Raw genomic sequence first — 57671 nt, 5'->3', positions numbered from 1 at the left:
ATTTTACGTTGTATTTTAGTGCGTTTTCTATTGTTATCTCTTACTATATGTTTTACTGTATTTTTAGTGTTACTTCTTAAATGTGGTATAAATTCTTTGCCTAAAAAAGTATAGGTAGTTTTCGAACTTATATCATATAATGAAATTGTTTGATTATTAATAATCTTTAATTCAAATTTTTCAACCGAATCAATAGAATTTGTATTATAATTAAGTGTTAAAAGTAGCAAATTATCATAGCCTTTAATTGTTGATATTTCATAAGCTCCAACATAATCCCATTTAATAAAATCAATATTTGTACCAAGAAAATCGTGCGATGAATAAAATGTTACATCATTTTCAGGCGTAAACTGTAAGAAATTTTCGGTATCAAAAGGGTTTTCATATCCGCCATTTTCATCAATTTTTTCCCAAGCAACATATTCTTGTAAAAGATATTCTATATTTTCATAAAATAATTTATCGTAATCAAAATTATCTCTTTGATAACCAGTTAAAAAATAGCTTATATTTTGATGTAAATCATCAATTCTAATTTCATTTTCAGACAATTGAATTACCTCAAAATCATGTTGATTATCAAGTGTATGATTGGTTTGTAAAACACTGCCGTTTGTCTGGTAATTACCAACTAAAACCCCCAAACCATTGCCTGTTTTACCAATATCAACAATATTATTATTGGCATACATATTTCCATTTAAAAACGAAACTGTAAACGCTTTTGATAAAAAAGGAATTTCGTTAGTACCTGTTGTGCTATTATAATCGACATACCATAAATCATAACTAGAAAGGTATTGATTTAGTGAAAAGGGCGTATTTTCAGTATAATCAATATGGTCAATTACCTCATTTTGAACCATACAAGAAGATATCATTACACTTGTTGTAATGTATAAAAAAAGTAGTTTTAAAGGTTTCATAGATGGTAATTTAATCGTTATATGCTACTAACTTTCAAATTACGTGCCAAAATTAAAAATCGATAATTAGTTTATTCTTTTTACTAATTGTTTACTTTTTTTTTGAAGCAATTTCCCGCTTTCCGCACTCGCTCTTTTTTGAAAAAAAATCAAAAAAGGAGCTCAAACAAAGCTTCAATCGGGGCTAGGCATTTTTACACAAAACCATATCGGTCATGCTAAACTTATTTCAGTATCACATCCTGATTTGCCTTAATTTTTCAGTCTAAAAACCAATTATTGAATAAGAACAGTACTTGTTTTTATCATATTTTCAATTTTATAGGTCAGTATTTTATCGCCTATTTTATAAGTAACAACCGCTTGATTATCTTTTAAATTAAACGGAAATTTTTCTGTAATTTTAGGGAGTGAATTACCATATTCTTTTTCTGAATCGGCGTTTAAAACAAGTTCATTAACTACAGGAATAATACGGTTTTTATACCGAGCAACAATAATATTTTTCCCATTTTTATGTTCAACAAGAGTATTAATAATGGTATTTTGAAAATATATTTTTTGAAAATCAATGGGTTTATCTGACGTAAAAATAATATTTAAACAAGCCGATTTATTTGTTGATAAATGATTAAAATCATCGGTATATAGTGCTTTTTTTATCTTAAAAGGAGGCGTCGTATTTTGCTTAATATTGGCACACTGAGTAAAAATAACAGCGAACATTAAGAGTCCAAATAATTTCATAATAGTACTTTTTAGAGTTTAATTTTATACATTACAACTAATATACCAAGGTACAAAAATATAATAGTATAAGATGTTGAATTACAGTTATTGGGAGTTAAAAGAATGGTTTACCAATGTTGATTTTACCATTGTAGGTAGCGGAATTGTAGGATTAAATTGCGCATTGGCATTAAAAGAAAAACATCCGAAGGCTAAAATAATTATTTTAGAAAAAGGAATGTTACCACAAGGAGCAAGTACTAAAAATGCTGGTTTTGCCTGTTTTGGAAGCATATCAGAATTAATAGACGACTTAAAAACACATACCGAACAAGAAGTGTATAACTTAGTCGAAAAACGCTGGCAAGGTTTGCAATTATTACGAAAAAATTTAGGGGATAAAAATATAAAATATCAACAAAATAAAGGCTACGAATTATTTCAAGATACCGAGTTTTATGAAACTTGTTTATCAGAAAAAGACAGCCTTAATATCTTGTTAAAACCCTTGTTTGAAGCGCCTGTTTTTTCAGTTGATGCCAATAAATTTAAGTTTCAAAATATTCATCAAAATTATATTACCAATCAGTTTGAAGGGCAAATTGATACGGGTAAAATGGCGGTAAAATTGCTTGAATTAGTACAAAAATCGGGCATAAAAATAGTCAATAGTATTTTGGTAGAAAGTTATTGTGAAAACAATGAAAATGTTTTGATTAAAACAAATCAGATAGAATTTTCAACCAAAAAATTATGTATTGCCACCAATGGGTTTGCTAATAAGTTGTTGAACGAAAATGTAAAACCCGCCAGAGCGCAAGTTTTAATAACAAAACCGATTAAAAACTTAGCTATAAAAGGAACATTTCATTTAGAAAAAGGCTATTATTATTTTAGAAATATTGACGATAGAATTTTATTAGGCGGCGGACGAAACCTCGATTTTAAAACCGAAGAAACTACTGTTTTTGGAGAAACAGCACTGGTTCAAAATAAATTAGAAGAAATTTTAAAAACCACTATTTTACCGAATACTAATTTTGAAATAGACCACCGATGGAGCGGAATAATGGGTGTTGGAAATCAGAAAAAAGCCATTGTAAAGCAGTTATCAAATAATGTATTTTGTGGTGTTCGTTTAGGAGGAATGGGCGTAGCAATTGGTAGTTTGGTAGGTAAAGAATTAGCCGATTTAGGGCAATAAAATAGTATTCAAAGTAGTAAAATAACAGATGAATCAGAAAAATATAAAACAAGAATTATACAATCAATGCGTGATTTTTGTAGAAAAACGCTTAAAAACAGTTGAACAAATTATTTCATCGAACCAAAAAGCCTTGCAATCAGAAACTAAAAGTTCGGCAGGCGACAAGCACGAAACAGGGCGAGCAATGCTACAATTAGAAATGGAAAAAGCAGGGCAACAGCTTAGTGGAATTATCAAAATGAAAGAAACACTTTCTAAAATAAATAGTCAAAATATGGCTACTATTGGTTGTTTAGGAAGTGTTGTTAAAACAACCAAAAATTCGTTTTATTTGAGTATTAGTTCAGGGCAATTAACAATTGATAATCAGCCTTATTTTGCTGTTTCTGTGTCTTCGCCAATTGGTTGTATTTTATTAGGAAAAAAACAAAATGATAGTTTTACATTTAATAATATAGAACAAAAAATTACAGCAATTTTTTAACAGATTAAAATACTAAACAAGAGGTTTAAACCTCTTGTTTTAAAGCTAAAATGAATTAAATAAGCTGCTTATTTATTTTTAGAAATGTTTTTTAGTATAGCTAGTTTTTTCTTTTTTAATCTTTCCCCAAGCAACAACTTTTACTCCTTTTGAGTATTGAACTTTGTTGGGTTCTTTTTTTAAGAGCTTCCTAAATTTGGGGTAATCGACTGTAATTTCTTTTATTTCAATATTGTTTATAGGCCATTCTAAATGATGAATTTCAAATTCGTTAATCGATTTTTCGGTATCTTGAAAAAGCGCATATCTTTCGGTTAGCCAGTTATCTAAAGTTGATTTTTCTGTTAATTTTTCGGCGATTTTAAATTCAATATTTAAGTGGTCATTAAATACTGCGTTACTTGATTGATATCGGTTTTTACTTCTGTTGATTTTTGAAAATCGGTATGGAAGTTCAGAGATTCCTTTTGCAATTTTACAAGCTAATTTTTTACCGCCTTCAATACTCAAAAAGTAAACGCCAGTTTTATTATTAGATTTTACGTAGGTTCTAATATTAATTTCATCAAAATTAGAAATAGGAGCGAAAGAAGGTAGGTTTTTTGGGCGGATTTTTTCCATGGTAAACGCCACAACAGAAACCCAAGCTTTTCCTTGAAATAAGTCAATTTCTAATTCTTCGGGTACAAATTTTCTTAATTCGCTAAGCTCTACTTGCCAATGAAGAAATATCGCATTGTTCCATTCTTGATAAAATTTCCAAGTATCGGCAGGTATTTTCCAGGGTCTGTGTGCTGTGCTATTTAATATGTCTGGTATTGTCATTTTTTTGGCTAAAATTTTCTTTGGAAATAAATGTACCTGTTTTTTTATAAATCATCAAAATTACTAGAATTAACAAAAATTACGGTAAATAAGGATATGAAACTGAACTAAACCAGTCCTATACATCAAACTTCAGTGAAACTATTTCATCAATTTTAAGTTTTGTAGGATGCTTTAAAAAGACAAATCGGCTGTTGTAAATTACTTTTATTAGCCAGTGAGAACCTTTAAAATAGATTTCTTTTACTACGGCTTTACGTGCCGAATTTGCTACAACTTCTATTTGATGCGGATATAATAAAATACTTTCTTCTACTTGTTTTTGATCGATAACAATTTCGTTAACAGTATCGAATAAAGAGGCTACATATTTTATTTTCGGGTTTTTATATAAGTGTTCAGGCGTATCGTTAGCAATTATTTCACCATTTTTAAGAATAATAACATGGTTGGCAAACGATAAAGCGTCTGTTCCTTGATGGGTGGCTGTAATACAGGTAATTTTATTTTTTTTCAGATAATTAAATAGGTTTCTACGCAGTGAGTTTTTTTTGAAATTATCAATCTGACTAAAAGGCTCGTCTAGTAGTAGTAATTTTGGCTGTTTTGCTAAGGCTTTTGCGATTGCAACACGTTGTTTTTGCCCGCCGCTTAGGTTTTCTACTTTTGTATTGGCGAAATTGGTCATTTCAATAATATTCAAGAGCTCGTTGGTTCTTCTTTGAGCTTCTTCGGGATCAAAACGTGATAGGAATTTTTTAATGTTTTCACTAACGCTTGTAAAAGATATTAAATCGAAATCTTGGGCTACGTATTTGAAAAAATCTACGCCAGGAACTAAATAATATTCAGGTCCTAGAACTTGAAAATCGTCATAAAAAATTGTTCCGCTTTTTAAATCTAATAATCCGTAAAGGGCTTTTAATAAAGTTGATTTTCCGCAACCACTTGCGCCCATTATACATAAATGTTCTCCTTTTTGAAGGGAGAAATTGATGTTTTTTAGTGTTGTTTTTTCTTTAGAATATCCGAAGGTAATATTGTTTACTTGTAGCATAGAAGCAAAAATATAATTTCTATTTTAAAATAGTGTTACTGTTGTGTTTATCTTTTGTTTTAAGTTAAAATGCTTGCGTTAGCGATTGAAGCAATTGTTTGAGCTCTTTTTTTGATTTTTCTTCAAAAAAAAGCGAGTGCGGAAAGCGCGACCCTTGTGGTAACGCCCAAATTATAAGCACAAAAAAACCGACACTTTCGCATCGGTTTTTTATGATTTTTATTGATGTTTTACTTTTTATCTTGATTAGGAAGTTTATTAAAACCCATGTTATATAATGTAAATCCGAAAATATCGGCATATTGTTCGATGGTTTTAGCTACGGGAGTTCCAGCGCCATGACCAGCATTTGTTTCAATACGAATTAACACAGGATTTTCGCCTTGTTGCTTATCTTGTAATTCGGCAGCAAACTTAAAACTGTGGGCAGGAACTACACGGTCATCATGGTCACCAGTGGTTACCATAGTTGCAGGATACGCCACTTTTTGAACGTTGTGTACAGGAGAATATCCGTTTAAATAATCGAACATTTCTTTGTTATCGGCAGATGTTCCGTAATCATACGCCCAACCTGCACCCGCAGTAAACGTGTGATAACGTAACATATCTAAAACTCCAACGGCAGGCAAAGCGACTTTCATTAAATCGGGACGCTGTGTCATTGTTGCGCCAACTAATAATCCACCGTTTGAGCCTCCACGGATTGCCAAATAATCAGAAGAAGTATATTTTTGATTGATTAAATATTCGGCAGCTGCAATAAAATCGTCAAACACATTTTGTTTTTTTAATTGTGTTCCTGCATCGTGCCATTTTTTACCATATTCACCACCACCACGTAAATTAGGAACGGCATATACTCCGCCTTGTTCCATCCAAACGGCGTTTGCAATGCTAAATGAAGGTGTTAAACTGACATTAAATCCGCCATAACCATATAAAATAGTTGGATTTTTACCGTTTAATTCTAAACCTTTTTTATAGGTAATTATCATCGGAACTTTTGTTCCGTCTTTTGATGTATAAAATATTTGTTTACTTTCATAAGCATCAGCATTGAAAGAAATTTCAGGTTTCCAAGATAAAATATACGTTCCATCTTCAGGATTAAATTTATAAGATGAACTTGGTGTATTGTAGTTTGTAAATGAAAAATAGATTTCTTTAGCTTTTGTTTTTCCACCAAAACCACCAGCAGAACCAACACCTGGAAGCTTTACTTCACGGATTAATTTTCCATCAAAATCGTATTGTAAAACTTTAGAAACAGCATCAACCATATATTCTGTGAAAAAATACCCAGCTCCTGTTGATGGTGATAATACGTTTTCAGTTTCTGCAATAAAATCTGTCCAATTTTCTGGTGTTGGATTTTTAGCATCAACAGTTACTATTTTTTTATTTGGTGCATTTAAGTTTGTTACTAAATATAATTTATCGCCACGGCTGTCAATTACATAAGTATCGTTATCATAATTATCTGTAATGGTAACTAACTTACTATTAGGGGTTGTTAAATCTTTTAAAAATAATTTATTTCCTGATGTTGAAGTAGCCGCAGAAATAAGTAAATACTTGTTATCCTCAGTTAAAGAACCGCCAACATACCTGTTTTTTTCTTCGGATGTTGCTCCAAAAATAATTTTGTCGGTTTTTTGTGGCGTATTTAAAGCATGATAATATAATTTATGCTGGTCTGTTTTTGCAGATAATTCACTTCCTTCAGGCTTATCGTAACTAGAATAATAAAAACCTTCGTTGCCTTTCCAAGCGATTCCAGAGAATTTTACATCAATTAAAGTATCACCAATAATTTCTTTAGTTTTTGTATTTAAAACAATAATTTTTCGCCAATCGCTTCCTCCTTCAGAAATTGAATAGGCAACAATACTTCCATCTTTAGTAAAACTGACCGAACCTAATGAGGTTGTTCCATCCTTAGAAAAAGTATTTGGATTTAAGAAAACTTCTTCATTTCCTTGAGCATCTTTTCTGTATAAAACTGATTGATTTTGCAATCCGTCATTTTTATAAAAGTAGGTATAATCACCTTCTTTAAAAGGCGTTCCTAATTTTTCGTAATTCCATAATTCTGATAATCTATCTTTTAATTGCTCACGATACGGAATTTTACTTAAATAATTAAAAGTAACGTCATTTTCGGCTTTTACCCAATTTTCGGTTTCGGTACTTTTATCATCTTCTAACCAACGATAATTATCGGTTATTTTTGTTCCAAAATAATCATCTACAATTGGTTTTTTAGCGGTTTTAGGATAGTTCAATGTGGTGTTTTTTTGAATGTTTTTTTCAGATTGATTTTCTTTCTTACAAGACACTAAAACAGTACTCGCACAAAGAATTGAAAAAAGGATTTTTTTCATGATAATGGGGTTTTTTAATAATTTCAAAGTTAGCTGAAAAAAGAACGAAAATATTCTTTTTAAGATGTTTTAACACTAAATTATAGTCGTTGTAATCTTTAAAAAATAAAAGAAGTATCTTTATACTTGAATTTTTTAAGCACAGAAGTAGTAATATAATAACAGTTATCATGACAGAAAATTTAACAAAAGAAACTTTTTTTAAAAAAGTATTTAATTTTGAAGAAAATAAAGAATGGAATTTTGAAGGTGATAAACCAGCATTAATTGATTTTTATGCCGATTGGTGTGGTCCTTGTAAATCGTTAGCACCAATTTTAGAAGAATTGAGTAACGAATATGAAGGTAAAATTGATATTTATAAAATTAATACAGAAGAAGAACCTGAATTAGCGGCTGCTTTTGATGTTCGTAGTATTCCTTCAATGTTATTTTGCCCTATGAACGAAGCTCCTCAAAGAGCCAATGGTGCATTGCCAAAAAAACAGATTGAAGAAATTATAAAAGATGTTTTAAAGGTCTAAAAGTAAACTTAAATCTGTTTTTTATAAAAATTTAAAAGTACTGTTTTTGCAGTACTTTTTTTGGAATAAAACCAAAATAGTAAACCCTATGGTAATCATTACTTAAGCTATTTAATAGGTGTTAATTTGTTGATTATTAGGTGTTTGATTATTTGTTAGAGTGCTGTGGTTTTTGCTTTGTATTTCAATTTGTTGAAAACTTCAAGGGATTTGTGAATAAGTAAAGCTTTCGAATTTTAGTAAAATTATAGATATTTGTAACCCCCAATATCAGAAGAATAACAACCTAAATTAGCACACAAAATAATGACAGCAATCGAACCAATTTTACAAGAAAATAAAGATAGATTTGTGATTTTTCCAATTCAACATGATGATTTATGGGATTGGTATAAAAAACAACAAGCATCAATTTGGACTGCTGAAGAAATAGATTTATCAGTAGATGTTATTGATTGGGAAACCAAATTAACCGACGATGAGCGTTATTTTATTAAACATATTTTAGCTTTTTTTGCAGCTTCTGACGGAATTGTAAATGAAAATTTAGCAGAAAATTTTGTAAATGAAGTACAATATTCTGAAGCAAAATTTTTCTATGGTTTTCAAATAATGATGGAAAATGTACATTCAGAAACGTATTCATTATTAATAGATACGTATGTGAAAAATGAAATAGAAAAAGACCAATTATTTAAAGCAATTGAAATTTTTCCAGCAATTAAAAAGAAAGCTGATTGGGCATTAAAATGGATTGAATCAGATTCGTTTGCAGAACGTTTAATTGCTTTTGCTGCTGTTGAAGGAATTTTCTTTTCTGGGTCTTTCTGTTCTATTTTCTGGTTAAAAAAACGTGGTTTATTACCTGGATTAACATTTTCTAATGAATTAATTTCAAGAGATGAAGGAATGCACTGTGATTTTGCTGTGCATTTACATAATCATCATATTGTAAATAAAGTACCTAAAGCACGTATTCGTGAAATTATTATAGATGCTTTAAGTATTGAAAGAGAGTTTATTACAGAATCATTACCAGTGAGTTTAATTGGTATGAATGCTAAATTAATGACACAATATTTAGAGTATGTAACAGACAGATTATTATTAGAATTTGGATGTGACAAAGAATATAATGCTACAAATCCGTTTGATTTTATGGAAATGATTTCATTAGAAGGAAAAACAAATTTCTTTGAAAAAAGAGTTTCTGAATACCAAAAAGCAGGTGTTTCTGGTGGAGGTACAGGAGATATTAGTTTTGATGCTGAATTTTAAATAAAATAAATTACAGCAACTTTATTTTAAGTATGTTATAGAAAAAATAATAGTGTTTTTTCTATAACATACTGTTTTAAAAACAAAAAAAAACTTTACAACAAATAGTTTTATTGATAACCTTATTAATAGTTAGGTTTTTTAGTGATGCTATTTATCAAAATTAAAACCAATAATATATATGTATGTATTAAAGAGAGATGGTAGAAAAGAGCCTGTAATGTTCGATAAAATTACAGAAAGGGTTCGAAAAATGTGCTATGGTTTAAATAATATTGTTGACCCAGTAAAAGTAGCAATGCGTGTTATTGAAGGTTTATATGATGGAGTACCAGCTACTGAATTAGATAATTTAGCGGCTGAAGTTGCTGCAACAATGACTACTGCTCATCCTGATTATGCAAAGTTAGCAGCAAGAATTGCTGTATCAAATTTACATAAAAACACCAAAAAATCGTTCTCTGAAACGATGACTGATTTATATAATTATGTAAATCCTCGTACAGATAAAAAATCTCCTTTATTAGCTGATGATGTATATGAAATCATTCAAAAAAATGCTGATAAATTAGACTCTACAATTATTTATAGTCGTGATTTTAATTATGATTATTTTGGTTTTAAAACCTTAGAACGTTCTTATTTATTAAAATTAAATGGAACTATTGCAGAGCGCCCGCAACATATGTTAATGCGTGTATCAATAGGTATTCATAAAGATGATATTGATGAAGCAATAGCAACTTACGAGTTAATGAGTAAAAAATATTTTACCCATGCAACGCCTACATTATTTAATGCAGGAACGCCTAAACCACAAATGTCTTCTTGTTTTTTATTACAAATGCAAGATGATAGTATCGAAGGAATTTATGATACTTTAAAGCAAACTGCAAAAATTTCGCAATCGGCAGGAGGTATCGGATTATCTATACACAATATTCGTGCTACAGGAAGTTATATTGCTGGAACTAACGGAACATCAAACGGTATTGTACCAATGTTAAAAGTGTTTAACGACACAGCACGTTACGTAGACCAAGGAGGAGGAAAACGTAAAGGTTCTTTCGCTATGTATTTAGAGCCTTGGCATGCCGATATTTTTGATTTTTTAGATTTAAAGAAAAATCATGGTAAAGAAGAAATGAGAGCACGTGATTTATTTTACGCTATGTGGATTTCTGATTTATTTATGGAACGTGTACAGCAAGATGGTGATTGGACATTAATGTGTCCGCAAGAATGCCCTAATTTATTTGATACTTATGGTGATGAATTTAACCGTTTGTATACAGGGTATGAAGCTGCTGGAAAAGGTAGAAAAACCATAAAAGCACGTGAATTATGGGAGAAAATTTTAGAGTCGCAAATTGAAACAGGTACACCGTACATGTTATACAAAGATGCTGCAAACCGTAAATCGAATCAAAAGAATTTAGGAACTATTCGTTCTTCAAACTTATGTACCGAAATTATGGAATATACTGCCGAAGATGAAGTAGCAGTATGTAATTTAGCATCTATAGCAATGCCAATGTTTATTGCTGAAGATAAAAACGGAACAAAGTTTTTTGACCATGATGAATTATATAAAGTAACTAAAAAAGTAATTAGAAACTTAGATACTGTTATTGATAGAAATTATTATCCTGTTATTGAAGCAGAAAATTCTAATGTGCGCCATCGTCCAGTAGGTTTAGGTATTCAAGGACTTGCTGATGCTTTTATTATGTTACGTTTGCCTTTTACTTCGGATGAAGCTAAAAAGTTAAACAAAGAAATATTTGAAACCTTGTATTTTGCTTCGGTAACTTCATCAATGGAAATTGCAAAAGCTAAAGAGCCATATTCTACTTTTAAAGGTTCGCCAATGTCTAAAGGAGAATTTCAACATAATATGTGGGGCGTAACTGAAGCCGATTTAAGCGGTCGCTGGGATTGGGAATCTTTACGTAAAGAAGTTGTAGAACATGGTGTTCGTAACTCGTTATTAGTAGCGCCAATGCCAACTGCATCTACTTCTCAAATTTTAGGAAATAACGAAGCTTTTGAACCATATACGTCTAATATTTATACTCGTAGAGTTTTATCTGGTGAATTTATTGTTGTAAACAAACATTTATTAGAAGACTTAGTAGAATTGAATTTATGGGACAATGCAATGAAAGAAGATATTATGCGTGCAAACGGTTCTATCCAACATATTGCTACTATTCCACAAGATTTAAAAGACCTTTATAAAACGGTTTGGGAAATGAGTATGAAAGATATTATTGATATGGCTCGTGATAGAGGATATTTTATCGATCAATCTCAATCATTAAACTTATTTATGAAAGACCCTGATTATGCTAAATTAACTTCGATGCATTTTTATGCTCACAAAGTTGGTTTAAAAACAGGAATGTACTATTTGAGAACAAAATCGGCAGTAAATGCGAAGCAGTTTACCTTAAATATTGAAAAGAAAAAAGAGGTAATTCAAGAAGATGCACCAATGAGTGCTGCTGAATATAAAGCAATGGTTGATGCTTCTAAAAATGGCGCTCCTGATGATGATTGTTTAATGTGTGGTTCTTAAAACCAATAAATTAAAAGTCAAAATTATATTAAAGAGAAGTCGAAAGGCTTCTCTTTTTAAAGAAAAGCAGTAAAGAATACTATTTTGTGTAGTACAAAAAGGTTAGAGCCTTTAGACCTTTTAAATTAAAGGAGACATTAACTTTATACCTTTAAAATGGGTAAAAACAAAAAAAACACTACCAAATGGTGGATAGTGTTTAAGAATGAAATAAAACTTATTGTTGTTACAATAATAAATTTTATTTGGTTATATTATTTCTAGTTTAATGGATATAACTCAACTCTAACCAAAGAGGTTAGTTTTAAATTGTATAACTTTTTAATGAATAAAAGTCTGTTGTTCGAGCAACAGGCTTTTTGCATTTATAAAGTTATGGCAAAATTAATACTTATTTTTAATATAATAAATATAAAAATTATAAAAAAAAGAGAAGTGGAAAGGCTTCTCTTTTTTATTATGAAAAAATCTAAGAGCCTGTTTAAGAATTAAATAAAGACTAAATTTTCATCATGCTGAATTTAATTCAGCATCGCATTAAATAGTAGAACTACGTTAAATTAGGATGTAAATCTGAAATAAATTCAGGTTGACGGATTCGATTTCTTATTTTTCTGTGATATTTTTTTTTCAGATGAAATTTAAACAAGCTCTAAAAATAGTACTTATTTACTACTGTTTTTAGTTGAAACTTTGATGTGAAAATGTTTTTTAAGCAGTATTTTAATTATGTTTTGATGTCGTTTTTTTATGAAAAAAGGAGTGGAAAAAACATAAAATGCGCTAAAATTATCCTTAAAAAAAATAAAACTAGAAACGTTATTTAAACTAATTCTAAATGTTAAATAAAAGCATTGTTAAAGCTTGTAAAATATGCGAATACCACTTAAATTTGTTAGAATATTTATATAAACAAACAAAATAATGGGATTATTAAAATCTTCTATTGGAAGAAAATTTGCCATGGCGCTTTCGGCGTTCTTCTTGATGTTTTTCTTATTGCAACACTTTGTAATAAACGTCACCTCACTTTTTCCAGATAATGGAGCAACATTTAACGCGTTATCCCACTTTATGGGAACTAACCCGTTAATTCAATATGTGATGCAACCAGTCTTAATTTTTGGTGTAGTTTTTCATTTTGTAATGGGATTCGTCTTAGAATTAAAAAACAAAAGTGCAACAAGTGTAAGTTATGCAAAAGATAACGGAGCAGCCAATTCTACTTGGATGAGTAGAAATATGATTTGGTCTGGTGCAGCTATTTTAGCATTTGTATTGTTACACTTTATCGATTTCTGGTTTCCAGAAATTAACACGAAATTTATCCAAGGTGATTGGAGTGGTGTACACGAAGGTATTGAAGGATTACGTTATTTTCATGAATTACAAGAAAAATTTGTAAACCCACTTAGAGTTGGTGCTTACGTAATTGCTTTTGTATTCTTAGCATTACACTTATTACACGGATTTTCTTCAGCATTCCAATCGGTTGGAGCAAATAACAAATACACTAAAGGATTGAAAACATTTTGTAAAATATATGCAATTGGTATTCCTGTTGGATTTATCATCGTTGCTTTATTTCATCATTTCAATCATTAATACGAAACTAGTATGGCTTTAGATTCAAAAATTCCAAAAGGTCCAATTAAAGATAAATGGACAGATTATAAAAATAAGATTGATTTAGTAAACCCTGCAAACAAACGTAATATTGATGTTATTGTTGTTGGTACAGGATTAGCTGGTGGATCTGCTGCTGCAACCTTAGCCGAATTAGGTTATAATGTAAAAGCATTTGCTTATCAAGATTCTCCACGTAGAGCGCATTCAATTGCAGCACAAGGAGGAATTAATGCAGCAAAAAATTATCAAGGTGATGGTGATTCTTTCTACCGATTATTTTACGATACCGTAAAAGGTGGAGATTACCGTTCACGTGAGGCAAACGTATACCGTTTGGCAGAAGTTTCTGCAAATATTATTGATCAATGTGTGGCACAAGGAGTTCCTTTTGCTCGTGATTATGGTGGATTATTAGACAACCGTTCATTTGGTGGAGTTTTAGTTTCTAGAACTTTTTATGCAAAAGGACAAACAGGACAACAATTATTATTAGGAGCATATTCAGCTATGAACCGTCAAATTGCTCGTGGAAAGATTGAAATGTTCAATCGTCATGAAATGTTAGACGTTGTTAAAGTTGATGGAAAAGCCCGTGGAATTATTGCCCGTGATTTAATTACAGGTAAAATCGAGCGTCATTCAGCACACGCCGTAGTTATTGCTACTGGTGGATACGGAAATGTATATTTCTTATCAACAAATGCAATGGGGTCAAACGCAACTGCAGCTTGGAAAATTCATAAAAAAGGAGCATTTTTTGCAAACCCTTGTTATACGCAAATTCACCCTACTTGTATTCCTCGTTCAGGTGATTATCAATCGAAATTAACCTTGATGTCAGAATCATTACGTAATGACGGTCGTATTTGGGTTCCTAAAAACATGGAAGATGTAATGGCAATTAGAGAAGGTCGTAAAAAACCAACTCAATTATCAGAAGAAGAAAGAGATTACTACTTAGAAAGAAGATACCCTGCCTTTGGTAACTTAGTGCCTCGTGATGTTGCCTCTCGTGCAGCAAAAGAACGTTGTGATGCTGGTTACGGAGTAAATGCAACTGGTGAAGCAGTGTATTTAGATTTTAAATCGGCAATTACTCGTTACGGAACAGAACAAGCAAAATTACAACATATAACAAATCCTTCGGAAGCAAAAGTTTACGAATTAGGAAAAGGAATCATAGAAGCAAAATATGGTAACCTATTCCAAATGTATGAGAAAATTGTTGATGAAAATCCGTACGAAACACCAATGATGATTTATCCTGCAACACACTATACAATGGGTGGTGTTTGGGTTGATTATAACTTAATGACCACTGTTGATGGATTGTACTGTATTGGAGAAGCAAATTTCTCTGACCATGGTGCCAACCGTTTAGGAGCTTCTGCATTAATGCAAGGTTTAGCCGATGGATATTTCGTATTACCGTATACTATTGGAGATTATTTATCTGGAGATATTCGTACAGGAAAAATTTCTACCGATACCAAAGAATTCGTACAAGCTGAAAAAGAAGTTACCGAACGTATTAATTTCTTTATCAATAATAAAGGAACACATTCTGTAGATTATTACCATAAAAAATTAGGTGTAATTATGTGGGAAAAATGTGGAATGGCTCGTAATGAAAAAGATTTAAAATCAGCAATGGTTGAAATTAAAGCATTACGTGAAGATTTCTGGAAAAACGTAACAGTTCCTGGTGATGCAAACGAAATGAATCCTGAATTAGAGAAAGCTGGTCGTGTGGCTGATTTCCTTGAATTAGGGGAGTTATTCGCCAAAGATGCTTTAGATAGAAAAGAATCATGTGGAGGTCACTTTAGAGAAGAGTCAGCAGAAATTGATGGTCCTCAAAAAGGAGAAGCAAAACGTAATGATAAAGATTACGCTTATGTTGCTGCTTGGGAATACAAAGGTGAGCCAGCTGCTGCGGTTTTACACAAAGAAGAATTAGAGTTTAACGATATTGAACTAAAACAACGTTCATACAAATAAGAAGATATTATGAATTTAACACTTAAAGTTTGGCGTCAAAAAAACGCAAGTGATAAGGGAAAGATGGTCGATTACCAAGTAACCGAGATTTCTGAGCATATGTCTTTCTTAGAAATGATGGACGTACTTAACGAACAAATTATTAATTTAGGTGATGAGCCTATTGCATTTGACCATGATTGTCGTGAAGGAATTTGCGGAATGTGTTCTATGTATATTAACGGTGAAGCTCATGGTCCTGATAGAGGTATTACTACCTGTCAGTTACACATGCGTATGTTTAAAGATGGCGATACTATTACAATCGAGCCATTTAGAGCAGCAGCTTTTCCTGTAATTAAAGATTTAGTTGTTGATAGAATGGCTTTTGAGCGTATTCAACAAGCAGGTGGATATATTTCTGTAAATACTTCAGGAAATACACAAGATGCCAACGCAATTCCTATTCCTAAAAAAGATGCTGATGACGCAATGGACGCAGCAACTTGTATTGGTTGTGGTGCTTGTGTTGCAACTTGTAAAAACTCATCGGCAATGTTATTTGTTGGAGCTAAAGTAAGTCAATTTGCTTTATTACCACAAGGACAGGTTGAAGCTACCGATCGTGTTTTAAACATGGTGGCTCAAATGGATGCTGAAGGTTTTGGAAACTGTACAAATACAGGAGCTTGTGAAGTGGAATGCCCGAAAGGAATTTCATTAGAAAACATCGCTCGTATGAATACAGAATTTATGAAAGCAAGTTTAAAAGGATAGATTCTTTTTAGATATAGATTGAAAATCCCGAGTTTATACTCGGGATTTTTTTGTTTAATTTTACCAATAATTTACTAACAAATTTATCTAAACAATTATGAAGATATCACATTTTTTAAGCATCGCTATTTTAGTGGTTGCGGTTACTTCTTGTAAATCAGAAATACAAGAAAATACGGCAACAGTTCCTGTTGTAATAACAACAAATCCAACTACAGAAGTGCCTACATACGGGTTTACATCCGAAGTAATTTTAAATGATATTAAGGTTTTATCTTCGGATGATTTTGAGGGTAGAAAAACAGGAACTCTAGGCGCTACAAAAGCTAAAAATTACATAAAAGAACGTTTTAAAAGTTTAAATGTAACCCCGCTTACTGAAAGTTTTGAACAAGCTTTTTCTTTTAATAACGGAACAAAAAATTATAAAGGAATTAATGTTTTAGGGCTTATTAAAGGAACAGCAAACACCGATAAATATATTGTATTATCTGCTCATTATGACCATTTAGGAACTGTTAATGGTAGTATATTTAATGGCGCTGATGATAACGCTTCAGGGGTTGCAGCATTACTAGGATTTGCAGAATATTTAAAAAAAAACCCACCTAAACACAACGTTATATTAGCCGCTTTTGATGGCGAAGAACTTGGCTTAAAAGGGGCATATCATTATGTAAAAAACCCTGTAATTTCTTTAGATAAAATAGTATTGAACTTAAATTTCGATATGATTTCGAGAAGCGATACTAAAGAATTATACGCCGTAGGAACACGTTATACTCCTATATTAAAACAAACAATAACATCATTAAATAAAGTTGGAGAAGTTGAATTACTTATAGGACATGAAGGTTTAGATAGCTTAGAAAACTGGACAAATTCAAGCGATCACGCAGCATTTTATAAAAAGGAAATTCCGTTTATATATTTTGGAGTTCCTGACCATAAAGATTATCATAAAGCTACAGATACCTATGATAAAATAAATAAAGATTTTACTTTAGAGGCTATTCAAACAGTCATTAGTGTTTTTGCAAAATTAGACGCTAAAGAATTGTAAATTATTATCATTTTAGACAAAAAATCCCGAGTTTTCACTTAGGATTTTTTGTTTATAATTTATTTAGAGGCTAATGTATTTTTAGCAGTTACATGCCCTTTAATTTTTATTCGTTTACTTGTTGTTTTAGCATTTGAAATAATGGTAAACATTTTAGAAAAACCTCCTATTCTATTCGTATCGTAAGAAACAGCTATTTTACCTTTTTCACCAGGCATTATTGGATTTTCAGGTTTCTTTGGAACGGCACATCCACAAGTGGAAACAACTTGTTGAATTATTAAAGGAACATTTCCAATATTTGTAAACTCAAATACACGATTTTTTTCAGAACCTTGTGTAATTTTTCCGTAATCAATAGATTCTGCTACAAATTTAAATTCTTGTGCGTTTACAGATAATGCCATTAAAAAAACAGTCGATAATGTTAAAATTGTTTTCATATTATTAAAGTTTTGGTGTTAATTTACTTCAAATGTATTTTTTTTTTACCCTTGATAAAAAAACAAAGTATATACATCAAAAAAAGAAGTATAAACTGCAATTAAAAAGCTAAAACGGTATTATATACTTAACAAATAGCCTTTAGTACTTATTATTTTGTTGAATCAATAAATTTTAGTTACTTACAAAAACTATGATTAAACTAAATAAAAAAGATAGTGCTCAAGCATTAATTCACGTACTTTTTTGGCTACTTTTTACTTTTGTGTCATTATTTGTATTTACACGTTATTATTGGACTGAAAACCCATTTTTATATTATTTTTTTATCCTTGTTATTATTGTTTACACAAATAATCAAGTACTGTTACCTTTTTTTGTTAAGAAAAAATGGTATGTATTATACAGCTTTATTTTTATGCTGATTTCATTTTTAGCAACACAACTATATTGTAATGTTTTTGCACGTTGCGGGTGTTCAGTTATGAAATGTTTAAGTGATTATTTATGGCAAACTTTAACACCTTTATTGTTTTTTTCATTTATATGGATGTTATTTCGATATATAAATCAATCCGAAGAAGTAGCAAGAATTCAACAAGAAAAAACAGCTATGGAATTGAAGTTTTTAAAATCACAAATCAATCCACATGTGCTATTCAATAACCTAAATACTATTTATGCTTATGCTATTGAAAAACCCGAAAAAGCACCCGATTTAATTTTAAAATTATCAGACAATTTAAAGCATGTTTTATATGAAAGTAATTCAGAAAAAGTAAGCTTAACTAAAGAAATTCAGTTTTTAGATAATTATATCGTTTTTCATAAAATCAGAACAGAAGGACTCAAAGAAATAGAATATCAGACTTCAACAGACAATAAAAATTATAAAATCGCACCACTATTGTTAATTACAATTATTGAAAACGCTTTTAAACATAGTACTATTAATAGTACTATATCAATAATTATTAAAGCAGATAAAAATAAATTAACCTGTATTTGCACGAATAATTATGATATCAAAAAGATAAAAAACACCAATACTATTGGCTTAGAAAACTTAAAAAAGCGATTGAATTTATTGTATAAAAACAACTATGAATTATCTATTGATGCTACAGATATTTTTACAGTATCATTAACCTTAAATTTAGTCTAAAAAAATATGGATTGTATTATTATTGAAGATGAACTTCCTGCTCAATATATTATTAAAAGTTATATTCGTAAAATTCCTGATTTAGAACTAATTGCTACTTTTCAAACTGCTATAAAGGCTAATGAGTTTTTAAAAAATAATACTGTAAATACTGTTTTTTTAGATATTAATTTACCCGATATTTCTGGATTAGATTTTATAAAAACAATTAAAAATCCGCCAAAAATAATTATTACAACTGCTTATCCTGATTATGCTGTATCAAGTTTTGAGCTAGATACTATTGTAGATTATTTAGTAAAACCTTTTTCTTTTGATAGATTTTTAAAAGCAGTTTCTAAAGTTGAAAAACAGTTAAATTCATCCGAAGAAAAAAAGAAAGAAACACTGTTTTTAAATGTAGATAAAACAATTCATAAAATTTATATTGATGATATTTTGTACTTAGAATCAGACAGAAATTATGTAACTTTTTTTACTACGGATAAAAAATTAACCATAATTGATTCTTTAAGAAATTGGAAAGACACTTTAAATGATACTCAATTTATACAGATTCATAAATCGTATATTATAAATATCAAAAAAATGGTAAAATTCACAGGAACCAATCTTTTTATCGACTCTAAAAATTTACCGATTGGAAGAACCTATAAAAAAACACTATTGGCGCATTTAAAAACGAACCAATAGTATTTTATTTTAATTACTTCCAAGTATTGCTAGCGCTAGCTCCACCCCAAGTTAGGGTAACTAAATATGGATTGTCAATAAAAGGATTTCTATTTCCTTGAACTTTTGCAATAGTGTTATTTCGTTGTTTTTCGAAATCAGAAACAGGATCTTCTTTGTTCCATTTTAAGAATAATTCTTTCGAACCAACTTTATCAAAAGTTTCGCCATATCTAGCGTTTAGGTAAAAAACCATTCTGGCAACATCTCCTTTCCACTGATCTCCAGGATACCAAGCATTATTATCTTTTTTAGCAACACCACTTCCGTCAATAAATGGAAGGTTTGATCTTCTTGTATTTACTTTATCATCACACGATCTTAAATGGTGTAAATCGGTTCTTGATACCGCATGATTTGCAGAAGCAAGTTTTGATTGTGGATATATATGCTCTGTATTGTAGGTTTGTTTTTGATGAGGATTAGAACCAGAAGTATATTCTCTTCTATCTCTACTTTCACCAGTGTACATTAATACTACATTGTCTGTATTATTCAAATCTTCATCCGCATTGTATAAATATTTATGTCTGTCGGTATATTTTAAGATGTTTGAATGCGATCTTTTTAATAAATCTTTCAGTGCTTCATAATTACTTTGGGTATCGTTTACAAAAGAAACACCGCTATAATAAGTTGCTAATTCCGCAGGAATATTAAAAGCAATTGCCTTTATAACATTTACCGTAATTGTTGCGGTAGCACATGAATTTGTAGGATCGTTATCACAAATAGTGTAGGTAAAGGTGTCTTTCCCTAAAAAGTCAGCTAAAGGAGTATAGCTAATTGTTCCATCGGCATTTAAAACGACTGTTGCATTTGAAGCCTCTGTATTTATTGATTCAATTTTAGCACCATCAATTAGCATATCGTTATCAAGGTAACTACTAATTATAAGCGCTGAATTAATTCCTGTATTATAAATATCATCGACAGCCTCAGGAGTTCCTTTGTCAGAAACGCTAATGCTTACAGTTGCTGTTTCACAAATATCAGGGGTATCTTTACTGCAAATAGTGTAGGTAAAAGTATCTATTCCTGAAAAGTTTTTAGCAGGAGTATAGGTATAAAGTTCACGTTCTCTTTCTATGCTTCCGTTGTTTGTAGTTTTTGCATCAAAAGTAACAGTAATACTACCTCTAGATGAATATTCATCATTCGATAAAAAACTTGGTAATTCAATAACGGTATTTTCAGTAGCTTTAAAAGCATCGTCTTTTGCTACTATTTTTTCAGTTTCAGTTGGTATTGGTTCTGGTTTTATAATATCGTCTGTGTTTCCGCCACAGTTTATAAGGAATAAGGTTGCAAACCCTAATAATAATACTCTTTTCATCATCATGTTAATAGTTGTTAATGGTTGTTGTTAAATAATTTTATCGTGTACTTTTGTGGGGGTATGATTATTCCAAACTGTCAATATATCAGTAGCTACACTAGCGCCACTACCAGCAGCAATTGCAAACTGACTGCGCCAACCAGCTAAGGTTCCACAAACATATAATCCTTGTTTTATTAAATGATTAAAATTACGAAGCTGTATGCGATCTTTCATCACATTTGCCCTACTGTGGCGTTCTATATATTGTTCTAAACCTGCTATTTCAAAAGGTTTTGAATAATTTAAAGCGATAACCACTTTTTTACTGAGGTATTCTTGTTTATTTGTAACTATTTTATATCCTTTTTCATCATCTAAAACAGCCAATACCTTTTCGTTTTCAATTTGAATTATGTCAGGATATTGTGCTTTTAATTGTGTTTTTCCTTCAAGTAAAATATCTTTACCTAATTTCCCTTCAGGCAATCCTAATACATTGTTAAATAGGGCATTTTGTAAATGAGATGTCTTTTGGTGTAATAAAATTCCTATTTTTTTATCTTTAGCATAAGCTTTTTTATGTGCCGATCCTAAAACCAAGGCACATTGCATGCCCGAAACACCTCCTCCAATAATTAATACGTCAAAAATCATTTATGCTAATAATACTTTAATGTTTTCGGCAAATAATCGAACAGCAATTGCTAATAAAATTACTCCAAAAACCTTTCTAATAATTTTAATTCCGTTATTTCCTATAAATTTTTCAATTTTTGGAGATGTTTTCAATACAACATAGATAACTAATACGTTTAATAAAACAGCAATAATTATGTTTGATATATGAAATTCAGCACGTAAAGATAAAAGAGTTGTTAAACTTCCTGGTCCTGCAATTAATGGAAAGGCAAGTGGAAAAACAGTAGCTGTTAAGGTTTCTTCGTCATCATCATCTTTATATAAAGTAATTCCTAAAATCATTTCTAAGGCGATAAAAAATAAAATAAATGCGCCTGCAACAGCAAAAGAATGTACATCAACACCAATTAAGCTTAATAACTGTTTACCAACAAATAAAAATAAAATCATTATAAAACCAGCAATAACAGATGCTTTTTCTGATTGTATATGCCCTACTTTTTTACGTAAGTCAATAATAATAGGAATATTTCCAATAATATCAATTACAGCAAACAGTACCATAAAGGCTGTTAAAATTTCTTTGAAGTTAAAATCCATAATATTTTGTTTTTCAAGCGCAAAATTATATAAAGTAATGTTACAATCTAGTATTTTTGCAGCTAAATTTTATGTGAAGTTATTGTTAACTTCCAACTTAAACTATTTTTATGTTCCAATTAGGAAAAACTTTAGTATCAGAAAGTATTATAGATACTGACTTTGTTTGTAATATTTCTGCCTGTAAAGGTGCTTGTTGTATTGATGGTGATGCTGGTGCGCCATTAGAAAAAGAGGAAACAAAAATTTTAGAGGATATTTATCCTCAAATCAAACCTTTTTTACGTAAAGAAGGTATTGAGGCTATTGAAAAGCAAGGCACTTGGATTACTGGTGATTTTGGCGAATTAGAAACGCCTTTAATCAACGGTGCAGATTGTGCGTATGTTATTTTTGATGATAAAAACACTGCTTTATGTGCTATTGAAGAAGCGTATAACCAAGGAATTGTCGATTGGAAAAAACCTGTTTCTTGTCATTTATATCCTGTTCGAATTAAGCAATACAGTGAATTCTCGGCAGTAAATTATGATAAATGGGATATTTGTGATGATGCTTGTTCTTTAGGAAAAGAATTACAAGTGCCTGTTTATAAGTTTGTAAAACAAGCCTTGGTTAGAAAATTTGGGCAAAACTGGTATGACGAATTAGAAGAGGTAGCCGAAAAAAGAAAGAAAGAATAAGAGAGTAATTATTTTTTAATAAAAAACGACGCTATTTCAGCGTCGTTTTTAGTTTTTATTGATTTTAAAATACTTTTATGCGGTTATTTTACGCTAAAAGTATCATTATCTAAATTAATATCCGCCATTAATTTTGAAGGATTAATTTCTACTGATTTTACTATTTTAGACGCAGTAAAACTATAGGTTGGATGTGCAAAAGTCCAATCTTCAATAACGGTTGCTGTTGTTGGCTTTTCGCCACGCATCATACGTAAAGGAATATTAAAAGATTCTTTTGATCCATCGGTATAAACAACCAAAACATCAATAGGCATTGGCATTTTACCAATTCTTTCTAAGGTAATTTCTTTTCCTTTTACCGATTTTACACCATAATCAATCGTATGTGTGGTTTGTGTCCATTCGTTTAAAAACCAATCTAAATGAATTCCTGAAACTTTTTCAGCCGTTCTTTTAATATCGTTTGGTGCAGGGTGTTTAAAAGAAAAATCAGTAAAATATTTCTTTAAAGTCTTTGCCGTATTTTCTTTTCCGATGATATATTCTAAATGTGTTAAAAAGATATTTCCTTTCGAATAACTTCCCATTCCGTATGCCATGTTTGTATGAAAACGATCGGCATGTGTCGATAGCGATTCTTCTAACTTATTTTTTACTACATAATTGTAATATCTGTAAGAACCAGTATGTGGGTTTTTATCATTTTTACCAGAGATAACATTTTCTGCTTTATTAGAAATATAAGTTGTAAAACCTTCATCCATCCAAGAATGTTTCGTTTCATTAGATGCTAATAAAAACTGAAACCAAGTATGTGCTAATTCATGCGCTGTAACGCCAAATAAGCTTCCCCATTTACGTTTTCCTGTAATTAAAGTACTCATTGCGTACTCCATTCCACCGTCACCACCTTGAATAACTGAATATTGTTTATAAGGATATTGCCCAATATGCTTGCTGAAATACGTCATTAATTCAGCTGTTTTAGGCTGTAATTTTTTCCAGTTTTTTCTGAAATTACTAGGTAAATCATTTTTATATAAAAAATGCAAATCGATACCATTTTTCATGGTATAAATATCGTGCGTATAATTCGGATCGGCAGCCCAAGTAAAATCGTGTACATTTGGAGCAGTAAATTTCCAAGTTAATTTTTTAGTTGATGGAATATTTAAAGCCGATTTTTTGTTTTCATATCCATGCCCAACTTCCTGCGGATTTTGAAGATATCCAGTTCCTCCAACCGTATAATTTTTATCGATATGAAGTGTTACATTAAAATCACCCCAAACACCGTGAAATTCACGTCCTAAATACGGAGGTGTGTGCCATCCTTCGAAATCATATTCAGCCATTTTAGGGTACCATTGCGCCATTGACAATGCCACACCTTCTTCGCTATTTCTTCCTGAACGACGTATTTGAGCAGGTACTTGTGCATCAAAAATCATATCAAAAGTTACGCTTTCACCAGGTAAAATCTCTTTATTTAAAGTAACCTCTAAAATAGTTCCAACAGTTTGATGTTTTACAGCTGCACCATTTTGTTTTAATGAGTTTACTTTGATGTATCCAATTTCTGTAGGCGATAGTTTACTAATTCTATTTCCGACTCTTTTATCAGGATCTTTAATATTTTGTGAACGCACATCCATTTGAGAATTTGGCTGAAAGGCATTAAAATACAAATGATAAAACACCTTATTTAATTTATCGGGCGAATTATTAGTGTACACTAATTGCTGAATTCCTTTATATTGAAAGGTTTTTACATCCATATCAATATCCATATTATAAACAACATGTTGTTGCCAATATTTTTGACTTACAGGCGTATTTGCTGTTTTAGCGATGGTATTTTTAATAGATTTTTTTACTTCATTGTTTGTTGTTGAACTTGTAGAGGCACAAGATATCATCGACAATAATGAAAGTCCTAAGATTATTTTTTTCATATTAAATTGATTTAATACCTATTGCTGTTAGGGTCTTTTTTAAGCTTTTTAACTCACTTTGATTTTTTAATTTTGAAAAACTTCTTGTTTTGCCATTTTTTAATTTTAAAGCAATACGTTCTATTCCTGAATTTTCTTTGATTTCTAATCCTTCAATTTCAGTAAGTTTATACGTTTTTTTCCAAGATTTTTTAAGTAGATAAAAAAGCACTGCAACAAGCGATCCGAAGCCAAGTAATGCCATAAAAATAAAGAGTATTTCATTTTTATCAAAAGAAATATAAAATAATTGAACACTCATATTAAGTACGTTCACTAGCATTAATAAAATAATTAGCCATGAATGTGTAGGAACGTCATCTTTAATGCTTATTTGTTGAGTTTCTTTATTAAACGCTAACTGCATAGGTTGTTTTTATAACAAAAAAAGAGCATCAAAACTTTAAAAATCAATGCTCTTTTTTATCTTCTATATTATTTTTTTACTTTCTTCCGTTCACCATTCTGTCGGCCATTTTAACAGCATTGTAAGCGTTTACAACACGCCCAGAAACTGATAAATCAGCAAAAGGAACTAAATCTCCTTGAGGATTTTGGCTAGTTTTAGAACCTGGTTTGGTAACTAATAAATCAATTTTAGTTCCAGAGTTCATTAAAATATGTTTTACTTGGCTAGCTGATAATTCAGGATAATAAGAACGAACTAATGCAGCAACACCAGCAGCAGCAGGCGATGCCATTGAAGTTCCACTAATTTTCTTATAAGTATTATCAGGATATGTTGAATTTATTTGTACTCCAGGAGCAAAAACATCTACATTCTTTTTACCGTAGTTAGAAAAACTTGCAGGTAATTCTTTGTTATAATTAGAACTCATTGCTCCTAATGTTAATACATTATCAGAAATTTCGTTAATTAAATCAGGTGCATCATTTGGGAATGTTTTTTCAACATCGATATTTTTTCCTGAATTTCCTGCGGCATTTACAATTAATACATCTTTTTTAGCTGCGTATTTTAAGGCATCGTAAACCCATTCTTTATTTGGAGAAAAATCTTTTCCAAAACTAGTGTTAATAACTTTTGCTCCGTTATCAACAGCGTAACGAATTCCTAAAGCAACATCTTTATCATACTCATCTCCGTCTGATACCGAACGAACAGCCATCATTTTTACATTATCGGCAACCCCATTGGTTCCAATATTGTTATTACGTACTGCTCCAATAATACCGGTAACGTGTGTTCCGTGTGATTCTTTCTTTTCAGAATGCCCAGTATTGGCATTACCATAACCAGGCTTATCGTTAATATCGTAAGGATTATCACCCACAACTTTACGGTAATCAGTTTTTAAATTATCTTCAGCAATGGTTTTATCGGCATTTTTTATTCCTTTTTCAAAGTATTCTTTAGTTTCTTTTAAATCGCTAAAATAACTTAACATACGTTCCGCAAAACCTTTTGCACGGTTTAAGCTTTCATCTGAAGAATTGATTGCTGCAATTTCTTTTTTTGTATAGGTTGATTTTCCAAAGTATTTGGTCAATGCTTTTTCTGATTCAACGGACATTTTTACAAATTCAGCAGAACGAACTTTTGATTTTTTTGCACCAGCTATTTTTTCGGCATGTTGTTTTTTTACCTCAGCTAAAGTAGTTGCATCGACTAAAGATGGATTCATTAAAATACGTTCGTACTCTAAGTGTTCTTTATAAGATTCACCTAAAAAGTTCCATCCGTTAATATCATCAATATAACCATTTTTATCATCATCGATTCCATTTCCTGCAATTTCGTTGGTGTTTACCCAAGCTACAGAAGCTAAATCTTCATGTTTTAAATCGGTACCAGAATCAACAACTCCAACAACAACAGTAACATTTTTCTTTCCTTTTAAGAAATCGTACGCTTTGTTTACACTCATTCCTGGAATACTGTCTGTTGCTAAATCTAAATGTAGCCAATTGTCTTTTTCATAGTCAGTTAATGCTGCTTTTTTTGCTGAAATATTAACAATATTATTACTTCCTGTAGGTACAGCAACTTTACTTACCGATGAACAGGCTGTTAATATTGAAATTGCTACTGCCGAATAAAACATTGGTCTTAAAACTCTCATAATTTCTATCTTAATTAAATATATCTGTAAATTTATAACTCTTGTTTAAACGAACTCCTTTTTCGGTATGTTTAACCGTAATTAGCTCATTATAGGCATCGTGCTCTAAAAATAAGTGATAATTATTATCGGCAGCTTCGTTTAAAAATATTCTTTTTTCTTCTATACTAAGCAAAGGTCTTGTATCGTATCCCATTACATAAGGCAACGGTATATGCCCTGCTGTTGGTAATAAATCGGCCATAAAAACAACTGTTTTTCCTTGGTATTGAATTTTAGGAAGCATTTGTTTTTCGGTATGACCATCCATAAATAAAACATCAAAACCTAATTGGCTTTGAAAATTTTTAGGCTGTTTGTCAATAAAATTTAACTGCCCATTTTGTTGAATAGGTTGTATGTTTTCTTTTAAAAAAGATGCTTTTTCACGTGCATTAGGTACGGTTGCCCATTGCCAATGCTCTTTATTGCTCCATACTTTGGCATTTTTAAAAGCGGGCATATAGCCTGTTTTATCGTTATTCCATTGAATTACTCCGCCACAATGGTCAAAATGTAAATGTGTTAAAAAAACATCGGTAATATCATCTCTGTGAAAACCGTGTTTTGCTAAGGAAGTATCTAATGAAAAATCGCCAAAAAGGTAATAGTATCCGAAAAATTTATCGGATTGTTTGTTTCCAACGCCAGTATCAATTAAAGTTAACCTGTCGCCATCTTTAATAAGCATACAACGCATACTTAACGAAATTAAGTTATTAGCGTCTGCAGGGTTTGTTTTTTGCCAAATAGTTTTAGGAACTACGCCAAACATAGCGCCGCCATCTAATTTGAAATTACCAGTTTCTATTGAGAAAATTTGCATAACTACAAAGATGCAGAAATTTAACGAAACTTTTTGTTAATGAAAACAAAAAAGACGCACTAATTAGTGTGTCTTTTAGCTATTTTTTATAAAAAAACCTTATTTTTTATCGTTAGTTGCTAATAAAAAACCAATGGTGAAATTTGCATCCCAGTCAAAAATTACGGAATGAACTTTAGTAACATCATTTATGGCTTTAAAAATATTTAAACCAGATTTTATTTTTTCACCTCTTCTTTTAATTACTTTTTGATAAAAATTAGTGTCTTTATTTAAAACCGTGTAGCGTTCATTTCCTTTACGTAAAGATTTTGCTAATTGATACGGAACACCTCCTATTATAAAACATTGAGAAGCTATGTTAGAAGGAATTTTTTCTGCAATTTTCTGCACTGCTTTATATACAATTGTATCAGCGACTCCTTGCTGAAAATACTTCGCACCATAGGTTTCTTTACCTATTATTTTATTGGCTTCTAAATACGATATTTTTGTGTTTCCCGAGCCTATATCTACTAAATAAGCTGTTTTTTCAAACCTTTTAGGAATAACAGCATCTAAGGCATATTGACCTTCTTGCTCAGGTGTTACCACATTTACAACGTAACCTATTCTTTTAAGTTCTTGTTTTATTAGTTTGGTAATATCTTGTTTATTAGCCCCTGAACTTACTACAAAATGTATGTTACTAGGCTTTACACCAAACTCTATAATTCGTTGTATATATTTCTTTAATTTTTTATTAACCTCTTGGGTATTGGTAATTCCTTCGGCAATTAAACTATTACCAAATTCTTTACTTTTCATTTCCCAGTTGTTATTTTTATCAATAGCAACAATAAATGAATTAAAACCAGAGGCACCTAATTCTACAACTCCTTTTAAAGTTCCGTTAATTGGTTTGGTTGGTTTGTAATTAAAACTAGCCGTTTTCCTTTTTTCTTTTTTTACCGATTTTTCAGCAATTTGACTAGTTACTTTTACTTCTTTTTTTTCTTCTGATTTACAAGAAACAAAGGCTAGTGAGATTGTTAATAAAACCATCCACAGCAAAGGCATTTTTTTCATAAAATTTTAAATTTAATTGTTTTTTATCTGGGGAGGAATTTTTCTGTAAAAATACTTTTTTTGTTTTTTTGAAACAAGAATTTTATATGAAGTAATTATTAAGAAATAAAAAACCTTATAAATCAAAAGACTTATAAGGTTTTAGAGGTGTCTAGCGGATTCGAACCGCTGTACATGGTTTTGCAAACCATTGCCTAGCCACTCGGCCAAGACACCTTTTTAATATTTAAGACTGCAAATTTACATTTTTTTTTCAAAATATCTATTTTTTTATAGAAATTTTTATAAAAATGTTATTAACATTATGTCAACATCATTTGTTAATTAGTACGTACATCTTTTAAAACAATAACAACTTCGGCTACATTACCTCCAATTGGTGGATTAATTTTAGCAACGCTAACCTCAGCTTCATCAACAAGTTGTATCTCTTTAAAAACTCTATTTAAAATACGTTGTGCAACATGTTCTAATAATTCCGAACGAATTGCCATTTCTTCTTTTACAATATGATTTAAATGTACATAATCAACAGTATCAACTAATTTATCGGTTTTTGCTGATTTTTGCAAATTTGCTTTTACTTCAATATCAACTCTATATTCTGAGCCAATTTTTGCTTCTTCTTCTAAACATCCGTGATTTGTAAATAATCGAATGTCGTTTACACGTATAATTCCCAAAATATATTTTATTGAATTTATAATTACAAAAATACGTTTTTTACTTTACTTAAAAATATTGATATTTATCACTCAAAAAAAATAGTAAATTTGTTTTAGTTGAATCATCAATTAATATTTATGACAATTTTTATTCTTTCTGTAAGCGAGCAAATATATTCTACTCAAAGAATATATAATGAAGCAAATCGTCGTGGACATAATGTGCGTGTTATTAATCATTTAAAATGTAGTATAAAACTTGCAAATGGTAAATCAGAAATAATATATAATGGAGAAAATATTATTGATATTCCTGATGTAATTATTCCTAGAATTGGTGCTTCTGCTACACGTCACGGAGCTGCGGTGGTGAAAGAATTTGAATTAAATGGTACGTATACAACAGCAACTTCTTTAGGTATTTTACAAGCTCAAAATAAGGTTCGTACTTTACAAATTATGAATCAAAATAATATTCCTATTCCTAATACTATATTTGCTGTAAATCCTGATAATATTGATGAACAAATTAATTTATTAGGTGGTGGACCTATCATTATAAAATTACAAGAAGGTACACACGGTTCTGGAGTTATTTTAGCTGAAAGTAATAAATCTGCTAAATCAATTATTGATACTATGTACAGTACCAACGCCAGTATTTTATTACAAGAATTTATAAAAGAAAGTAATAGCGAAGATATTCGAGCTTTTGTAATTGGTAATAAAGTAGTGGCATCAATGAAACGAAAAGGTTCAGAAAATGATTTTCGTTCAAATATCCATCAAGGTGGTAGCGGATTTAAAGTTAATTTATCCGAAGAAGAAGAACAAATTGCCATAAAAGCAACACAATATTTAAACTTACCTATTGCTGGAGTTGATTTAATTCGCTCAAAAAGAGGCTCTTTATTAATTGAAGTAAATACAGCTCCTGGTTTACAAGGAATTGAAAACTACACAAAACATAATACAGCCAAAGCAATTATTAAATTTTTAGAAGATAATGTTTACACAAAACTTTAAAAACGGAGTTGTAGAAATTCGAGGTCATAAAATTGGACTCGGAAAATCTGAACTTATTAAAATTCCTGTAGATAGATTACCAACTGGTACACTTATAGAAATTCCTGTATATGTTTTTAATGGAACACAAAAAGGACCTACCGTTTTATTGCAAGGTGGTTTACATGGTGATGAAGTAAATAGTATTGAATTAGTTCGTAGAATGCTAATTGATAAAAACTATAAAATTAATAGCGGTTGCGTTATTGTAGTACCTTTATTAAACGTTTTTGGATTTTTAAGTTTATCAAGAGATATGCATGGCAAAGATGTTAATAGAAGTTTTCCAGGAAGTAAAAAAGGCTCTTTAGCTGGTAGAATGGCATATTATTTAATGCAAGAAATAACTAAAAATGTTGATTTTGCTATTGATTTTCATACTGGTGGAGCGCAAAGAAGTAATTTTCCGCAAATAAGATATACGCCTAATGATGAAGATGCTTTTGAATTAGCTAAAATATTTAATGCTCCTTTATTATTTGCATCAAAATTAATTCCTAAATCATTTAGAAATCAATGTTATAAAAATAATATTCCTGTAATTGTGTATGAAGGAGGCGAATCTTTACGTTTAAATGAAGATGCAATTCAGCAAGGAATAAACGGAACACTTCGAGTGTTAAAACATTTTAAAATGATTGATAAAAACATTGTAATTCCTAAAAACACTAGCGTTATCATCAATAAAAAACGAATGTGGATTCGTGCTAAAGTTGCAGGTTTGTTTAATCCAACAGTAAAAAACGGAGCATTTATTCTAAAAGGACAAATTTTAGGACATATTATGGATACCTACGGAGAAACAAATTTTGCTGTAAAAGCTCCTGCCGATGGATATATTATTGCTAAAAATAATTTCCCGATTGTAAATATGGGCGATGCGTTATTTCACTTCGGAAATGCCTAATAATTCATCAAAAACAACAAAAAACAGTCTTAAAATTATTAAAAATGCACCTATAAATAAATAGCAGTATCTTTGCATCTTCATAGAAGTGCTTATTTTAGAGTATTTCTGAAATAATATATATGACATTTAAATCTTTAGGATTATCCGATGCTTTATTAAAAGCCATCGAAGAAAAAGGATACGATACCCCATCACCAATTCAAGCAAAAGCAATACCTCCTATTTTAGAAGGAAAAGATGTATTAGCCTCAGCACAAACAGGAACAGGAAAAACTGCAGGTTTTACATTACCTGTTTTACAACGTTTAGCTGACTCTAAACACCCTAAATACAGACCCGTAAGAGCATTAGTACTTACACCAACAAGAGAACTTGCTGCACAAGTTCATGATAATGTAAGAGAATATAGTAAGTACTTAGATATAAGGTCTACCGTAGTTTTTGGAGGTGTAAAAGCCGCTAGCCAAATAAAAACATTACGTCAAGGAGTCGATATATTAGTAGCTACCCCTGGTAGATTATTAGATTTACATGACCAAAAAGCAGTATCTTTTAAAAGAATAGATGTACTTATTTTAGATGAAGCTGATAGAATGTTAGACATGGGTTTTGTTAGAGATATTAACAAAATTATCAGTTTTATGCCTGAAAAACGTCAAAACTTGATGTTTTCTGCAACTTTTTCAACAGAAATTAAACGATTAGCTTCAGGAATTTTAAGAAATCCTGTTTCGGTAGAAGCAGAGCCAGAAAATTCAACTGCCGAAAAAGTAGCTCAAAAAGTATATACTGTTGATAAAGGTAAAAAAACCGAAGTAGTTATCAACTTAATTAAAGATGGTAATTGGAGTCAGGTTTTAATCTTTACAAGAACGAAACACGGTGCTAATAAATTAACTGAAAAGTTAATAAAGTCAGGAATTTCTGCCGCGGCAATCCACGGAAATAAAAGTCAAGGAGCTCGTACAAAAGCATTGGCAAATTTTAAAAATAATACCAACCGAGTATTAGTAGCTACTGATATTGCGGCTCGTGGAATTGATATTCCTTTATTACCACACGTTATTAACTTCGAATTACCAAATGTACCTGAAGATTACGTACACAGAATTGGTAGAACTGGTAGAGCTGGTGCAAAAGGTGAAGCACTTTCATTAGTTTGTAGCGAAGAAACAGAGTATCAAAAAGAAATAGAAAAAATATTAAAGCAAAAGCTAAAAACTGAAGTTATTCCTGGGTATGAACCCAAAGATACGGCACAGCCTAAAAGAGCTTCAACACAAAAGAAAAGTTCAACAGCCAAGAAAAAAGGCGTAGGAGCAAGTCATAGAGGTGGTACTGGTGCAAAACCTAAAAGACAACGTCCTAGTAATAATTCACGAAGTGGCTCTTCACGAAGTAATTCTTCTAGAAATCGTTCTTCTGAAAATAATTCTGGAAATAATTCTCGAAACTCATCAAAAAGAAATACAAGAAGATAATTTTTTTAAACTTCTTATAAAATACGAAAACCTCCAAAGTTTGATTGTCAAATTTTGGAGGTTTTCTATTTTATATCACTTACAATACTTTTTATTAAAATTATTAGAAGCAATTTCCCGCTTTCCACACTCGCTTTTTTTGTTTGAAAAAAACAAAAAAGAGCTCAAACAAAGCTTCAATCGGGGCTAGGAATTTCAACTATTTTCAAGCGATAGAACAAAACAACTTACAGCTTGTTAAAAAAAGTTAAAAATCATAAAAAAACACCAGGCTACAATAACTTTAATCCTAAGTTTTAATTATTTTTGAAGAACATTTTAATTGTTAGCATTATGAAATACGACCCAATAAACAGTAGCTTATTTATAGAAAATCGCAAAAACTTTATGGCAAAAATGAAGCCAAATAGTGTTGCTGTTTTTAATTCAAACGATGTATATCCTGTAAGTGCAGACAGCATGCTTCCTTTTGAACAACATCGTGATATTTTCTTTTTAAGTGGTGTTGACCAAGAAGAAAGTGTTTTACTTTTATTTCCTAATTGCCCAAAAGAACACTTACGTGAAGTATTATTCGTACGTGAAACAAACGAACATATTGCAGTTTGGGAAGGTGCAAAATTAACCAAAGAAAAAGCATTCGCAACTAGTGGAATCAAAAGTGTTTATTGGTTACAAGATTTAGAAAAAGTACTTGCCGAAATAATGGCACTTGCCGAAAATGTGTACATAAATACCAACGAACATTATCGTGCATCGGTAGAAACAGAAACTCGTGAAGCTCGTTTTACAAAATGGTTATTAGCAAAATATCCTGCACATTCTGTAGCTAAAAGTAACCCTATTTTACAGCATTTACGTTCTTTAAAAAATCCTATTGAATTAGCTTTAATTCAAAAAGCCTGCGATATTACCGAAAAAGGGTTCAGACGTGTCTTAGATTTTATCAAACCTGGGGTTTGGGAGTATGAAATTGAAGCAGAATATATTCATGAATTTATCAGAAATCGTTCTAAAAGATTTGCCTATACGCCAATTGTAGCTTCAGGAAATAACGCCAATGTATTGCATTATATTGAAAATAATCAGCAATGTAAGGCGGGCGATTTAATTTTGATGGATGTAGGCGCACAATATGCCAATTATGCTTCCGATATGACTAGAACCGTGCCTGTTTCTGGTCGTTTTTCGGAACGTCAAAAAGCAGTGTACAATGCGGTAAACCATGTAAAAAATGAAGCTACTAAATTATTAGTCCCTGGAACTATTTGGGCTGATTATCATAAAGAGGTGGGTAAAATAATGACTTCAGAATTGTTAGATTTAAAATTAATCGACAAAGCGGATGTTCAAAATGAAGACCCAAACTGGCCTGCATATAAAAAATATTTTATGCACGGAACTTCGCATCACATGGGCTTAGATACCCACGATTACGGATTATTACATCAGCCAATGCAAGCAAATATGGTGTTTACCGTTGAGCCTGGAATTTATATTCCTGAAGAAGGTTTTGGTATTCGTTTAGAAGACGATGTAGTAATTCAAGAAAATGGTGCGCCGTTTAATTTAATGCGTAACATTCCTATTGATGCTGATGAAATTGAAAGTATTATGAATAAATAATTTTTTATCTAAAAGATTATTCTAAAAATAAAGCTTAAGAAAGAACAGGAAAATTGCACAAGAATTACAAGGGGTTTAAGCCCCTTGTTTTTTGTTTGAAAACTAAAAATAAATAAAATCTTATGATAAAAAAATACGTAGTGCTTATTTTACTATTTACCAGCTGTTTCTCTTTTTCACAATCTAGCTGGAAAAAATTTAAAAAATTATCTTCTGCAAAAAAAATATGGATTATTTTTCATCCATTTAAAGCTAAAAAAGCACAGCGAATTTCTAAAGAAGCTTATAGAGTTGCCGATTCTATTAAAAAATCGCCAGTATTAGACGGTGATGGTGCAGGTGGGCAAGTTGATGCCTTTCGTCATGCCTTTTGGATGGCGAGTTTGCGTCAAGAGATAGGAAAAAATGCCGCTCGTTCCTTAGGAAAAGCACACGAAAGAGAAAATTATCAAACCTATAAAAAACGAAAACTAGAAGACGGTGTTATTCCTGATAAAATAGCAACAACAATGGATTTATTTAACAATAATATTGGATTATCGCTTACTAAAAAAGGTGTTATAACGCCTAAGAAAGCATTGATTTCTAAAGTGATTAAAGCTATTAAAGCAGGTAAATTAAAAATTATCAAAAAAGATGCCAACGGAAATTTTTTAACCTGTAATAATACACTTATCTCTAAAAAGTCATTAAAAGGAAAGTGGGAAAACAATAAGTGTTTGATAAAATCTAATCCTATAAAATTATAAAATAGCCTTGAAAAATAAGTAACACAAACAATATGATTTGTTAACATATACTTACATTTTAAGGCTAAAAACAACGTTATATTTGTAGTGTTGTTGTTCTTAAAACACCCCCATGTGTTAAGTACTTAACTCGTTTCCTTGTGTGTTGCGAGTTTTTTTATGCTTTTTTTACAATATAAATAGTTAAATAAGTTGTTTTAAAATTGATTTTTATAGTCAGATAAAAATATTTAAACTAAAAAACAGGCTTTTTTTTTATATAGAAATCCCTTCAACTATTTTTGCGTAATTTTGTGATTCAATACCAACAGAAAATGTCAGAAGAAAAAAAATCATTGAATTTTTTAGAGCAAATAATAGAAGAGGATTTGGCAAACGGAATGCCAAAAGAAAGTTTACGTTTTCGTTTTCCTCCAGAACCTAATGGATATTTACATATCGGACACACAAAAGCTATCGGAATTAGTTTCGGTTTAGGGCAGAAATATAATGCTCCTGTAAACTTGCGTTTTGATGATACAAATCCTGCTAAAGAAGAGCAAGAATATGTAGATGCTATTAAAAAAGATGTTAGTTGGTTAGGATATCAATGGGAAAATGAATTATACTCATCTGATTATTTTCAGCAATTATACGATTGGGCTGTTTCACTAATAAAAGACGGAAAAGCGTATATTGATAGTCAATCTTCTGAAGAAATGCGTGTTCAAAAAGGAACGCCAACGCAAGTAGGAACTAACAGTCCTTTTAGAAATAGAACTGTTGATGAAAATTTAGATTTATTCAGCAGAATGAAAGCTGGTGAGTTTGAAGAAGGAACACATGTTTTACGTGCAAAAATTGATATGGAATCGCCAAATATGTTAATGCGTGACCCATTAATGTATCGTATTTTAAAGAAAGCACATCACCGTACAGGTAATGATTGGGTTATTTATCCAATGTACGATTGGACACACGGAGAAAGTGATTATTTAGAGCAAATATCGCACTCATTATGTTCTTTAGAATTTAAACCTCATAGAGAATTATATAACTGGTTTCGTGACAATGTGTACGAATACAGTAAGTCAGAATTTCCAAATGCACCAAAACAACGTGAGTTTTCTCGTTTAAATTTAAGCTACACTATTATGAGTAAGCGTAAGTTATTAACATTGGTAGAAAATGGCATCGTAAACGGATGGGATGACCCAAGAATGCCAACAATTTCTGGATTAAGAAGACGTGGATATACACCTGCTTCAATCCGTAATTTTATTGAAACTGTGGGAGTTTCTAAAAGAGAAAATGTAATTGATGTTTCTTTATTAGAGTTTAAAATTCGTGAAGATTTAAATAAAACTGCCAATAGAGTTATGGGAGTTTTAGATCCTGTAAAAGTAATTATTGATAATTATCCTGAAGATAGAGAAGAAATTCTTATTGCAGAAAATAATCCTGAGGATGAAAACGCTGGTACAAGAATAGTTCCTTTTTCAAGAGAAATTTACATCGAAAGAGAAGATTTTAGAGAAGAAGCTAATAAAAAATTCTTCCGATTAAAATTAGGAAAAGAAGTTCGTTTAAAAAATGCTTATTTTATAACTGCAACAAGTTGTGAAAAAGATGAAAATGGCAAAATTACCGTAATTCACTGTACCTATGACCCATTAACAAAATCGGGTAGTAATACTGAAGAAAGTAAGCGTAAAGTAAAAGGTACTTTACACTGGGTTTCTGTAAAACACGCCGTAAAAGCTGAGGTTAGAGTGTACGATAGATTATTTTCTGATGAAGCTCCAGATGCTCATAAAGACAAAGATTTTATGGAATTTGTAAATCCTAATTCATTAGAAAAAATTACTGCTTTTGTAGAACCAAGTTTACAAACTGCTAAAATTGGAGAGCAATTTCAATTTCAACGTTTAGGATATTTTAATGTTGATGATGATTCAACTTCAGAGAATTTAGTATTCAATAAAACAGTTGGATTAAGAGATAATTGGGCAAAGAAAGCTTAAATGAAGTATCATATTTAAAATTTTAACACCTCATAATTCTATAAAATTATGAGGTGTTTTTTATGCTAAAAATCCGTTTTTCATTTTCGTGAGAATATGTATCTTTACTGATTAAGTAAAGTTATGATAAAATTTTTATCTAACTTAAAATTAATCGCAAAAAAGTGTTTTTTGATACTGGGTTAAATCAGATTTAAAAAATACTTCTAAAATATATAATTTTATGAGTTGTAACAGTTGTTCAACTAGCAAAGACGGAGTTCCTGGAGGATGTAAGAGTAATGGAAATTGTGCCAGTGGTACTTGTGGAAGTGGAAATAAATTAGCTGTTTTTGATTGGTTATCGAATATGACTTTGCCAACAGGTGAAGCCCCTTTTAATATTTATGAAGTTCGATTTAAAAACGGACGTAAACATTTTTTTAAAAATACCGAAAAATTAACCCTTTCAATGGGTGATGTTGTAGCTGTTGAAGGTTCATCAGGTCATGATATTGGTATTGTAGCTTTAGCAGGTGAACTTGTAAAAGTTCAAATGAAAAAACGTAAAATTACTGCAGATAGCGAAGATGTAAAAAAAATATACAGAAAAGCATCGCAAAAAGATATTGATATTTGGCAAACAGCTAGAGATAGAGAGCAAGAAACACAGCGAAAAGGACGAGAAATAATTAGTCGTTTAGAACTGAAAATGAAACTTTCTGATGTAGAATATCAAGGAGATGGTACAAAAGCTACTTTTTATTATACAGCCGATGAACGTGTAGATTTTCGTCAGTTAATTAGAGATTTAGCAGGTACTTTTTCTATACGTGTAGAAATGAAACAAGTTGGTATGCGTCAAGAAGCAGCTCGCTTAGGTGGAGTAGGTTCTTGTGGTAGAGAATTATGTTGTTCTACTTGGTTAACCGATTTTAGAAAAGTAAATACTGCAGCTGCACGGTATCAACAATTATCATTAAATCCGCTAAAATTAGCAGGACAATGTGGTAAATTAAAATGTTGTTTAAATTTTGAATTAGATACGTATTTAGATGCTTTAAAAAGTTTTCCGAAGCAAGATAAAGTACTTAAAACTGAAAAAGGAGATGCTGTTTTTGTAAAAATGGATATCTTTAAAAAAATAGTTTGGTATACTTATAAAGAAGAAAGTTTTAAATGGTTTAGATTATCGTTAGAACAAGTAAATGAAATTATTGTATTAAATCAAAATAATGAGCTCGCTTTACCGTTAGATGAATATGAGTTAGAGGTTAATGTACAGCCAATTGTCGATTTTGAAAATGTAGTTGGTCAAGATAGTTTGACTCGTTTTGATATTCCTAAGAAACCTCGTAATAATGCGAGAACAAAACCAAGAAAACAAGCAGTCAAAAAGGATGGTTTATCTGTTAAAAGACAACCAAATAAAAGACATCAAAGAGCTTCTGTAAATAAAAAAGAAGGGAGTTTACCTGTAAAAAATGAACATTTGGAAGGTCAACCAAAAAGACGTACTCAAAGAAAACCTGTAAATAAAAGAGAAGACGATTTATCTACAAAAAATAAGCAAGTAGAAAAACAGTCCAAAAGACGCCCTCAAAGAAGACCTATAAATAAAAGAGAAGGAGATTTATCTGTAAAAAATCAGCAAGGGGAAGGACAACCAAAAAGACGCCCTCAAAGAAGAGCTACAAATAAAAAAGAAGGAGATTTATCAGCAAAAAATCAGCAAACAGAAGGACAACCAAAAAGACGTCCTCAAAGAAGAGCTATAAATAAAAGAGAAGGAGATTTATCAGCAAAAAATCAGCAAACAGAAGGACAACCAAAAAGACGTCCTCAAAGAAGACCTATAAACAAAAAAGAAGAAGATTTATCTGTAGAAAATAAGCAAACAGAAGGACAATCAAAAAGACGCCCTCAAAGAAGACCTATAAATAAAATAGTCATAAAAAAGGATGTTGTTAAAAAAAACACTAATATTAGTAAGTCAATAGAAAAAGAAACATCTAAGGAGAATAAGTTTAAAAAATCGACAACGCCGACTAAAAATAAAAAGAACGATATAAAAAATGAAAAATAGCCTAGTTATCTTTTTTTTAGCTGTTTTTGTAATCATATCTTGTGATTCAAAAAGTGTTTATGATACCTATAGTACGCTACCAGAAGGTTCATGGAATAAAAATAATGCAATTGTATTTACTTTTGATATAAAAGATTCAATACAAAAAAAAAACCTATTTATAAATCTTCGAAATAATGAAGACTATGCTTATAGTAACCTGTTTTTAATAACACAATTACGCTTTCCTGATGGGGAGTTGGTCGTTGACACTTTAGAATATGATATGACAGATGTTAACGGAAAATTTTTAGGAAAAGGCTTTTCAGGAGTTAAAGAAAATAAATTATTTTATAAAAAAAATATAACATTTCCTACTACAGGAACACATACTTTTAAAGTTGCACAAGCTATGAGAAAAAATGGTAAAATAGAAGGTATTAAAGAGCTTAAAGGAATTACACAAGTAGGATTTAGAATTGAAAAAATACAATAATGACAGAGCATAACACAACTAGTTTTAGTAGATATATCAAATGGTTTTGGGGCATATTATTAGGTGGATTCCTCTTTGTAGGGCTATTATTTTTATTAGCTTCATGGGGAACTTTTGGAGCGTTACCTTCATTTGAAGAGTTAGAAAACCCTAAAAGTGATTTGGCAACAGAAGTTATTTCTTCGGATGGAAAAACATTAGGAAAATACTATGTAAAAGCTAACAGAACACCAATTGAGTATAAAGATTTGCCTGAGGTTTTAATAAAAGCCTTAGTAGCTACCGAAGATGAACGTTTTTACGAGCATTCAGGTATTGATTTTTATGGTACAGCAAGAGCTATTTCAAATTTTGGAAGAAAAGGAGGTGCGAGTACTATTACACAGCAATTAGCTAAAAACCTTTTTAATAAAGGAGGTTCGAGTAATATTTTTAAGCGCCTTTCTCAAAAATTAAAAGAATGGGTAGTTGCTATAAAATTAGAGCGCCAATATACTAAAGAAGAAATTGCTACTATGTATTTAAATACACAAGGTTTTCTATTTAACGCTACAGGTATTCGTTCTGCTGCACGTATTTATTTTGGTAAAGAACCGAAAGAATTAGATATACAAGAGTCTGCTATTTTAGTAGCGATGTTAAAAAACCCAAGGCAGTATAACCCATATAGAGAGCGTTCTAAAAAAAAATCGTTACAGCGTAGAAATGTGGTTTTTGCTCAAATGGCAAAAAATGAGGTTATCAGCCAAAAAGAAAAAGATTCGTTACAAAAATTACCTTTAAAAATCAATTTTACTCCAGAGAGTCATAGTGATGGATTGGCAACTTATTTTAGAGAAAATTTAAAACAACGTCTTAAAAAATGGGCAAAAGAAAATCCAAAAGATAACGGTGAGTTTTACAATATTTATAAAGATGGTTTAAAAATACACGTAACTATTGATTCTCGCATGCAAAGGTATGCTGAAGAAGCAAGTAATGAGCATATGGCTAATTTGCAATCTTTTTTCTTTAAAGAACAAAAGAAAAATAAAAATGCTCCTTTTTACGATTTAGAAAAATCTCAAGTTTTAAATATTTTAAAACGAGGAAAACGAAGTTCAACACGTTACAGACGTATGAAGGCGGCAGGGAAAAGTGAAAAAGAAATAGAAAAATCGTTTAATACTGATACCGATATGCGTGTGTTTTCATGGAAAGGAGATAGAGATACTGTTATGACTCCCTACGATTCTATTCGTTATTATAAGCATTTTTTACGTTCTGGTTTGGTTTCCATTGAGCCACAAACAGGGCATATTAAAGCGTGGGTAGGAGGTATCAGTCATAAATATTTTAAATATGATGCAGTAGAACAACAAAAACGTCAAGTAGGTTCTACTTTTAAACCTTTTGTATATGCAACAGCGATTAATCAATTAAAAATGTCACCATGCGATAAATTACCTAATATTTTATATACGATTCCAAAGGAAAAATATGGAATGCCAAAAGATTGGACACCTGAAAACGCAAGTAACAAATATGGCGGTGAATTAAGTCTAAAACAAGCTTTAGCAGGTTCTGTAAATGTTATCACAGCACAGTTAATAGATAAGGTATCGCCTATAAATGTGGCACGTTTGGCAACATCCGCAGGTATAAAGTCAGAAATTGATCCAAATCCTTCTATTGCTTTAGGAGCAGTTGATTTATCATTAATAGAAATGGTAAGCGCATATTCAACATTTGCAAATAAAGGATTACGTGTTAGTCCAATGATGATTACCAGAATTGAAGATAAAAATGGAACTGTTTTACAAGATTTTGTACCTAAAACAAAAGAAGTTTTAAGTGAAGAATCAGCTTATGTGGTATTAGATTTATTAAAAGGTGTTACACAGTTTGGTTCAGGTGCAAGATTACGTTCTGGTTGGACTCGAAGAAAAGATGCTACAACAGGTTTTCCGTATAAATTTACTAATCCAATTGCAGGAAAAACAGGAACGACACAAAACCAATCAGACGGTTGGTTTATGGGGGTTGTACCAAATTTAGCAACGGGTGTTTGGACAGGTGGTGAAGATAGAGCAACCCATTTTAAAGGAATCGGTTTAGGACAAGGAGCAACGATGTCATTACCAACATGGGGTTTATATATGCAAAAATGTTATGCAGATAAGTCGTTAAATATAAGTAAAAAAGATTTTGAAAAACCTTCAGGCGAATTAACCATTACCGTTAATTGTAGTGAGGTAAAAAAGAATGAGGATAAACAAAATGAAGAAGGAGATACTGATTTTTAAGAAGATTTAAGAATTCTATTAACATTATAAAAAACTAAAATGATAAATAAAAAAGTAAATAGTGTACAAGAAGCCCTTGAAGGTGTAAAAGACTCGATGACCTTTATGTTAGGAGGTTTTGGTTTGTGTGGAATACCAGAAAATGCAATTGTAGAATTAGTAAAATTAAATGTTAGAGAGGTAACATGTATTTCTAATAACGCAGGTGTTGATAATTTTGGTTTGGGTTTATTACTTCAAAATAAACAAATTAAAAAAATGATTTCTTCGTATGTAGGAGAAAATGATGAATTTGAACGTCAAATGCTTTCTGGTGAATTAGAGGTAGAGCTAACACCCCAAGGAACTTTAGCAGAAAAATGTAGGGCTGCACAAGCTGGTTTTCCTGCTTTTTACACTCCTGCAGGTTACGGAACTGAAGTTGCAGAAGGAAAAGAAACTAGGGAGTTTGATGGTAAAATGTATGTATTAGAACCTGCTTTTAAAGCCGATTTTGCCTTTGTAAAAGCATGGAAAGGTGACACAGCAGGAAATTTAATTTTTAAAGGAACTGCTCGTAATTTTAATCCGAATATGTGTGGAGCAGCAACGATTACTGTTGCTGAGGTTGAAGAGTTAGTGCCAGTAGGGACTTTAGACCCAAATCAAATACATATTCCTGGTATTTTTGTACAGCGTATTTTTCAAGGAGAAAAATATGAAAAGAGAATTGAACAACGAACTGTAACTCCTAAACTGTAAAAAATGGCTTTATCAAAACAACAAATAGCACAGCGAATAGCAAAAGAATTACAAGATAAATGGTATGTTAATTTAGGAATCGGAATTCCTACGTTAGTGGCTAATTATATTCCTAAAGGAATTGAAGTTGAGTTTCAATCTGAAAATGGTTTATTAGGTATGGGACCTTTTCCAATAGAAGGAACTGAAGATGCTGATTTAATAAACGCAGGAAAACAAGCCGTAACGGTTTTAGATGGTGGGTCTATCTTTGATTCAGCTACAAGTTTTGCTATGATTCGTGGAAAACACGTGCAATTAACTGTTTTAGGGGCAATGGAAGTTGCTCAAAATGGAGATATTGCCAATTGGAAAATCCCCAATAAAATGGTTAAAGGAATGGGGGGAGCAATGGATTTAGTAGCATCGGCAGAAAATATTATTGTAGCTATGATGCACACTAATAAACGTGGCGAATCTAAAATATTAAAAAAATGTTCTTTGCCCTTAACTGGTGTTGGTTGTGTTACAAAAGTAGTTACAAATTTAGCCGTTTTAGAGGTTAAAAATAATGCATTTTACTTATTAGAAAGAGCTCCTGGTATTTCTATTGATGAAATAAAAGAAGCTACCGAAGCAACTTTAATAGTAGAAGGAGAAATTCCTGAAATGGATATTTAACATGAAGTATTTTAAAAAGTTTTATCTAGTTATTTATCCGTTATTAATAGTGTTTTTTATTTTAATACTAGATAAAATATTCCTTGTTCAAGAATCTTGGTTAAGAATATGTATTGCAATTGCTTTAGCATATGTTTTATCACCAAGAAAAAAAATAATTAAAACAGCAACGGGAGACAGAAAACAATTAACATGGATTTTTTTTAAAAACCCTATATTTTTAGATTAATGAAAATAATATCATACAATGTAAACGGTATTAGAGCCGCTTTAAAAAAAGGATTTATCGACTGGTTACAAGCTGCAAATCCTGATATAATTTGTATTCAAGAAACCAAAGCACATAAAGAACAATTAGATGTAACTGAATTTGAAAATGCTGGATATCCCTATCATTATTGGTTTTCAGCACAAAAAAAAGGGTATTCATCCGTAGCTGTTTTTTGTAAAGAAAAACCTAATCATATTGAATACGGAACAGGAATTGAAACTATGGATTTTGAAGGAAGAAACCTTCGTGTAGATTTTGATGAAGTCTCTGTAATGAGTTTATATCTTCCGTCAGGAACAAATTCTGAACGCTTGAGTTTTAAATTGAATTATATGGATGAATTTCAAGAATACATCAATAATTTAAAACAAGAAATTCCGAATTTAGTTATTTGTGGCGATTATAATATTTGTCATGAAGAAATAGATATTCATAATCCGAAGATGAAAGGGGTTTCAGGGTTTTTACCTGAAGAAAGAGCTTGGTTTACTGAGTTTATAAAAATGGGGTTTACAGATAGTTTTCGATTTATAAACCCTGAAAAACAAGAGTATTCTTGGTGGAGTTATAGAGCAAACTCTAGAGCAAATAATAAAGGTTGGCGTTTAGATTATGCAATGGTTGCTGAACCTTTAAAAGATAAAATATCAAGAGCCTATATTTTACCCGAAGCAAAACATTCTGACCATTGTCCGATTGTTGTTGAATTAAATTTATAAATTAAACATGAGAAACTTACTAATACTACTTTTTTTTACGGTATCAATTTTTGCACAACAACCTGTTGATAGTGTTTTTGTTCCTATAGAAAATACAGCAATAGCAATTGATTCTAATTTTGTAGCAACAGATTCTATTGTAAAAGATACTATTAAAAGAAAAAAGATTTATGCCTGTTTTTCAGATACAGATTTAAAAAAAGTAGATAGTTTACTGATTGAAAAAAAATTCAACGCATCATCATTTGATAGTATTCAATATGTAATTGATGACAAAGATATTATTGGTAATACAACAGTAATGCTTTCTACCGATTTGCTAAAAAAACGTTTGAATGATTTGAATTTGAAGACACCATTTCGTTTAGCATATAATCCATCTTTAGAAAAAGTAATTAACAGTTATTTAAAATATCGAACAAAATATTATCCTGCTTTAATGGCAAAGGCACACTATTATTTCCCGATGTTTGAACAGTATTTAGACCAGTTTGATGTTCCATTAGAGATGAAATATTTAGCTATCGTAGAATCGGCTTTGCGTCCTGCGGCTCGCTCAAGAGTTGGCGCAACAGGACTTTGGCAATTTATGTATGGAACAGGAATTCAGTTTGATTTAAAAGTAAATTCGTATGTTGATGAGCGTCAAAACCCTGTAAAAGCAACTATTGCAGCTTGTAAATATTTGAGTCATTTATATAAAACATTTGGCGATTGGGATTTAGCCTTGGCAGCTTATAATTCAGGACCTGGAAATGTTTCAAAAGCAATAAAACGTTCTGGAGGATATAGAAACTATTGGAATATTCGCCCGTATTTGCCTCGTGAAACGGCAAGTTATGTTCCTGCTTTTTATGCAACGATGTATATTTTTGAATATGCTGAAGCACATAATATTTATCCTGAACCACCAACTATTTATCATTTTGAAACAGATACAATTCAGGTTAAAAGAACGGTTACTTTTGACCAGATTTCAGCAAAAACAAATATTGATACCGAATTATTATCATTTTTAAATCCGTCATATAAATTAGCGGTGATTCCGTATGCCGAAAATAAAAATTACGCAGTTCGATTACCTAAAAAACATGTAATTGATTTTTTAGAGAAAGAACAAGATATTTATGTATTGGCAAACATAGAAGATAGCAAACGAGAAAAGCCATTGCCGAAGTATTTTGAAGAAGATAAACAAACACGTTATAAAGTGCGTAACGGCGATTATTTAGGGAAAATAGCTAATAAATTTGGAGTAAAAGTAAGCCAAATTAAGCGTTGGAATGGTATGCGTTCTCATCGATTAAAAATAGGACAGCGTTTAAAAATTTACCCAAAGAAATTAACGGCTCATAAAAAAGTAATTCGTAAAAAAAATAAACTTCCAAAAGGGCCGCATAAAGTGTATGTGGTAGAAAGAGGTGATTCGCTATGGACTATTTCAAAAAAATATCCGTCAGTTTCTATTGATCAAATTAAAAAATGGAACAATATTTGGAGTGTTAAAAGTTTGAAACCAGGAATGAAACTCAAAATTTTTAAGAGTTAACTTATTCTTTTAATTTTTTTTAAAAACATACCAAGCACAAGCTGTTAAAAAGTTATAAAAACAACGAATTATGAAAAAAATAATAGGCTTACTTTTTTTAGTGATTTTTGCCATATCATGTAATACTACTACAGGAAAAGATGGCTATACTTTGCCAACATCTAACGGTAACACCAATAAAATAATGGTGGTTGTAAAAGCGTTAGATTGGGAAGGGAAAATTGGAAATAAAATACGTACTGTTTTTGGTGAACATCAAGTGGGCTTGCCACAGCCAGAAACCTTGTTGTCGGTTAGTCAAATAGACCCTAGTGGCTTTAGTAGTTTTATGCGTCATTCAAAAGCTGTTTTAATAATTAAACAAGGCGAAAAAGAAACTATTACTGTTGAAAAAAATAGGTATGCAAAACCTCAAATTATTGTGCATGCTACGGCTAAAAATAAAGAAGGAGTTTTAAATATGTTAGATAAAAGAGGTAAAGAAATTATCAAGTTATTTAAAGATGAAGATATTGAGTTTACACAAAAAATATTCAAAAAAGAACGTATTGATGAAACAGGCTTTAAAACCATAAAAAATATAGGATTTACTATCGATATTCCTAAACGATTTAAATTGGTAGAAGATTCGGGTGATTTTATTTGGTTTCGTCAGCACTTAAGAAGTGGTATTGCTCGTGGCGATGGAACAAACAATGTATTAATTTATACAATTCCTTTAGGTGATGAAAATAAAGTTGCCGATAATATAACCGCAGTACGTGATACGATTGGTAAAAAACATATTCCTGGAAGTAAAAAAGGTATGTATATGATTACCGAACAAGCTTACACTCCTTTTACTTTTGATGCTATAATCGATGGTAAAAAAGCTTACGAAACTCGTGGGAAATGGGAAGTTAAAAATGATTTTATGGCAGGGCCGTTTATTAATTATACCATTATTGATAAAAAAAATAATCGCTTGGTTGTTTTTGAAGGATTCACTTATGCTCCTTCTGTAAATAAACGTGATTTTCTGTTTGAATTAGAGGCAATTGCAAAATCAATGAAAATAAAATAGTTATTGTTTAAAGAATAATATTCAAAAAAGCATCAATTTTAAATTGATGCTTTTTTTTATGTTTTTTATAAAAAGAGAAGAGCTTGTTTAAATTTTATCTAAAAGATTTTGTAACGTAAAAATAAGAAATCGAACACGTCAAAGGGATTTTAGCTTAAGTTTCTCATCCTTATTTGCCGTATTTTTTAACTTTTTTTGATGATTCTTGTCAATTCGAGTGATTTGAATGACTAAAAGGAATTAAAATTGTATCGAGAATTTGATTCTTTTATATTGATGAATTTTATGCAAAAAAGTTCTCGATACAATTTTTTTGAAGGAAAAAAATCACTCGAACTGACAGTTTATTTAATTTTTAAACAGGCTCTAACAGTGTGATTCTTTTTAAGAGGTTCTAAATTTTGTTTGAAGTACTATTTTTACTTTTTAGTACAAATGCCTAGCCCCGATTGTAGCAATTGTTTGAGCTCCTTTTTTGATTTTTTTTCAAAAAAGAGCGAGTGCGGAAAGCGGGAAATTGCTTCTAATTATTTTTAAAATAGCACTATTTGACAAAAAATAAAGGTTTAATTACAAACCGTGTTTTAGAACTTGATGATGTTTAAATTTAATAAGGAGGCTGAAAATTATCTTTTTATTGCTATTTTTACGCTTTTACGTGCAATAAAATTACTTATATTTTTGTTGTAGAGTAAAGTATAATGATATGAATAAACTATCCAAAATTTTAGTTTTTAATCTTCTTTTAGCTACAGTATATTCTTGTAGTGTAAAAAAAGATGCTTTTTTAAATCGAAATTTTCATGCGCTTACCACAAAGTATAATGTGCTTTTTAATGGTGAACAAGCTTATTTAAAAGGGCTAGAAGAGGTTAGCGCCAAGCATAAAGATAATTTTTGGAAACCTTTACAAATAGAACCGATTACTTTTGAAGCTGATAAAATTATATTGCCTGTTTTACAACCTGGTTCAGGGTTTGATATGAGTGATGTTGATCAGGAAGAAGAAGTTTTAACAATGTTTGATAAAGCAGAAGAGAAAGCAGTAAAAGCCATTCAAAAGCATTCGATGAATATTAATGGTTATGAAAAAAATAGGCAGATTGATGATGCGTATTTATTATTAGGAAAATCACGGTATTATACACAGCGTTTTGTACCCGCAATTGAAGCGTTTAATTATATTATTGCGAATTACCCAAATGCGAGTTTAATTAATGAAACAAAAGTGTGGCGGGCTAAAACAAATATTCGCTTAGATAATGAAAAATTAGCCATAGAATCGCTAAAATTTTTATTAGAAGTAGAAGAAAATGAAGCCGAACTTCCTGATGTAATAAAAGAGCAAGCACACACCGCAATGGCAATGGCGTATCAAAAAACAGATACCATTCAAAAGGTAATTGAACATTTAACGGCGGCTTCAAAAATATTTAAAAATAAAGAACAAGCGGGGCGTAATATGTTCGTTTTAGGGCAAATTTATAGTGAATTAAATTATAAAGATTCTGCACGTGCTGTGTTTAAAAAATTATCAGAAACTAGAAAGGCTCCGCATAAATATCGTATTCGTGCAAGTATTGAAATGGCTAAAAATACGCCAAACGATTCAGCATCGATTGTTGTTTTATCAAAATTGAAAAAATTAATCAGAAATTCTGATAATCGAAAGTTTTTGAATGCGCTTTATTATCAGGCGGGTGTTTTAGAATTAGGGCGCAATAAAACCGATAATGCAATTGATTATTTTAAAAAATCGATAAAAGCCAAACATAATAACGACTATCAAAAAACATATGCTTACCAGCGTTTAGGGGCTATCGCTTTTGATAAACAAAAATATGTGTTGGCAGGTGCTTATTATGACAGCGTTTTAACGGTAACTCCTAAAGAGTTTATAAATGAAAAACGCATTAGAAGAATCCGAAGAAAAAATAAAGGGTTAACAAGGTTACGAGAATATGAAAATCTTGTTACTACAAATGATAGTATTTTAAAATTAGTAGCAATGCCAATTACCGAACGTACTTCTTTTTTTGAGAAGTATATCGAAAAAATTAAAAAAGAAGATCAAGATAAAAAGCAACTCTTATTAAATGCTCAGAATTTTGGAAGTTCTTTTGGAACAAGTAGCGGAATTAATACCACTAGTAATAAAGGTAAGTGGTATTTTTATAATATGCAGGTATTGGCTTTTGGAAAAGCAAATTTTCAGAAAGTTTGGGGAACACGTCCTTTAGAAGATAATTGGCGATTGTCGGATAAATCTAGTAAAAATAACGAAAGAGATGATGATGCTATTTTAACGAAACCAGAAGTTAATTTGCGTTACGAATTATCGACCTATTTAAACGAAATTCCTTCGGATAAAAAAATAATTACAAGCTTAATAGAGAGTCGTAATGATGCGTTGTATCAGTTAGGTTTAATTTATAAAGAGCAGTTTAAAAATAACAATCTTGCTATCAAAAATTTAGCCCGTGCGCAAAAAGAACAACTTAAAAAACAAGATACTAGCTTAGAATTGCCAATAAGTTATCATTTATATCAACTATATAGGCTAGAAAATAATGTAGCTAAAGCAGGATATTATAAAAATATAATTTTAACAAAATATGCGCCAACAACATTTGCTGAAATTATAAGAAATCCAACAAAAAAAGTAGTAGCAAACAAAAAAGAAGATGCGCTTTTAAATAGGTATAAAGAAATATATTACTTGTATAAAGAAAATAAATTTGAACAAGTTATAAAACAAGTAGAAGCGGTATCTTTAACGGTTAAAGAATCAATATTAATACCTAAATTTTTGTTTTTAAAAGCATTGGCTATTGGTAAACAAGAAAATAAAGAGGCATATATTAAAGCGTTAGAGTTTATAGCAATTCGGTATGCTGATAGGCCCGAAGGTCTTAAAGCAATAGAAATATTAGAAAAATTTAAAAAATAAATTACCTAAAAGATGTTTAGTAAAGAGAGTAAAAAAACAAGTGAAGTTAAAGTTTCAGAAAGAAATGTTATTGGTAAAAATACACAAATAAAGGGTGATATTATTTCAGAAGGAGATTTTAGAATTGATGGAACTTTAGAAGGAACAATTAAAACCAACGGAAGGGTTATTATTGGTGAAGCAGGTTTTATTAAAGGAAAAATAGAATGTGCGAACGCCGATATTGAAGGAAAGTTTTCAGGTGAATTAGTCGTTTCAAACACCTTAACGGTAAAAACAGCAGCAACTATTAATGGTGATGTTATTATCGGCAAGCTTTCAGTAGAACCAGGAGCTTCATTTAATGCAACTTGTGCAATGAAAGGATCGGTAAAAGAATTGAACAGCAATGGAAAAAAAGAAAAAACCGCTTAGTAAGTACCTTCGCTTTACTGGTATTGCTTTTCAAATGGGTTTGACTATTTATTTAGGAAATAAACTTGGCGAATGGCTAGACTTAAGCTATGGGAATGAAAATGAATTATATACTAAGGTTTGTACTTTGGTAGCTGTTTTTGGAGCGATGTTTTCGGTAATATCTCAAGTTTCAAAATTATCTAAATAAATATTTAAGTAAAAAAATGATTAAACGTATTTTATATTTTATCACCTTTATAATGTTATTATTTGCGGTGGGTTATATTTCTCATAATACTATTTTAAATATGCGTGGCGATGTCATATCATATTCCTTATTTTCAGTGTATTTATTTCATGTAGTAGCTACAAGTATTATATATGCTTTGTTTGAACTTCTTGCAAGTCAAATGCCTAATGAAGCTGGGTATGGTTATTTGGCGTCTATGCTTTTAAAGATCGGTTTTTTTGTGTTAATATTTCAAAAGGATGTATTTACAGGTGTACAGCTCAGTCAACCAGAAAAGGTTTCTTTAGTAATACCTTTATTTTTATTTTTGATAACTGAAGCATTAGGTATTTTTAAGTTACTGAACAATAAGTAGTTTAGTTTTTTAGCTAAACTTTTAACAGCATGTTAAATTTGTATTAAAACTAAGATAGAAAACGGTTTGTAGTTTTAATTACAATATGTACCTTTGCACGGAAATTTACAGACCTTAAACCTATATTCAAATTTAAGATATGATGATAGCAAAAAAATCTATCAAGTTTTTAACAATACTTGCATTAGTTTTTACATCATTTTCAGTGTTCGCTGAAGGTGGAAATACTACTTTACAAGAAGGTGAACATAAAAATGAACACACTGTATTACAGGGAGATGAGCACATTGTAGAACAAGACGGAGGCCGTGTAAACACAAAGGCTGAAATTGAAGCTTATAAAAATCATCACTTAGCAGATTCACATGATTTTAATTTGTTTTCTTATACAAATGATAAAAATGAAAGAAAACACGTAGGTGTTCCTTTACCAGTTATTGTTTGGACAAGCAAAGGGTTAAGAACTTTTATGTCATCAGCTTTTCATCATAATGATGATGGTCATGTAGTTGTACCAGCGGATGGAGTACAGTTAGCTAAAATACATAGTAAAATATATGAGTTAAATGAAGGAGAAACAGCTGTTTCTTTTGATGAAGCTCACCATGCTACAAATGCTCATAAAGCATTAGATTTTTCTATAACAAAAAGTGTTGTAGGAATGTTTTTAGTAGGTTTATTAATGATATTTGGTTTCAGATCATTAGCTAAAGGATACAAAAAAGGAGCAATACCAACAGGTTTTGCAAGAGTTTTAGAGCCTTTAGTATTATATGTTAGAGATGAAATAGCAAGGCCAAATATTGGTGAAAAGCATTACCGTAAATTTATGGGCTTTTTATTAACTGTTTTCTTTTTTATCTGGATTTCGAACTTATTAGGTTTAACTCCTTTAGGATTTAACATTACAGGACAACTAGCTGTAACAGTCTGTTTAGCTCTTTTTACCTTTTTTATCGTACAGTTTTCAGCGAATAAAGATTATTGGAAACACATTTTCTGGATGCCAGGTGTACCTGTTTTAATGAAGTTTGTTTTAGCTCCTATCGAATTTTTAGGAATTTTAACAAAGCCATTTTCATTATTTGTACGTTTATTTGCTAATATTACAGCAGGGCATGCTGTAGTAATGGGAATTGCTGCTTTAATGATAACATTAAAAGCGAAGTTTGGAACAGCAGGTGCTACAACTGTATCTGTATTTTTAACGTTATTTTTAACGTTAATTGAAGTATTGGTAGCCTTCTTACAAGCTTATATCTTTACAATGTTATCTTCATTGTTTATCGGTATGGCAGTAGAAGAACACGATCACCATTAGTAAAATGAAATTTTTTGTTTAATTTAATATAAATCAATTATTATGACAGGTCTTACTTTAATAGGAGCAGGTTTAATCGTAATCGGAGCAGGATTAGGATTAGGGAAAATCGGTAGTAGCGCAATGGAAGCTATCGCACGTCAACCTGAAGCTGCTGGAAAAATCCAAACAGCGATGATTATTATTGGAGCATTATTAGAAGGTTTAGCATTCGGTGCTTTACTTTTAGGATAATCTTCCAGAAATTAAAAAGAAACACTATCTGCAACGGTTGGTTGCAGATGTGTTTTATTAAACAATAAAAAAAATACAAAATAAATTAGTATGGGAATTTTTAATGATTTTTCAATAGGATTATTTGTCATGCAGGCTTTTATCTTATTAATATTAATCTTTTTAATGGTAAAGTTTGCTTGGAAGCCAATCTTATCTGCATTAAATGACAGAGAAGAAGGTATCCAAAATGCATTAGATCAGGCTGAAAATGCTCGTAAAGAAATGCAAAATTTACAAGCTGATAACGATAGATTATTTAAAGAAGCACGTGCCGAAAGAGATGCAATGATGCAAGAAGCTCGTGAAATTAAAGAAAATATTGTAGCAGAAGCAAAATCAGAAGCAGAAATACAAACTTCTACGATGATTGAAAATGCTAAAGCAACAATAAAACAAGAGCAACAAGCTGCTATTTCTGAATTAAAGAAAACAGTAACTGATTTATCTTTAGATATTGCTCAGCAGTTAGTAAAAAAAGAGTTAACTTCACCAGCAGATCATTTAAAGCTTGTTGAAGGAATGTTAGAAGAGATTACTTTAAACTAATCAATCGATGAAAGGATCTAGACCAGCATTACGTTACGCAAAAGCAATATTAAATCTTGCTAAAGAAACTAATAAAGATTCTTTAGTTAACGATAACATGAAGTTAATCGCAAGTACTATTGCCGAAAGTAGCGATTTAAACAGAATGCTTAAAAGCCCTGTAGTTAAAGCCAATGACAAAAAAACGGTTTTAGTTGCACTTTTTGGTGATAAAGTAGATGCTATCATAAACGGTTTATTCAACTTATTAGAAGAGAATAAACGTATGATAATGTTAGAAGCTATTGCAAAGCAATATGCTATTATTTACGATGCTTATAAAGGGATACAGGTTGCTAAAGTTACTACCGCAGTAGTTTTAACAAAAGAGTTAGAAGATAAAATACAAGCGAAAATTGTTTCTTTAACAGGAAATAGCGCAAGTATAGAAAATATAGTAAATCCGAATATTTTAGGAGGATTTATTTTACGTGTTGGAGATGTGCAGTATGATGCAAGTATTTCTAATCAATTCAAAGAGTTAAGAAGAGAATTTGACAATAGTCATAACATTCCACAAATTTAATTATACATCCAAAGAAATAAGATGGCAGGAATTAAACCAGCTGAAGTTTCAGCAATTTTAAAGGAACAATTAACAAACTTCGAGTCTAAAGCTTCATTAAATGAAGTTGGTACCGTATTACAAGTAGGTGATGGTATTGCTCGTGTTTATGGTTTGTCTAATGTACAATATGGTGAATTAGTAGAATTCGATAACGGATTAGAAGGAATCGTATTAAACTTAGAAGAAGATAATGCAGGTGTTGTATTATTAGGTGCTTCTACATCAGTAAGAGAAGGTTCTGTTGTTAAACGTACAGAAAGAATTGCTTCTTTAAGAGCTGGAGAAGGTATTGTAGGACGTGTTGTAAATACTTTAGGTCAGCCAATTGATGGTAAAGGACCAATTGAAGGTACAACTTACCAAATGCCTTTAGAGCGTAGAGCTCCTGGGGTTATTTATCGTGAGCCTGTAACTGAACCAATGCAAACTGGTATCAAATCTATTGATGCTATGATTCCTGTAGGACGTGGTCAACGTGAGTTAATCATTGGAGACCGTCAAACTGGTAAATCGACAGTTGCTATTGATACTATTTTAAATCAAAAAGAATTTTACGATGCTGGTAACCCAGTATATTGTATATATGTTGCTATTGGTCAAAAAGCATCTACTGTAGCTGCTATAGCCAATGTTTTAGAAGAAAAAGGAGCTTTAGCTTATACTACAATTGTAGCAGCAAATGCATCTGACCCTGCAGCAATGCAAGTATATGCACCATTTGCAGGAGCTGCAATTGGAGAGTACTTTAGAGATACTGGTAGACCAGCTTTAATTGTTTATGATGATTTATCTAAACAAGCAGTTGCATACCGTGAGATTTCTTTATTATTAAGAAGACCTCCAGGACGTGAGGCATATCCAGGGGATGTATTTTACTTACACTCAAGATTATTAGAACGTGCTGCAAAGGTTATCAATGATGATAAGATTGCTAGTGAAATGAACGATTTACCAGACTCTTTAAGAGGAGTTGTAAAAGGTGGAGGTTCTTTAACTGCATTACCTATTATTGAAACTCAAGCAGGTGACGTTTCAGCATATATTCCAACAAACGTAATTTCGATTACTGATGGACAAATTTTCTTAGATGGAGATTTATTTAACTCTGGTGTTCGTCCAGCAATTAACGTAGGTATTTCTGTATCTCGTGTTGGTGGTAACGCTCAGATTAAATCTATGAAAAAAGTATCTGGTACTTTAAAGTTAGACCAAGCACAATTCCGTGAATTAGAAGCTTTTGCTAAGTTTGGTTCTGATTTAGATTCAGCTACTTTAAATGTAATTTCTAAAGGACAACGTAATGTTGAAATTTTGAAACAAGCACAAAACGACCCTTATACTGTTGAAGATCAGGTCTCTATTATTTATGCAGGTTCTAAAAACTTGTTAAAAGATGTACCAGTTAACAAAGTAAAAGAATTTGAAAAAGATTATATTCAGTATTTAAATGCTAAGCATAGAGATACTTTAAATACTTTAAAAGCAGGTAAATTAACTGATGAAGTAACTGATACTTTAACAGCAGCTGCAAAAGAAATTTCAGCTAAATTTAAGGCTTAATAAAAGATATTAATATAAAGTATTGAGTTTATTCTCAATACTTTATTTTTAACACTCAACACAATTCGTATGGCGAATCTAAAAGAAATACGTAACAGAATTACTTCTATTAAATCAACGATGCAGATTACCTCTGCCATGAAAATGGTATCGGCTGCAAAGTTAAAGAAAGCACAAGATGCAATTACGGCAATGCGCCCTTATTCATCTAAGCTTACTGAATTATTACAAAGCTTAAGTGCTACTTTAGATAGTGATGCTGGTGGAGTATATTCAACACAAAAAGAAGTGAAAAATGTATTACTAGTTGTAATTACTTCAAACAGAGGTTTGTGTGGTGGTTTTAACTCTTCTATTGTTAAAAGAACAATAAAAGCTATTGATGAAAAATACAGTGATGTTGCTGTTGATTTGTTAACGATAGGTAAAAAAGGAGATGATATTTTATCTAAACAGCACAATGTTATTGAAAATAGAAATGATATTTTTGATGATTTAACGTATGATAACGTTGCTGAAGTTGCACAAAAAATAATGGATTTATATGTAGCTGGTTCTTACCAAAAGATAGAGCTTATTTATAATCAATTTAAAAATGCTGCAACCCAAATACCTCAATTAGAGCAATTTTTACCAATTGAACCAACAGAAAGTGATGAAACAGTAACATTAGATTATGTTTTTGAACCTTCTAAAGAAGAGATTGTTTTAGAATTGATTCCTAAATCTTTAAAAACACAATTATACAAAGCAATTCGTGATTCATTTGCATCAGAACACGGAGCTCGTATGACTGCAATGCATAAGGCAACTGATAATGCTAAAGAACTACGTGATGAGTTATTATTAACATATAACAAAGCACGTCAAGCAGCTATTACTAATGAAATTTTAGAAATTGTTGGTGGTGCAGAAGCATTAAATAACTAAAAAAATATAGTTGTTATCAACTAAATTTATATGAAAAAGCGAATCCATTTGGATTCGCTTTTTTAGTTTTTATAAACTTACTATCATGCTGAATTTATAAGAGAACTATGGAGAATCATAATGCGAATCTGAAATAAATTCAGATTGACGGATTCGATTTTTCTTTAAATGAAGTTTAAACAAGTTCTAATAATTTTTCAATTTTTTCTTGAATACTTTTTGCATCAATATTTAATGAAATTTGCAATTCCTCCACTGTTCCGTGGTCGATAAAATTATCAGGAATACCTAAAATATCAATACTTCCTTTGTAGTTTTTTTCAGATGCATATTCTAAAATAGCAGCACCAAATCCACCATTTACAGTTCCGTCTTCTATGGTGATTAGAATATCAAAAGAATTAAAAATAGTATCTAATAATTTTTTATCCAAAGGTTTTACAAATCGCATATCATAATGAGCTACACTGTTGCTACTTTTTAGCTGATTTATGGCTTCAAAAACATTATTTGCTATTGTTCCTACCGATAATATTGCTACTTTATTTCCTTGCTTTAAACAAACACCTTTTCCTATCTGAATTTCTTCAAAAGGAAGTTGCCATTTTTCTAATTGACCTGTACCTCTTGGATAACGAATTGCAATAGGATTTTTTAAACCTAATTGTGCCGTAAACATAATATTTCGAAGTTCGATTTCGTTGCGAGGTGCAAAAATTATCATATTTGGAATTAAGCGTAAATAGGCTAAATCGAAAACTCCGTGATGCGTTGCACCATCTTGACCAACTAAACCAGCTCTATCTAAACAAAAAATAACAGGTAAATTTTGCAAAGCAACATCATGAATTATTTGGTCAAAAGAACGTTGTAAAAATGTCGAATAAATATTACAAAACGGAATAATATTTTGAGTAGCCATTCCTGCGGATAAAGTAACGGCATGTTGTTCGGCAATACCAACATCAAAAGTACGTTCAGGAAATTCGGCTAACATATCATTTAAAGAACTACCTGAAAGCATAGCAGGTGTAATACCTACAATTTTTTTATTTTGATGTGCAAGTTCAATAATAGTTTTTCCAAAAACATCTTGAAATTTTGT

Annotated in this window: 52 protein-coding genes, 1 tRNA gene and 1 pseudogene (2 of these 54 only partly in view); 37 read left to right on the top strand and 17 right to left on the bottom strand. The window is 30.9% G+C overall.

Annotated features, from left to right (window positions below; genetic code table 11):
* Positions 1–929: the 5' portion of a hypothetical protein gene (locus ABNT14_RS12255; protein ID WP_101902214.1), read on the bottom strand. The gene continues 19 nt to the left of window position 1, outside the view; 929 of the gene's 948 nt are visible here — the first part of the coding sequence; its start codon is at positions 927–929; the stop codon falls past the left edge of the window.
* A gap of 276 nt (positions 930–1205) precedes the next feature.
* Complete coding sequence (locus tag ABNT14_RS12250; RefSeq protein ID WP_101902215.1) at positions 1206–1676, bottom strand: hypothetical protein; 471 nt, start codon at positions 1674–1676, stop codon at positions 1206–1208.
* A 76-nt stretch (positions 1677–1752) separates the two neighbouring features.
* On the opposite strand from ABNT14_RS12250, the gene ABNT14_RS12245 reads away from it, so the two are divergent.
* Together ABNT14_RS12245 and ABNT14_RS12240 are read left to right on the top strand one after the other, a co-directional pair.
* Entirely contained in the window at positions 1753–2862 is a 1110-nt protein-coding gene (locus tag ABNT14_RS12245; RefSeq protein WP_101902254.1) for an FAD-dependent oxidoreductase, read from the top strand.
* Between the two features lie 28 nt (positions 2863–2890).
* Positions 2891–3349, top strand: coding sequence for a 3-oxoacyl-ACP synthase (locus tag ABNT14_RS12240; RefSeq protein WP_101902216.1), 459 nt, complete (start codon positions 2891–2893; stop codon positions 3347–3349).
* 78 nt (positions 3350–3427) lie between these two features.
* Here ABNT14_RS12240 and ABNT14_RS12235 read toward each other — a convergent pair whose 3' ends face one another.
* The 3 genes from ABNT14_RS12235 to ABNT14_RS12225 form a co-directional block, all read right to left on the bottom strand.
* On the bottom strand, positions 3428–4174 hold the full coding sequence (locus ABNT14_RS12235) for a YqjF family protein (RefSeq protein WP_101902217.1): 747 nt from the start codon (positions 4172–4174) through the stop codon (positions 3428–3430).
* Between the two features lie 118 nt (positions 4175–4292).
* Positions 4293–5231, bottom strand: coding sequence for an ABC transporter ATP-binding protein (locus ABNT14_RS12230; RefSeq protein WP_101902218.1), 939 nt, complete (start codon positions 5229–5231; stop codon positions 4293–4295).
* A 230-nt stretch (positions 5232–5461) separates the two neighbouring features.
* On the bottom strand, positions 5462–7618 hold the full coding sequence (locus ABNT14_RS12225) for a prolyl oligopeptidase family serine peptidase (protein WP_101902219.1): 2157 nt from the start codon (positions 7616–7618) through the stop codon (positions 5462–5464).
* Between the two features lie 170 nt (positions 7619–7788).
* On the opposite strand from ABNT14_RS12225, the gene trxA reads away from it, so the two are divergent.
* The 7 genes from trxA (at position 7789) to ABNT14_RS12190 (ending at position 17450) form a co-directional block, all read left to right on the top strand.
* Positions 7789–8142 carry a thioredoxin gene (gene trxA, locus ABNT14_RS12220; RefSeq protein ID WP_101902220.1) on the top strand — a complete coding sequence of 118 codons (354 nt, stop codon included), beginning with the start codon at positions 7789–7791 and terminating at the stop codon, positions 8140–8142.
* A 306-nt stretch (positions 8143–8448) separates the two neighbouring features.
* Positions 8449–9420, top strand: coding sequence for a ribonucleotide-diphosphate reductase subunit beta (locus ABNT14_RS12215; protein WP_101902221.1), 972 nt, complete (start codon positions 8449–8451; stop codon positions 9418–9420).
* A 181-nt stretch (positions 9421–9601) separates the two neighbouring features.
* Positions 9602–12001 carry a ribonucleoside-diphosphate reductase subunit alpha gene (locus ABNT14_RS12210; protein WP_101902222.1) on the top strand — a complete coding sequence of 800 codons (2400 nt, stop codon included), beginning with the start codon at positions 9602–9604 and terminating at the stop codon, positions 11999–12001.
* A 921-nt stretch (positions 12002–12922) separates the two neighbouring features.
* Positions 12923–13606 carry a succinate dehydrogenase cytochrome b subunit gene (locus ABNT14_RS12205; RefSeq protein WP_101902223.1) on the top strand — a complete coding sequence of 228 codons (684 nt, stop codon included), beginning with the start codon at positions 12923–12925 and terminating at the stop codon, positions 13604–13606.
* A gap of 12 nt (positions 13607–13618) precedes the next feature.
* Positions 13619–15631, top strand: a complete 2013-nt coding sequence (locus ABNT14_RS12200; protein WP_101902224.1) for a fumarate reductase/succinate dehydrogenase flavoprotein subunit — start codon at positions 13619–13621, stop codon at positions 15629–15631.
* 9 nt (positions 15632–15640) lie between these two features.
* Complete coding sequence (locus tag ABNT14_RS12195) at positions 15641–16387, top strand: succinate dehydrogenase/fumarate reductase iron-sulfur subunit (protein ID WP_101902225.1); 747 nt, start codon at positions 15641–15643, stop codon at positions 16385–16387.
* 97 nt (positions 16388–16484) lie between these two features.
* Entirely contained in the window at positions 16485–17450 is a 966-nt protein-coding gene (locus ABNT14_RS12190; protein WP_101902226.1) for a M28 family peptidase, read from the top strand.
* 59 nt (positions 17451–17509) lie between these two features.
* Here the strand turns inward: ABNT14_RS12190 and ABNT14_RS12185 are convergent, their stop codons facing one another.
* Entirely contained in the window at positions 17510–17893 is a 384-nt protein-coding gene (locus tag ABNT14_RS12185) for a DUF1573 domain-containing protein (protein ID WP_101902227.1), read from the bottom strand.
* A gap of 194 nt (positions 17894–18087) precedes the next feature.
* Between ABNT14_RS12185 and ABNT14_RS12180 the strand changes: the two genes are divergently transcribed.
* Together ABNT14_RS12180 and ABNT14_RS12175 are read left to right on the top strand one after the other, a co-directional pair.
* Positions 18088–19059, top strand: coding sequence for a sensor histidine kinase (locus tag ABNT14_RS12180; RefSeq protein ID WP_101902228.1), 972 nt, complete (start codon positions 18088–18090; stop codon positions 19057–19059).
* Positions 19060–19065: 6 nt separating this feature from the next.
* The gene (locus ABNT14_RS12175; RefSeq protein ID WP_101902229.1) at positions 19066–19752 is read left to right on the top strand and encodes a LytR/AlgR family response regulator transcription factor; all 687 of its coding nucleotides are present in this window, start codon (positions 19066–19068) and stop codon (positions 19750–19752) included.
* Positions 19753–19765: 13 nt separating this feature from the next.
* On the opposite strand, the gene ABNT14_RS12170 is transcribed toward ABNT14_RS12175, so the two are convergent.
* Genes ABNT14_RS12170 through ABNT14_RS12160 form a run of 3 tightly spaced genes read right to left on the bottom strand, consistent with a single transcriptional unit; the run spans position 19766 to position 22351 of the window.
* Entirely contained in the window at positions 19766–21127 is a 1362-nt protein-coding gene (locus ABNT14_RS12170) for an endonuclease (RefSeq protein WP_159459522.1), read from the bottom strand.
* A 30-nt stretch (positions 21128–21157) separates the two neighbouring features.
* Positions 21158–21766 carry an FAD-dependent oxidoreductase gene (locus ABNT14_RS12165; RefSeq protein WP_101902230.1) on the bottom strand — a complete coding sequence of 203 codons (609 nt, stop codon included), beginning with the start codon at positions 21764–21766 and terminating at the stop codon, positions 21158–21160.
* Positions 21767–22351, bottom strand: a complete 585-nt coding sequence (locus ABNT14_RS12160; RefSeq protein ID WP_058886163.1) for a MarC family protein — start codon at positions 22349–22351, stop codon at positions 21767–21769. It lies immediately after the preceding gene.
* 110 nt (positions 22352–22461) lie between these two features.
* On the opposite strand from ABNT14_RS12160, the gene ABNT14_RS12155 reads away from it, so the two are divergent.
* Complete coding sequence (locus tag ABNT14_RS12155) at positions 22462–23034, top strand: DUF3109 family protein (protein WP_101902231.1); 573 nt, start codon at positions 22462–22464, stop codon at positions 23032–23034.
* Positions 23035–23117: 83 nt separating this feature from the next.
* Here the strand turns inward: ABNT14_RS12155 and ABNT14_RS12150 are convergent, their stop codons facing one another.
* From ABNT14_RS12150 to folB, 7 genes are all read right to left on the bottom strand, one after another.
* Positions 23118–24992: a M1 family metallopeptidase gene (locus ABNT14_RS12150; protein WP_101902232.1), complete on the bottom strand. Its 1875-nt coding sequence runs from the start codon at positions 24990–24992 to the stop codon at positions 23118–23120.
* Position 24993: 1 nt separating this feature from the next.
* Entirely contained in the window at positions 24994–25398 is a 405-nt protein-coding gene (locus tag ABNT14_RS12145) for a hypothetical protein (RefSeq protein WP_101902233.1), read from the bottom strand.
* Positions 25399–25474: 76 nt separating this feature from the next.
* A complete protein-coding gene (locus tag ABNT14_RS12140) occupies positions 25475–27115 on the bottom strand; it encodes a S8 family serine peptidase (RefSeq protein WP_101902234.1) in 1641 nt (546 codons plus the stop codon).
* 10 nt (positions 27116–27125) lie between these two features.
* Positions 27126–27980: an MBL fold metallo-hydrolase gene (locus tag ABNT14_RS12135; RefSeq protein ID WP_101902235.1), complete on the bottom strand. Its 855-nt coding sequence runs from the start codon at positions 27978–27980 to the stop codon at positions 27126–27128.
* A 99-nt stretch (positions 27981–28079) separates the two neighbouring features.
* Positions 28080–29048 carry a hypothetical protein gene (locus tag ABNT14_RS12130; protein ID WP_145993565.1) on the bottom strand — a complete coding sequence of 323 codons (969 nt, stop codon included), beginning with the start codon at positions 29046–29048 and terminating at the stop codon, positions 28080–28082.
* 145 nt (positions 29049–29193) lie between these two features.
* A tRNA-Cys gene (locus ABNT14_RS12125) sits at positions 29194–29264 on the bottom strand.
* Positions 29265–29368: 104 nt separating this feature from the next.
* Complete coding sequence (folB, locus tag ABNT14_RS12120; RefSeq protein WP_101902237.1) at positions 29369–29731, bottom strand: dihydroneopterin aldolase; 363 nt, start codon at positions 29729–29731, stop codon at positions 29369–29371.
* 120 nt (positions 29732–29851) lie between these two features.
* On the opposite strand from folB, the gene ABNT14_RS12115 reads away from it, so the two are divergent.
* From ABNT14_RS12115 to atpG, 25 genes and pseudogenes are all read left to right on the top strand, one after another.
* On the top strand, positions 29852–30739 hold the full coding sequence (locus ABNT14_RS12115) for a RimK family alpha-L-glutamate ligase (protein WP_101902238.1): 888 nt from the start codon (positions 29852–29854) through the stop codon (positions 30737–30739).
* The gene (locus ABNT14_RS12110; protein WP_101902239.1) at positions 30720–31685 is read left to right on the top strand and encodes a succinylglutamate desuccinylase/aspartoacylase family protein; all 966 of its coding nucleotides are present in this window, start codon (positions 30720–30722) and stop codon (positions 31683–31685) included. Before ABNT14_RS12115 ends, ABNT14_RS12110 begins: the two co-directional genes overlap by 20 nt.
* Before the next feature lie 122 nt (positions 31686–31807).
* Positions 31808–33169: a DEAD/DEAH box helicase gene (locus tag ABNT14_RS12105; RefSeq protein WP_101902240.1), complete on the top strand. Its 1362-nt coding sequence runs from the start codon at positions 31808–31810 to the stop codon at positions 33167–33169.
* 333 nt (positions 33170–33502) lie between these two features.
* The gene (locus ABNT14_RS12100) at positions 33503–34795 is read left to right on the top strand and encodes an aminopeptidase P N-terminal domain-containing protein (RefSeq protein ID WP_101902241.1); all 1293 of its coding nucleotides are present in this window, start codon (positions 33503–33505) and stop codon (positions 34793–34795) included.
* A 122-nt stretch (positions 34796–34917) separates the two neighbouring features.
* Positions 34918–35544: a DUF6973 domain-containing protein gene (locus tag ABNT14_RS12095; RefSeq protein ID WP_232114043.1), complete on the top strand. Its 627-nt coding sequence runs from the start codon at positions 34918–34920 to the stop codon at positions 35542–35544.
* Between the two features lie 314 nt (positions 35545–35858).
* Positions 35859–37547 carry a glutamine--tRNA ligase/YqeY domain fusion protein gene (locus tag ABNT14_RS12090; RefSeq protein ID WP_101902242.1) on the top strand — a complete coding sequence of 563 codons (1689 nt, stop codon included), beginning with the start codon at positions 35859–35861 and terminating at the stop codon, positions 37545–37547.
* Positions 37548–37770: 223 nt separating this feature from the next.
* A pseudogene (locus ABNT14_RS12085) lies at positions 37771–38875 on the top strand (PSP1 domain-containing protein); the annotation flags it as partial.
* 726 nt (positions 38876–39601) lie between these two features.
* Complete coding sequence (locus tag ABNT14_RS12080; RefSeq protein WP_101902243.1) at positions 39602–40087, top strand: gliding motility lipoprotein GldH; 486 nt, start codon at positions 39602–39604, stop codon at positions 40085–40087.
* Positions 40087–42372, top strand: a complete 2286-nt coding sequence (locus ABNT14_RS12075; protein WP_101902244.1) for a transglycosylase domain-containing protein — start codon at positions 40087–40089, stop codon at positions 42370–42372. The genes ABNT14_RS12080 and ABNT14_RS12075 overlap by 1 nt, the downstream gene beginning before the upstream one ends.
* A 39-nt stretch (positions 42373–42411) precedes the next feature.
* Complete coding sequence (locus tag ABNT14_RS12070) at positions 42412–43113, top strand: CoA transferase subunit A (RefSeq protein WP_101902245.1); 702 nt, start codon at positions 42412–42414, stop codon at positions 43111–43113.
* A gap of 3 nt (positions 43114–43116) precedes the next feature.
* Entirely contained in the window at positions 43117–43773 is a 657-nt protein-coding gene (locus tag ABNT14_RS12065; RefSeq protein WP_101902246.1) for a 3-oxoacid CoA-transferase subunit B, read from the top strand.
* Between the two features lies 1 nt (position 43774).
* On the top strand, positions 43775–44002 hold the full coding sequence (locus ABNT14_RS12060; protein WP_101902247.1) for a hypothetical protein: 228 nt from the start codon (positions 43775–43777) through the stop codon (positions 44000–44002).
* The gene (locus ABNT14_RS12055; protein WP_101902248.1) at positions 44002–44763 is read left to right on the top strand and encodes an exodeoxyribonuclease III; all 762 of its coding nucleotides are present in this window, start codon (positions 44002–44004) and stop codon (positions 44761–44763) included. The genes ABNT14_RS12060 and ABNT14_RS12055 overlap by 1 nt, the downstream gene beginning before the upstream one ends.
* Positions 44764–44770: 7 nt before the next feature.
* Entirely contained in the window at positions 44771–46312 is a 1542-nt protein-coding gene (locus ABNT14_RS12050) for a lytic transglycosylase domain-containing protein (RefSeq protein ID WP_101902249.1), read from the top strand.
* A 70-nt stretch (positions 46313–46382) separates the two neighbouring features.
* On the top strand, positions 46383–47375 hold the full coding sequence (locus ABNT14_RS12045; protein WP_101902250.1) for a DUF4837 family protein: 993 nt from the start codon (positions 46383–46385) through the stop codon (positions 47373–47375).
* A 706-nt stretch (positions 47376–48081) separates the two neighbouring features.
* Positions 48082–50325, top strand: coding sequence for a tetratricopeptide repeat protein (locus tag ABNT14_RS12040; RefSeq protein ID WP_101903800.1), 2244 nt, complete (start codon positions 48082–48084; stop codon positions 50323–50325).
* A gap of 12 nt (positions 50326–50337) precedes the next feature.
* Entirely contained in the window at positions 50338–50739 is a 402-nt protein-coding gene (locus ABNT14_RS12035; RefSeq protein ID WP_101903801.1) for a bactofilin family protein, read from the top strand.
* A complete protein-coding gene (locus tag ABNT14_RS12030; RefSeq protein WP_101903802.1) occupies positions 50714–50929 on the top strand; it encodes an AtpZ/AtpI family protein in 216 nt (71 codons plus the stop codon). The genes ABNT14_RS12035 and ABNT14_RS12030 overlap by 26 nt, the downstream gene beginning before the upstream one ends.
* A gap of 16 nt (positions 50930–50945) precedes the next feature.
* Positions 50946–51326: a DUF6168 family protein gene (locus tag ABNT14_RS12025; protein WP_145993504.1), complete on the top strand. Its 381-nt coding sequence runs from the start codon at positions 50946–50948 to the stop codon at positions 51324–51326.
* A 139-nt stretch (positions 51327–51465) separates the two neighbouring features.
* On the top strand, positions 51466–52647 hold the full coding sequence (atpB, locus tag ABNT14_RS12020) for a F0F1 ATP synthase subunit A (protein WP_101903804.1): 1182 nt from the start codon (positions 51466–51468) through the stop codon (positions 52645–52647).
* A 42-nt stretch (positions 52648–52689) separates the two neighbouring features.
* Positions 52690–52881 carry an ATP synthase F0 subunit C gene (gene atpE / locus ABNT14_RS12015; RefSeq protein ID WP_058886136.1) on the top strand — a complete coding sequence of 64 codons (192 nt, stop codon included), beginning with the start codon at positions 52690–52692 and terminating at the stop codon, positions 52879–52881.
* Between the two features lie 90 nt (positions 52882–52971).
* A complete protein-coding gene (locus tag ABNT14_RS12010) occupies positions 52972–53469 on the top strand; it encodes a F0F1 ATP synthase subunit B (protein WP_101903805.1) in 498 nt (165 codons plus the stop codon).
* Between the two features lie 7 nt (positions 53470–53476).
* On the top strand, positions 53477–54034 hold the full coding sequence (gene atpH / locus ABNT14_RS12005) for an ATP synthase F1 subunit delta (protein ID WP_101903806.1): 558 nt from the start codon (positions 53477–53479) through the stop codon (positions 54032–54034).
* A 21-nt stretch (positions 54035–54055) separates the two neighbouring features.
* Positions 54056–55636 carry a F0F1 ATP synthase subunit alpha gene (gene atpA, locus ABNT14_RS12000; protein ID WP_101903807.1) on the top strand — a complete coding sequence of 527 codons (1581 nt, stop codon included), beginning with the start codon at positions 54056–54058 and terminating at the stop codon, positions 55634–55636.
* Positions 55637–55705: 69 nt separating this feature from the next.
* Positions 55706–56566 (top strand): ATP synthase F1 subunit gamma, encoded by an 861-nt coding sequence (gene atpG, locus ABNT14_RS11995; protein WP_101903808.1) that lies wholly within the window; start codon positions 55706–55708, stop codon positions 56564–56566.
* 175 nt (positions 56567–56741) lie between these two features.
* Here atpG and dxs read toward each other — a convergent pair whose 3' ends face one another.
* A protein-coding gene (dxs, locus tag ABNT14_RS11990; protein ID WP_101903809.1) for a 1-deoxy-D-xylulose-5-phosphate synthase crosses the window boundary here: on the bottom strand, positions 56742–57671 show its 3' portion. The gene runs 849 nt beyond the window's last position; 930 of the gene's 1779 nt are visible here — the last part of the coding sequence; its start codon lies off the right edge, out of view; its stop codon occupies positions 56742–56744.

Source organism: Tenacibaculum dicentrarchi, assembly GCF_964036635.1.
GTDB lineage: Bacteria > Bacteroidota > Bacteroidia > Flavobacteriales > Flavobacteriaceae > Polaribacter > Polaribacter dicentrarchi.
This window is presented reverse-complemented; position numbering and strand designations above follow the sequence as displayed.

Bases quoted from the DNA above. Each gene is read 5' to 3' on its own strand.
- ABNT14_RS12250 (WP_101902215.1), bottom strand. From the start codon at position 1,676: ATGAAATTATTTGGACTCTTAATGTTCGCTGTTATTTTTACTCAGTGT.
- ABNT14_RS12240 (WP_101902216.1), top strand. From the start codon at position 2,891: ATGAATCAGAAAAATATAAAACAAGAATTATACAATCAATGCGTGATT.
- ABNT14_RS12235 (WP_101902217.1), bottom strand. From the start codon at position 4,174: ATGACAATACCAGACATATTAAATAGCACAGCACACAGACCCTGGAAA.
- ABNT14_RS12230 (WP_101902218.1), bottom strand. From the start codon at position 5,231: ATGCTACAAGTAAACAATATTACCTTCGGATATTCTAAAGAAAAAACA.
- ABNT14_RS12225 (WP_101902219.1), bottom strand. From the start codon at position 7,618: ATGAAAAAAATCCTTTTTTCAATTCTTTGTGCGAGTACTGTTTTAGTG.
- trxA (WP_101902220.1), top strand. From the start codon at position 7,789: ATGACAGAAAATTTAACAAAAGAAACTTTTTTTAAAAAAGTATTTAAT.
- ABNT14_RS12215 (WP_101902221.1), top strand. From the start codon at position 8,449: ATGACAGCAATCGAACCAATTTTACAAGAAAATAAAGATAGATTTGTG.
- ABNT14_RS12210 (WP_101902222.1), top strand. From the start codon at position 9,602: ATGTATGTATTAAAGAGAGATGGTAGAAAAGAGCCTGTAATGTTCGAT.
- ABNT14_RS12200 (WP_101902224.1), top strand. From the start codon at position 13,619: ATGGCTTTAGATTCAAAAATTCCAAAAGGTCCAATTAAAGATAAATGG.
- ABNT14_RS12195 (WP_101902225.1), top strand. From the start codon at position 15,641: ATGAATTTAACACTTAAAGTTTGGCGTCAAAAAAACGCAAGTGATAAG.
- ABNT14_RS12190 (WP_101902226.1), top strand. From the start codon at position 16,485: ATGAAGATATCACATTTTTTAAGCATCGCTATTTTAGTGGTTGCGGTT.
- ABNT14_RS12185 (WP_101902227.1), bottom strand. From the start codon at position 17,893: ATGAAAACAATTTTAACATTATCGACTGTTTTTTTAATGGCATTATCT.
- ABNT14_RS12180 (WP_101902228.1), top strand. From the start codon at position 18,088: ATGATTAAACTAAATAAAAAAGATAGTGCTCAAGCATTAATTCACGTA.
- ABNT14_RS12175 (WP_101902229.1), top strand. From the start codon at position 19,066: ATGGATTGTATTATTATTGAAGATGAACTTCCTGCTCAATATATTATT.
- ABNT14_RS12170 (WP_159459522.1), bottom strand. From the start codon at position 21,127: ATGAAAAGAGTATTATTATTAGGGTTTGCAACCTTATTCCTTATAAAC.
- ABNT14_RS12165 (WP_101902230.1), bottom strand. From the start codon at position 21,766: ATGATTTTTGACGTATTAATTATTGGAGGAGGTGTTTCGGGCATGCAA.
- ABNT14_RS12160 (WP_058886163.1), bottom strand. From the start codon at position 22,351: ATGGATTTTAACTTCAAAGAAATTTTAACAGCCTTTATGGTACTGTTT.
- ABNT14_RS12155 (WP_101902231.1), top strand. From the start codon at position 22,462: ATGTTCCAATTAGGAAAAACTTTAGTATCAGAAAGTATTATAGATACT.
- ABNT14_RS12150 (WP_101902232.1), bottom strand. From the start codon at position 24,992: ATGAAAAAAATAATCTTAGGACTTTCATTATTGTCGATGATATCTTGT.
- ABNT14_RS12145 (WP_101902233.1), bottom strand. From the start codon at position 25,398: ATGCAGTTAGCGTTTAATAAAGAAACTCAACAAATAAGCATTAAAGAT.
- ABNT14_RS12140 (WP_101902234.1), bottom strand. From the start codon at position 27,115: ATGAGAGTTTTAAGACCAATGTTTTATTCGGCAGTAGCAATTTCAATA.
- ABNT14_RS12135 (WP_101902235.1), bottom strand. From the start codon at position 27,980: ATGCAAATTTTCTCAATAGAAACTGGTAATTTCAAATTAGATGGCGGC.
- ABNT14_RS12130 (WP_145993565.1), bottom strand. From the start codon at position 29,048: ATGAAAAAAATGCCTTTGCTGTGGATGGTTTTATTAACAATCTCACTA.
- ABNT14_RS12115 (WP_101902238.1), top strand. From the start codon at position 29,852: ATGACAATTTTTATTCTTTCTGTAAGCGAGCAAATATATTCTACTCAA.
- ABNT14_RS12110 (WP_101902239.1), top strand. From the start codon at position 30,720: ATGTTTACACAAAACTTTAAAAACGGAGTTGTAGAAATTCGAGGTCAT.
- ABNT14_RS12105 (WP_101902240.1), top strand. From the start codon at position 31,808: ATGACATTTAAATCTTTAGGATTATCCGATGCTTTATTAAAAGCCATC.
- ABNT14_RS12100 (WP_101902241.1), top strand. From the start codon at position 33,503: ATGAAATACGACCCAATAAACAGTAGCTTATTTATAGAAAATCGCAAA.
- ABNT14_RS12095 (WP_232114043.1), top strand. From the start codon at position 34,918: ATGATAAAAAAATACGTAGTGCTTATTTTACTATTTACCAGCTGTTTC.
- ABNT14_RS12090 (WP_101902242.1), top strand. From the start codon at position 35,859: ATGTCAGAAGAAAAAAAATCATTGAATTTTTTAGAGCAAATAATAGAA.
- ABNT14_RS12080 (WP_101902243.1), top strand. From the start codon at position 39,602: ATGAAAAATAGCCTAGTTATCTTTTTTTTAGCTGTTTTTGTAATCATA.
- ABNT14_RS12075 (WP_101902244.1), top strand. From the start codon at position 40,087: ATGACAGAGCATAACACAACTAGTTTTAGTAGATATATCAAATGGTTT.
- ABNT14_RS12070 (WP_101902245.1), top strand. From the start codon at position 42,412: ATGATAAATAAAAAAGTAAATAGTGTACAAGAAGCCCTTGAAGGTGTA.
- ABNT14_RS12065 (WP_101902246.1), top strand. From the start codon at position 43,117: ATGGCTTTATCAAAACAACAAATAGCACAGCGAATAGCAAAAGAATTA.
- ABNT14_RS12060 (WP_101902247.1), top strand. From the start codon at position 43,775: ATGAAGTATTTTAAAAAGTTTTATCTAGTTATTTATCCGTTATTAATA.
- ABNT14_RS12055 (WP_101902248.1), top strand. From the start codon at position 44,002: ATGAAAATAATATCATACAATGTAAACGGTATTAGAGCCGCTTTAAAA.
- ABNT14_RS12050 (WP_101902249.1), top strand. From the start codon at position 44,771: ATGAGAAACTTACTAATACTACTTTTTTTTACGGTATCAATTTTTGCA.
- ABNT14_RS12045 (WP_101902250.1), top strand. From the start codon at position 46,383: ATGAAAAAAATAATAGGCTTACTTTTTTTAGTGATTTTTGCCATATCA.
- ABNT14_RS12040 (WP_101903800.1), top strand. From the start codon at position 48,082: ATGAATAAACTATCCAAAATTTTAGTTTTTAATCTTCTTTTAGCTACA.
- ABNT14_RS12035 (WP_101903801.1), top strand. From the start codon at position 50,338: ATGTTTAGTAAAGAGAGTAAAAAAACAAGTGAAGTTAAAGTTTCAGAA.
- ABNT14_RS12030 (WP_101903802.1), top strand. From the start codon at position 50,714: ATGGAAAAAAAGAAAAAACCGCTTAGTAAGTACCTTCGCTTTACTGGT.
- ABNT14_RS12025 (WP_145993504.1), top strand. From the start codon at position 50,946: ATGATTAAACGTATTTTATATTTTATCACCTTTATAATGTTATTATTT.
- atpB (WP_101903804.1), top strand. From the start codon at position 51,466: ATGATGATAGCAAAAAAATCTATCAAGTTTTTAACAATACTTGCATTA.
- atpE (WP_058886136.1), top strand. From the start codon at position 52,690: ATGACAGGTCTTACTTTAATAGGAGCAGGTTTAATCGTAATCGGAGCA.
- ABNT14_RS12010 (WP_101903805.1), top strand. From the start codon at position 52,972: ATGGGAATTTTTAATGATTTTTCAATAGGATTATTTGTCATGCAGGCT.
- atpH (WP_101903806.1), top strand. From the start codon at position 53,477: ATGAAAGGATCTAGACCAGCATTACGTTACGCAAAAGCAATATTAAAT.
- atpA (WP_101903807.1), top strand. From the start codon at position 54,056: ATGGCAGGAATTAAACCAGCTGAAGTTTCAGCAATTTTAAAGGAACAA.
- atpG (WP_101903808.1), top strand. From the start codon at position 55,706: ATGGCGAATCTAAAAGAAATACGTAACAGAATTACTTCTATTAAATCA.